Raw genomic sequence first — 46,502 nt, 5'->3', positions numbered from 1 at the left:
TGGCGGAACCCGCGCCCGCGCCGGAGCCGGAGCTGGCGGAACCCGCGCCCGCGCCCGTCGCCGAGGAGCCGCAAGAGGAGAGAGTCGAAGAACCCGCCCCCTACGTCGAAGCGCCGGCGGAGGAGCCGCTCTACGTAGAGGAGCTCGAGGTCGGGGAGACGGAGCCGGACCTGTCGGAACTGCTCTCGTCTCTCGAGGGTCCCGAACCGGAGGGGCAGCCGGCGGGCGAGCCGCTCGAGACGGAGGAGGCAGCGGGGGTCGAAGCGCCGCCCTCCGGCGTGATCTCGACGGATGCCTACCTCGCGGACATAGGCGCACCCGACCTCTCGCTCTCCGGCGGCCTGAGCGACGAGCTCACCGCGTTGACCGGCGGCGGAGGGGGTCGCCAGCGCCCGGTCACGAGCGTGAACCGGATCCCCGAGCACAAGGACGGGAGCGTCCTTCATCGAGACCTGCTGGTGGACAGGGACCTCGTCCTGAAGATCATCGAGGGCATCGAGAACCTCTAGGCAGAGACGGAGCGCGCACGGATGCAGTCTGTGAAGGTCGTGGTGACCGGGCCGTTCAACGCCGGCAAGACCACCTTCATAAAGGCGGTGAGCGAGATAACGGTGCTCTCCACCGAGCGCCAGGTGAGCGACGCCTCGGGCGAGGGCGGCGGAGAGACCACCGTGGCGATGGACTTCGGCCGGATCACGATCTCGGACGACGTCGTGCTCTACCTCTTCGGCACCCCGGGGCAGGAGCGCTTCTCGTTCATGTGGGAGACCCTCTCCGAGGGGATGCTGGGCTTCGTGCTGCTCGTCGACGCGACGAGCAAGGACTCCATACGCGACGCGCGCGAGATGATCGGCTTCTTCACCGAGATGTCCGACGTGCCCTTCGTGGCGGCGGCGAACAAGGTGGACGCCGAGGACGAGGCCGCGCTCGAGTCCGTCCGCGCGGAGCTCGAGCTCACGGACTCGGTGCCGCTGCTGGTCGTCGATGCGCGTGACAAGGAGAGCGTGAAGGCCGTGCTCCTCGGCCTGCTCTACCGCATCCTCGAGAGCATGGGGTGACCGTGGACGAGCGGCTGTGGATCCTCGCGGCCGCGGCCGCGCTCTTCGTCGCCTCGGTGGTCTACCTGCTCGTGGCGATCCGGCGCTCGGGCCGGGCCGGGACCGCCTCACCCGCCGCCGCTGGGTCGGCCCGATCCGTGGACGTCGGCGTGGACCTGCACCGCATCGCCGAGGAGACCCCGCAGGGGTTCCGGCGCATCCTCGAACAGCCGCTGCGCACGGGCGAGTGGATGCCCGAGGATGAGGACGGCGGCGGGCAGGTCCGCGCCGTCACGTCTCCGCCGGCGGCTCCGGCCGCCTTGCCGGAGCCCCCTGCCGCGGTATCCTCTCCGCCGGCGCCCGCGCCGCCCACGCCGTCCCGTCCGCCTGTGCCCGAAGCTCCCGCGCCGCCCACGGCGCAGTCCCCTGTGCTCGGCGTGCCCGTCCCATCGCGCGAGCCACCCGTGCCCGAGGCGCCCGCCCGGGAGTCCTCGCACCCGGCCGGGGCGAGCGACGTGCCCTCTCCATCACCCGCCTCTCCGCCCGCGACCGCTCCGGCGGGCGCGGGCGGGTCGTCCGCTGCGACACCTCAAGACGCCGAGCGCGAGGAGCGCTCGGGCTCCGTTCCCAAGGCCTCGCGCTCACTCGAGGAGGCGCTCGAGCCATACGGTACGTCGGGCTCGCCGTCCGGCGAAGCCCCTACGGCAGAGACCGAAGGAGCGGGCGCGGACGTGGTCGCAGGGGCCGCAGGACCGGCGGCCGCTCCGAGGTCGTTGCCGGTCCTCGAGCGGGGGGCGGCCGCCTCGACCGAGGCGCAGGCCCCGCACACCGCTCCCGCGTCGGGCCCGGAGCACACCTCATCGCCCGTCCCGGGGGTCGGTGACAGGCCCGCGGAGCCCCCCGACGTTCTGGAGATCCTCTCGGAGAAGCTGTTGGAGCGGCTCGGCGAGCAGGGGATCCCGACCGTGGCGCCGGCGGCCGCCTCGGCGCCGGGCCCCGTCGAGGCACCTGCGGCCCGCGCGGCGGCCGAATCGGTGCGCGCACCGCTGCCCGCACCTGCCGCCCGGCTGCCCGCACCCGCGGCCTCTCCGCCGCGACATGTTCCGCCGGCGGGACCCGAGGCTCCGCCGGCCCTCAAGCCCGAGCCCGCAGCGGCCGACAGTCGAACCGAGGAGTACGTGATGGTGTCGCCGGTGGAGATGTGGTTCGGAGAGATCCGCGTCGGGGTCAGGCCCGGCTCGAAGACCTTCGAGGAGTTCCAACGGCTCGCCGCGCGCATGCTCCACAGGATGCCGGGGGCGAGGCGGAGCGACACGTCCGAGACCTGACGCGCCGTCGCCGGCCGAGCCCTCGCCGAGGGGACACCGCGACTGCCGCGCCTGCGGGGAACGGACGGGAAGATGCCGGTGGCTGAAGCCGGGCAGCGCCTCGGCCTCCTTCTGATGAAGGCCGGGCTGGTCACGGAGGGGCAGCTCAACGACGCGCTCGAGGTGCACCGCGCCACGGGCAGCCCGCTGGGCAAGGTCCTCGTGGACCTCGGCTACGCCACCCAGGGCGCGATCCTGTCCGTGATGGCGCAGCAGATCGGGATCCCCTACATCGACTTCACCGCGACGCGTCCCGAGCCCGATGCCGTCGCCGTCGTCCCCAAGGAGCTGGCGACACGCTACATACTGATGCCCGTCCGGATAGACGGCAGCCAGCTCATGGTGGCGATGGCCGACCCGCAGAACGTGCTCGCGCTGGACGACCTGCGCATCATCACCGGCTACGACATCAAGCCGGCCATCTCGACGCGGGACGACATCCTCGTCACCGTCGAGGAGTTCTACAAGACAGCGGAGCACACCGGGGACTTCGACGGCTCGGGGGAGGCGGACGCCGTCGATCTCGAGGAGATCGGCGACATGACGTCGGACGCCCCGACGGTCAAGCTCGTCAACTTCATCATCCACAAGGCGGTGACCGACCGCGCCTCGGACATCCATATCGAGCCCCAGGAGAAGGACCTTCGCGTCCGCTTCCGTATCGACGGCGTGCTCCACGAGGTCATGAGGAGCCCGAAGAACGCGCAAGCAGCCGTCCTCTCGCGCTTCAAGATCATGGCGGACATGGACATCGCCGAGTCGCGCAAGCCTCAGGACGGGCACTGCGCCATCACGAGCGGCGGCCGCAAGCTGGACTTCCGCGTCTCCACGCTGCCGACGGTCTACGGCGAACGGGTCGTCCTGCGCATCCTGCGCAAGGACTCGATCCTGCTCAAACTCTCCGACCTCGGGTTCCTGCCGACTTCGCTCGACCGCTTCGAGTCGTCGTTCCGCAAGCCCTACGGCGCGATCCTGGTCACCGGCCCCACCGGCTCCGGCAAGTCCACGTCGCTGTACGCGGCGATCAACGTGCTCAACGAGCCGCTCAAGCACATCATCACGGCCGAGGACCCGGTAGAGTACCGCCTTCCCGGCGTCAACCAGGTGCAGGTGAACCAGAAGGCCGGGCTGACCTTCGCCCGCGCGCTCCGCTCGTTCCTGCGCTGCTCGCCGGACATCATCCTCGTCGGCGAGATCCGCGACCAGGAGACCGCCAAGATCGCGATCGAGTCCGCACTCACCGGCCACCTGGTGCTCTCCACGCTGCATACGAACGACGCGCCGGGTGCGATCACGAGGCTCATCGAGATGGGCGTCGAGCCCTTCCTCGTCTCCTCGGCGGTCGACTGCGTGCTCGCGCAACGCCTCGCGCGGCGGCTCTGCCATTGCAAGACGCCGTTCGTGCCGAGTAAGAGGGCGATGATCGAGGCCGGTTACGCGGAAGACGCTCTGCCCGAGAAGCTGTTCCGCGCCGTGGGATGTCAGAAGTGCGGCAACACCGGTTACCGTGGCCGCATGGGCGTGCACGAGGTCATGCTCATCACCGAGGAGATCCGGCGCCTGACCGTGGAGGAGGCCTCCGCCGAGGAGATCAAGCGCGTAGCGACGGAGCAGGGCATGCTGACCCTGCGGCAGGACGGGCTCGAGAAGGCGCGGCTCGGCCAGACCTCCATCGAGGAGATATGCCGAGTGATCGTCTGACACGGACGCAGGGGGGCCCATGTACGACTTGAACGACCTGCTCGTGATGCTCAACGACCGAGCCGGCTCCGACCTCCACCTCAGCGTGGGGCTGCCCCCCGTGCTGCGGGTCCACGGGGCGCTTCAGCCGGCGGACGGGGAGGGGCTGACCCAGTCCGCGACGAAGGACCTCGTGTACTCGGTCATGACGCAGGAGCAGCGCGAGGGACTCGAGCGCAATCGGGAGATCGACTTCGCCTACTCCGTGCCCGGCGTGGCGCGCTTCCGCGTCAACGCGTACTACCAGCGGGCGAGCGTCGGCGCCGCGTTCCGCCTCATCCCCAAGGAGATCCGCTCCTTCGTCGAGCTGGGACTGCCGAGGGTCCTGGAGGAGTTCTCGATGAAGCCGCGGGGCCTGGTGCTCGTCACCGGCCCCACCGGGTCGGGCAAGTCCACCACGTTGGCAGCGATGATCGACCACATCAACACGCACCGCGAACTGCACGTCGTGACGATCGAGGATCCCATCGAGTACCTGCACCAGCACAAGCGCTCCATGGTCAACCAGCGGGAGATCGGCTCGGACACGCGCAGCTTCGCCACCGCCCTGAAGCACGTCCTGCGGCAGGACCCCGACGTCATCCTCATCGGAGAGATGCGCGACCTGGAGACGATAGCGGCCGCGCTCACCGCCGCGGAGACGGGGCACCTCGTGCTGGCGACGCTGCACACCCAGGGCGCCGCGCAGACCATAGACCGTATCGTGGACGTCTTCCCGCCGCACCAGCAGCAGCAGGTCCGGGTGCAGCTCTCGTCGAGCCTGCAGGGCGTCGTGAGCCAGCAGCTCCTGCCGACGGCGGACGGGCGCGGGAGGATCGTCGCGGTGGAGACCCTCTCGGCGACATCCGCCGTCCGCAACCTCGTCCGGGAGGCCAAGGCCCACCAGCTGGACACGGTGATGCAGACCGGCGCTCAGCAAGGGATGGTAACGATGGACCTCTCTCTTGCCGAACTATATGGGCGAGGAGCCGTCACGCTGGAGACGGCGATGCAGCACTCGATGGATCCCTCCGTGCTGAAGCAGCACGTCGGCAAGAGGGCCTAGGGGCGAGGACGAACAGGGAGAGGACCGATGGCGAGCACCTTCATCTACTCCGTCAGGGACAAGACCGGCCAGATCCGCAAAGGGACGCTGGAGGGCGAGAGCCGCGACGCGGTGGGCGCGAAGCTCAGGGAGATGGGCTTCATCATCCTGGACCTGAAGGAGCAGGGCGCGCTGGCCAACGTGGGCCAGATCAGGATCGGCACGGGCGTCAAGCCCAAGGACATCACCATCTTCTCCCGCCAGTTCGCCACCATGATCAACGCCGGCCTCTCGCTCACCAAGTGCCTGAGCATCCTGGGCAGCCAGACCGAGAGCGCGGGGCTGAAGGACGTCATCGTGCAGGTCGGCAGGGACGTGGAGGCCGGCCAGTCGCTCTCCGACTCCCTGGCCAAGCACCCCAAGGTCTTCCCGCCGATCTTCATCAACATGATCCGCGCCGGGGAGACGGGCGGTGTGCTCGACGACGTGCTCCTGCGCCTGGCGGACCACTTCGAGCGCGAGCAGGCGCTGAAGGGCAAGATCAAGTCGGCGATGACGTACCCGGTGGCGATGGGCGGCCTCGTGCTGGTGATCCTCGTGGCGATGATGGTCTTCGTCGTCCCCACGTTCCAGAAGATGTTCGCCGACATGGGCGGGGAACTGCCCCTGCCCACGCAGATCCTCGTGGGCATCTCGGATTTCGTCGCCGGGATCGGCGGCGTCTTCGCGGCCGTGGGAGCGGTCGGGCTCGTGCTGGCCTTCAGGTGGTGGGCATCCACCCCGCAGGGCAAGCTGATATGGGACGGGGTCAAGCTCCGGATGCCCGTCTTCGGGGCGCTCGCGCGCAAGATCTCGCTCGCCAAGTTCACCCGGACGTTCGGCACCCTCGTCTCGGCCGGCGTGCCGATCCTCTCCGCGCTGGACATCGTGGCCGACACGGCCGGCAACGAGATCGTCGCCCAGGCCGTGAAGAAGACGCGCGGTGCGATCAAGGAGGGCGAGACGATCGCCAAGCCGCTCGGCGAGTCGACGGTCTTCCCCGCGATGCTCGTTCAGATGATCGCGGTGGGCGAGGAGACCGGCGCGCTGGACGCGATGCTGGTCAAGATCGCCGACTTCTACGACGAGGAGGTCTCCGCCGCGGTGGACGGGCTCACCTCGCTCATCGAGCCGTTGATGATGGCGACCCTCGGCGTGGTCGTGGGCGGCATGGTCATCGCGCTGTACATGCCGATGTTCAACATCATCACGCTCGTCAACTGACCCCTCCCGGTGACCGGCGTCACAGGACGGGCCCTCTGTGCGCCCTCGCGCTAAAGACCCCGTCGGGCTGCTCCGATACCCCAGGTGGAAGACGGCTGCCGCCGGCAGCCCCTAGTCCCGAAAGGGAGGAAGAGGGAGGTGGACATCTGATGAAGATGTTCAGGAAGAGGGACGAGGGCTTCACCCTCGTCGAGCTGATGGTCGTAGTGCTCATTATCGGTATCCTCGTCGCTATCGCCATCCCCGTGTTCAACGCGGCCTCGGCGAGCGCCCGCCTGCGCACGTGCCACTCGAACCAGCGGACGATCGAGGGCGCCATCGAGCAGTGGAAGGCCGCGACCCCGTTGAACGTCTGGGCGGCGCAGGACATCACCGGCCTTCCGCTCGTGACCGACTACATCAAGGTCGACCCGAGATGTCCGGCCCCAGGTGGCGGTATCTACAGTACCGACGGCGATGGCACCGTGACCGGCGACAACGGTCAGGGCGGCTGGGTGCCCCTGGACAACAACGTGGAGCACTTGCATTTCTAGGATCCGTCAGCTCGGAGGATGGAGGCCGGCGGCGGCTGCCGCCGGCCTCTTCTTCGTTCCGGCCTTCCTCAGGAGAGATGCTCCCGGTACTCTGGGAGCGGCCGGTACCGGCCCGGAGAGAGGACCCATGCTCCCTTCCCAGTCGTTCTGGTTCGCGCTCTACGCCGTCGTCGGGCTGCTCTTCGGCAGCTTCGGCAATGTGGTGGTCTGGCGATTCCCCCGGGGGGAGTCGGTGGTCTTCCCGGGCTCGCATTGCCCCGCCTGCGGAGCGGCCGTGCGCTGGCACGACAACGTCCCGGTGCTGTCGTGGGTGGCGCTGCGCGGCCGCTGCCGGGACTGCTCGGCCCCCATCTCCGCCAGGTACCCGGTGGTCGAGGCTCTGTCCGCCGTGCTGTGGCTGGCGGCCGCCGCCGCGTACGGGCCGGGTCCGCGCGGCCTGGTCGCCGCCGTGTTCTTCTGGGCGCTGCTCGTGCTCTCGTTCATCGACTTCGACACCATGCGCCTGCCCAACGCGATCGTCGCGCTGCTTGCCGCTCTGGGCGCGGCGGCGGCTCTTGCCTCGGAGCTCACGGGTCGGCCGGTCGCCCCCCTGGTAGGCGTCGCGGCCTCGGGCGTCTTCGCCTCCCCGCTGCTCGCCGCAGTGGGTGGCGCGGCGGCGGCCGGGGGGTTGAGCCTCGGGATCGCCGCGCTGTACGCCTCCGTGCGCGGACGGGCGGGCTTCGGGATGGGAGACGTGAAACTGCTGGCGGCCATGGGACCGTTCCTCGGGGCGTACGCGCTGCTGGCGCTCGTGGCTGGCAGCCTGGCGGGCTCCGTCGCCGGCGTGGCGCTCGCGATCCGCTCCGGTGAGCCCGTCTCCGCGATGAGGATCCCCTTCGGGCCGTTCCTCGCTCTGGGCGGGGTCGCCGCGGCCCTGGCCGGTCCCTCGCTGGTACGCTGGTACGCTTCGCTCGTGGCCCTCGGCTGAGCCGCCCGGCCGCCGACGGTGACCGGGGATACCGGGTCGAACTCGCGCGTCAAGTGCTTCCGCACCCCTGCCGATACCGAGTACAGGAGCCGAGAGACGGCTTGATTCGGCATGCTGAGGGAGTGGCGCGATGCGGGGAACGAAGGGCGCCTGGCGCGGCGAAGCGGGCATGACGCTGATCGAGATCCTCTTCGCGACCGTCGTGCTGTTCATCGCCGTCAGCGGCGTCCTCACGCTGATGGCCACGTCCACCCGTATGGGTGTCCAGTCCAAGCAGAACGTGATAACCGTCAACCAGGTCCAGGCCTACGTCGAGCGGGTCAGGCGACTCCCCTACGACGACATCGGCGTCGTCGGCGGAGCCGGCGGCTCGATCCCCGGGACGCTGCCCGTGGAGACCACGGTCGCCGACAGCGGGTACTCCGTCATCATCACCCCCACGGTCACGTGGGTGGACGACCCCAACATCGCCGGCACGACCGACTACAAGCGGCTCCACATCTCCGCGTCGTCGCGGCCGGTGGGCGGGGGGCAGTCCTTCGCCTTCGAGACCGAGACGTTCATCCGCCCCGGAGGGGGCGCCGGCGACAAGCTGCCGCCGATCGTGGAGTTCGCTCCGGGGTCGCCGGCGAGCACCGACGTGATCGACGAGCACGGTGCGTGGATATACGGCGACGCTCGCACGGAGATGCCCAACGCGGTGCTGCACCACGTGACGTTCATGTGCGACGGCCGGGAGTTGCGCGACTCGTCGGGCGGCTCCGCGTACTGGACGGTCATGGAACCCTCGGTCACCGGCTTGAGCTTCTTCTTCGACCCCTGGGCCCAAGAGGAGTTGCAGGACGGGACGACCAGGAGGATATGGCAGGACGGCGTGCGCACGTTCCGGATCGAGGCGTGGGACAACATGAGCCAGCGCGGCTACGTCCAGCGCCAGATCCTGCTGGACACCGGCCCCCCCGCCGTCGCGACGACGCCGACCGCGGAGCCGATGCGCTCCGACCTGGTGAGGGTCTCCTGGCCGATCGCGTACAAGGGCTCCGATCCCGCCGCGAGCTACGACGTGATAACGCAGCAGCTGACGGGCGCCGACGGCGAGTCGCCGAGCCTCGAGGGGCTGCCGAGCACCAGGGTCGGGACCACGTACTTCGACCACATCACCCCCGCCTTCTCCCGCCACATCGCCTGGGTCCGCTCTGTCGGGCCGGCGCCGATGGAGAGGGAGTCGACGAGCTTCTCCCCGCCGGTCGTCTACGTCAGCAAGCCCGAGCTGAGAGGGACCTGGCGCAACGTCTACGAGGGCAACGGGGCCAACCGGGTGTGCAACACGACCATCTCTCTCAACCTCTCCGAGCCCGCTTTCCTCTACGGGAGCATCAGCTCCACCCTGTACAGGAGCACGTCGCCGCGGATGACGGGTGCGGTGGAAGTGGTCTCGGGCTCGGGCTTCTCGTACTCGTACACGTTCTTCACCGCGGTGGGGAACAAGGGCGACCCGACTCCGTACTACCACCAGGTCCGCACGGTCGTCCGTCCTCTCGGGTATCCGGACGATGCGGCTAACGAGCCCGTGACGCTCTTCTCGAACGTCCTGGGGCCCAACGGTCCGGCCGAGACCGGCACGTTGGCCACGGCGGGGTGGTGACGGGATGCGCGGGTTCGTGGGACGCGACGAGGGCTTCTCCCTGTCGGAGCTGATCGTGGTCACGGGTCTCATCGGCGTGGTCCTCGCCGGCGCCTACGCCGTGGCGCACGCGGTGGTGAAGGGCAGCAGCGTGAACGAGACGCAGGCGATGATCGCGCGAGAGGCGGGCCAGCCGCTGAGCATGATCCAGAAGTACCTGATGCAGGCCACCGCGATCGAGGAGACCGGGCCGTACCGGATCCGCTACATCATCGACCGCGAGTTGCGCGACCCCGAAGCCGAGCGCCACGTCCTGGAGGCGACGAGCGACGGCAGGCTCGTCCTCACCATGTGGCCGATCGACGTGGCCCACACGAACACCGGGCCTCCGCGAGCCGCGGTGCTCTCCGAGCGCAACACCAACGTCGCCGACGGGGTCCCTCTGTTGAAGTACATCGACGTCACCGGCGCCCAGGTGACGAGCATGGAGCACGCGCCGTCGGCGACACGGCAGCTGGAGGCGACGGTCCGGGTGCGCTGGGACGAGCAGAGCCATGAGTCGAGTCTCTTCATGAGCTTGAGGAACAGGGAGTGAGGTGCTCGGCGTGCACCGTATGAGACGCATGCTCCGATCCGACGACGGCATCGCCATGATCACGGTCATCGGCGTGATATCCGTCGTCACGGTGATCGCCATAGGCGCCTTCGCGATGAGCCGCCAGTCGCTGCACGAGAGCGTGCTCGTCCGCTCGGAGTCGCAGGCGTTCCACCTGGCCAGCGCGGGCATAGAGGTCGTCCTCGAGACGATACAGCGCGGCGGGTTCGACGAGTCCCTCTACCCGATGGGCGGGACGCTCGCCGCTGGGACGTGGCAGACGACGGTGTCGAAGCTGACCGACGCCGAGTACCTCGCGACGTCCACGGGGACGACCAGCGAGGGGGTCTCCGAGACGGTCGAGGTCAAGTTCTTCTACCTCAACATCTGGGAGATGAACCTGGCGGCCGGCTCCAAGCAGTCCATCACGGCAGGCGGCGGCGGGCTGAACGGCACGGCGAACATCGTCGGGCCCTTCTACGCGGTCGGCACGATCGAGATGGGCGGCGGCGCCCGGGTCCTCTCCGGGCCGCTCTTCATCAAGGGCGGCGACATCATCGTCACCGGCGCTTCGACGGTGGGCGCGCCGCTGGTGGAGGGTCAGCCGTACTCCGGGCCGATCAACGTGTACTGCGACGGGGCCCTCATCGGCCGCCAGGACAGGTACTTCATCTCGTACAGGTCCCAGGGGGTGCCGACGATCGAGCTCCCGACCGTGGACGACGACTACACGACGGAACAGTGGTCCAAGGCCAGAGCGGAATCGGTGGACAACCTCATCGGCTACCCCCCGCAAGGCGAGGACGCCGGTACGCCGAACCTCGAATCGGTCGGCGGCGACCCCACGACGTACCGGACCATGCAACCGCCCAACACCGCCACCTTCAGCCGGGCGAAGGCGCCGGGCGCGTCGGCCCAGTACAAGTACATCGGGCCGTCCTCGGGACCCTCGGCCATGGGGGAGGGGACGACGCATCTGGTCATCGGCGGCACGGGATCCTGGGGCACGGGCTCGGACGACCCGCGCGCCGAGGGTTACCCGGCCGGCAGCCACGACGACTTCTACTTCGACGACACCACGAACATGCTCTACGTCCAGGGAACCGTGTTCGTGGACGGCCCGGTGACCTTCGCCGAGGACATCACGTACCGCGGGAACGGCGCGATCATCGCCAACGGCGACATCTACATCCACGGGAAGCTCGCTCCGGCGACGGTGGGCGGCGAGCTCGACGCGTCGGCGGCGATGGGGCTCGTCACCCCGAAGAACATCCTGTGCGAGACACCCTCGTCGAACAAGGACTTCGGCGATGTGCCCGACCTCTCGGGCGCCTTCTTCGCCAGGGGCAACGTGCGTTTCAAGCACAACATCCTGTGCGTGGGCGCGGTGGTGGCCGGGGGCATCACGTTCGATCACCCCAACACCAAGCTGGTGACCAACCCCAACCTTCCCTCCTTCCTGCCGGAGAGCATGCCCGGTAGAGGGCTGTCCATCCTCTCGCAGGGTGCGTGGGCGAGACGGTAGCGCCGGCGTCCTCGTCGGGGCGGGTTGCAGAAGTTGCCAACCCGCCCCGCTATGCGCTTTCATGTTCCGCGGAGCATCTATGCGGCTAGGGCTACAGGAGGAGCGCCGGTAAGCCGATAAAGGGAACGTCCGCCCAGCGGAACACGTCGCAAAACGAGATGCAGTCTTGTCGTCGCAGTGTACGAAGGAGCGTCCCCGTGGGCATTCTGTCGTTCGGTTCCGGCGCACCGCCGGTGGGGCTCGACATCGGGTCCGACCACGTTCGCGCCGCCCAGCTGAGGAGCCAGGGCTCAGCGCTCGTGCTCAGCGGCTACGGCTCCGTCGACGTCCCCATGGGGGCCGTCGTCGAGGGCGAGATCGTCGACACCGAGGGCGTGGCCGCCGCCATCCGGCACCTCTGGCGCGAGGTGGAGGCCACCGGCAAGGACGTCTGCGTCGGCGTCTCCAACCAGAAGGTCGTCGTCCGCCTCATCGATCTCCCCTACATGGACCCGGCCGAGCTCCAAGGCGCCATCCAGTATCAGGCGCAGGACTACATCCCCATCCCCATCGAGGAAGCGATACTCGACTTCCACATCATCGGGGACTATATGACGCCCGCGGACGAGCACATGATGGAGGTGCTGCTCGTCGCGGCCCAGCAGGACATGATCGGCGCCGCGGTCGCGGCGGTCGAGGGTGCGGGGCTCCGACTGCGCCGGATCGACGTCACGTCCTTCGCGATCGTCCGGGCGCTCATGGGCGCCGTCCCGAACGTGTTGCCGGACGAGGCCGAGACGGCCGAAGCCACGGCGATCATCCACATCTCCTCGGGGTTGACCAACATCGCGGTGGTCGAGAGGGGGGTCCCGCGCTTCACGCGCGTCTCGTCGCTGGCCGGGAACCACTTCACGCAAGGGATCGCCAACGTGCTCAACCTGACCTTCGACGAGGCCGAGGACCTGAAGATCCGGGTGGGGTTGCCCGACATCGACGGCAGGCCGTCGGTCGCGCACGGCCTCGACCCGTCCGTCGTCCAGGTGGCCCAAGAGTCCCTCGAGCGCGAGGTGAACAAGTTCATCGCCGAGGTCCGCCGGTCGCTGGACTACTACCTGACACAGGCTACGCAGATCCGCAGCATCAAGCGCATCTACATGACGGGTAGCGGTTCCCAGCTCTCCAACATGCACCTGTACCTGTCCAGGGGCCTTCAGGCCGAGGTGGCGCTTCTGGATCCGCTCGCGCGCATCCAGACCGTGCGGTCCCTGGAACAGGCGCTGCTGGCCGACCGGATGGGTTGCGCGCCGGCGGTCGGGCTTGCGATGGGGGGTCTCCAATGATCCGGATCAACCTTCTGCCACCGGAGATAACCGCCAAGCGGCAGTTCGAGCGGAACCGGACGTACATCGTGCTCCTCGGCGTGCTGCTCTTCGCCATGCTGGGGGGAGTGTGGTCCTACGGTATGGTCCAGGTAGGGACCCGCTCGAGGCAGCTCCAGAACCTCAAGGCGGAAGCGCAGAGATACCGGGGCATCGCCGACTCCTACAAGATCTACGAGGCTCGCAAGGAGGACCTGACCGCACGCAAGGGGGTCGCGGACAAGGCCCTGACGGGCCGGGTCCTGTGGGGCAGGCTCGGCGACGAGGTCTCGCTCATCCTGCCGCAGGGCATGTGGGTCACCCGGTTCTCGATGCACGAGGACAACGGCGTGCAGATGGAGGGCGTGGCCCTGGACGCGGCCGCGGACGTGCCGGACGTCGCGCACAAGGAGATCGCCAAGCTGCTGGTGCGCCTCGCCGACCTGGACCAGCTCTACGACGTGTGGCTGGTCTCCTCGGAGAAGGTCGACGAGGAGGGCGGGTCGCCGTCGATCAAGTGGCAGGTGACCAGCAAGGTCCGCAAGCCCGGCCAGGAGAAGTCCGCGACGCCGGCGAGTCCTGCCCCGCCCGTCCAGCCGGTGAATCAGTGATTGGGGCGATCCCGTGAAGCTGTCGCACAGGGACCAACTGCTCGTCATCGTCGTGGTGGTCGTGCTCCTCGCCGTGGCCGCGGTGTTCCTCCTCATCCTGCCTCAGCGCAAGGAGCTCGCGCGATTGAGCGGTGAGATCAGGCAGGCGGAAGCCGAGATCACAGAGGCCCGCGGTCTGCTCTCGCGCAGGCAGGAGGCCAAGAAGGAGGCGGTGGGCACCGAGGCGGAGCTGCTGAAGCTCGGCAACGCCGTACCCGAGTCCCCCGAGCTTCCCTCGCTCATCATAGAGCTGCAGGACGCCGCGAACGACTCGGGCCTGGACTTCAGAAGGATCGCGCCGGACACCTCGCTCGTCGAGCAGGAGGGATACGGCGTCGCGGCGGTCAAGCTGAAGATGTCCGGGCGCTGGGCGGACTTCGTCCACTTCTTCCAGAAGCTGCAGAAGCTGAACAGGCAGCTGCGCATCGTGGACATCATCGTCACCCCCAAGGGGACGGCCAAGGAAGGCGACGCGGCCCAGGACGATGAGCAGGTGCTCGAAGCCAATGTGACCATCGAGGTCTACACGATGGGCAAGACGGCGGCCGAGCCCGCTGTGCCGTCGGCGCCCACGGCGACCCAGTAGCACGGAGGACCGAGACGTGGCTCACGCATCCACACCGTTCGACACCGGCGCCGGCCAGTCCGGCGGCACGAAGGGCTTCCTGTCCACTACCGGGGGGAAGATGGTCGCCGTCGGCGTGACGCTGGGCGCGCTGGTCGTGCTCGCCTCCGTCGCGGGGATCGCCTTCCTCTTGCTCTCCGGGGGCAGCTTGGGCGACGTGATCCCGGGTTCGCCGGCAGCTGCGGGTCCGGCCCTGTCCGTCGTCGCGACGAGCACGCCGGATGGTTCCGCCGGCGGTTCCGGGGAGACGACGAAGGTCCCGCCCCCCGTCCCCAACAGCGAGCTGTTCACCTTCCGCGACATCTTCAAGCCCATCGTCGTCAAGCCTGCTCAGGCGGCCCCTCCGAAGTCGGGGGGATCCGAGGGCGGCGGCCAGGTCAACGCCGCTGAAGGGGAGCCCGACACGCTCTACCTCCAGGACATCAGCGTCGAGAACGGCGTCGAGAAGGCCGTCCTGACGTACAACGGGCAGCAGTACGTGCTCGCCGAGGGCGGGGTCATCGCCGGGACGCCGTGGAAGCTCCTCGCCGTCGACGGCAAGTCACGCTCCGCCGTCATGCTCTACGGCGACAGCCAGGTGACGCTCACCGTCGGGCAGGGGACCACAGCGGGCGGGCTGTCCAAGTAGCTCTCGCCGCTCGTCGGCTCCAACGTCTCCGCCGCCGGCCCGTCCTCGCGCATCGCCGTCCTCGGCCGCCGGGCGTGCCGCCTGCGCCATCAGGTAGAATCGCGGTACCGACGGCTCGGGAGGGGCGTACATGCGCTACACCACCGCAGGCGAGTCACACGGCCGCGCGCTCGTGGCGGTGGTGACCGGCGTTCCGGCCGGCGTGCCGGTCGACGCGGCGGCCATCGACGCCGACCTTGCTCGCAGACAGGTCGGTCACGGCCGCGGCGGGCGGATGCGCATCGAGGCGGACCGCGCCCTCATCCTCTCCGGCGTGCGGTTCGGCCGCGCGATAGGGTCGCCGGTGGCGCTGACGATCGCCAACAAGGACTGGGAGAACTGGACCGACGTCATGTCGGTGTCCGGGGACAAGCCCGCCGGCGTCCGCGTCACGGCCCCGCGTCCCGGTCATGCCGACCTTCCCGGGTACCTCAAGACGGGCACCGACGACGTGCGCGACGTGCTCGAGCGCGCGAGCGCCCGCGAGACCGCCGCCAGGGTCGCGGCCGGCGCGGTCGCACGGGCGCTGCTGGCCGAGGTGGGCGTCGAGGTCTTCTCCTGGGTCTCCTCGATCGGCGAGGTCAGCGCGGACGTGCCCGAGGACCCCTCATCGGTGGACAGGGCGGCGGTGGAGGCGAGCGACGTGCGGTGCCCCGACGAGGCGGTGGCGGTGCGCATGCGCGAGGCGATCGACGCCGCCGGAGCCGCGGGCGAGAGCCTCGGCGGGACGTTCTTCGTGAGGGCCGCAGGCCTCGTGCCCGGGCTCGGCGGCTACGCCGAGGCGCGCGCTCGCCTGGATGCCCGGCTGGCCGCGGCGGTCGTCTCCGTCCCGGCGGTCAAGGGCGTCGAGTTCGGTCTGGGCTTCGCCGGGGCCGCGCTTCCGGGCTCGCGGGCGCACGACGCGATCGTCCGCGACCCGGGGGGCGGCCTGCGCCGCGCCACGAACAGGGCGGGGGGCCTGGAGGGCGGGATGACCGACGGCGAGCCGCTGCTGTTGCGGGCGGCGATGAAGCCCATCCCCACGCTCATGACGCCCCTTGCCAGCGTCGACCTCGACACGCTGGAGGCCCTCGACGCCTCGCGCGAGCGCTCCGACGTCTGCGCCGTGCCGGCGGCGGCGGTCGTGGCCGAGGCGGAGGTCGCGCTCGTGCTCGCCGACGCGTACACGGAGAAGTTCGGCGGCGACCGCCTCGAGGACCTGAAGGCGGCGCTGGCCGCCTACCGCGACAGGCTGCCGAGGTGACTGTGGCGCGCCGCGTCTACCTGGTCGGCTTCATGGGCTCGGGCAAGACGACGGTCGGCCGGATGCTCGCTTCGCGCCTGGGGTCGCCGTTCGTGGACCTCGACGCGGAGATCGAGCGTCGCGAGGGCGCCTCCGTGGAGGCGGTCTTCGAGCGCGGCGGCGAGGAGGGGTTCCGGCGCGCGGAGGGCGCCGCTTTGGCCGAGGTCGCGTCGGGAGGCCCGGCGGTGGTGGCCTGCGGCGGCGGGATCGTGCTCGACGAGGGCAACCGGTCGCTCATGCGCGATACGGGCACGGTCGCCTACCTGCGCGTGACCGCCCCCGAGGCGGTCGCCCGCACGGGCGAGGCGAGCGGCAGGCCGCTGCTTGACGGCCGCGACGCCCTCCGGAGGGCCGAGGCGCTGCTCCGCCGCAGGGAGCCTCTCTACGAGGCGGCCGCGGACGTCGTGGTCGAGACGGACGGCCGCGCGCCGGAGGAGGTGGCCGAGGAACTGGCCGGCGGGTTGCGGGCCGCAGGCGGCTTGACGCTGGAGGTCGCCGTCACGCCGCCGTATCTCGTGCGGGTCGGCCCGGGGCTGCTGGAGGCCGTCGGCGCCAGCGTGCGCGCGCTCGGCGCGCGCTCGGCGGCCGTGATCTCGGACGAGACCGTGGCCGAGCTCTACGGCGAACGGGTCCGCGACTCGCTCGAGCGGGCCGGCGTGCGCTGCGCCGAGGTGCTCGTCCCGCCGGGCGAGACGTCCAAGAGCTGGGACCGGGCGGGCCGCGTGCTGAGCGAGCTGGCCCGGGCCGGGCTCGAGCGCGACGGAGCGGTGGTGGCGCTCGGCGGCGGCGTCGTCGGCGACCTCGGCGGCTTCTGCGCCTCGGTGTACATGCGCGGCGTCCCTGTCGTTCAGGTCCCCACGACGCTGCTCGCGGCCGTCGACAGCGCGATCGGAGGCAAGACCGGCGTCGACCTGCCGGCGGGCAAGAACCTCGTCGGCACGTTCTGGCAGCCCGCCGAGGTGCTCGCGGACACCTCGGTCCTTCAGACGGTGCGCGAGTCCGAGTGGCGCTCCGGCCTGGCCGAGGTGGCCAAGTCCGCGCTGCTCGCCGGGGAGGCCGAGCTCGCGGCCATCGAGGCCGGCGCGGCCGCGCTGGAAGCGCGCGAGGAGCGCGCGGTGCTGGACGCGGTGCGGATGGCGGCCGGGCTGAAGGCGCGCGTCGTGGGGGAGGACGAGCGCGAGACCGGTCCGCGCGAGGCGCTCAACTACGGGCACACGCTCGGGCATGCGCTGGAGGCCGTGCTCGGCTACGGCACGGTCCCGCACGGCCACGCCATCGCCGAGGGCATGCGCTTCGCGGCGCGCCTCGCGGAGCGGCTGCTGGGGGTGGGACCTGCGGTCGGGGCGCGCCAGGACGCGCTGCTGGACGCTCTCGGGCTGCCGCCGCTGCCCTACGACGCCGACCCCGACGCGCTCCTGCGGGCGATGGCCGCCGACAAGAAGGCAAGGGGCGGCGAGATACGCTTCGTACTGCTACGCTTGCCCGGGGAGTGGAGCGTCGTGCCGGTCGGTTCGGACGTGCTCGCCGAGGAACTGGGATCCCACCCCCGCGGTCGCGGCGAGCGAGGGGAGAGGGAGCGATGATACGGATCCTGGTGCTTTCCGGACCGAACCTGAACCTGCTCGGTCGCCGCGAGCCGGAGGTCTACGGCAGCACGACGCTGTCGGAGATCGAGGCGCACGTCGCCGAGCGCGCCGCCGACCTCGGTGTGGAGGTCGGATTCGTGCAGAGCAACCACGAGGGCGTGCTGATCGACGCCCTGCAGGAAGCGGGCGGCGAGTACGACGCCGCGGTGTTCAACCCCGGCGCGTACACGCACTACAGCTACGCGCTGAGGGATGCGGTGGCCGCGGCGGGCCTGCCCGTGGTCGAGGTGCACCTGAGCAACGTGGCCGCGCGCGAGGGCTTCCGGCACACGAGCGTCATCGCGCCGGCCTGCGCCGGCCAGATCGCCGGCTTCGGGGCCAAGAGCTATGTCCTGGGCCTGGAGGCGGCCGCCGTGATCGCGGAGGAGCGTCGGTGAACGCCGACGGCCGCCTGGCGGCGCTGCGCCGCCGCCTCGCCGACGAGGAGGCGGAGGCGTTCCTCGTCACCGACGTGGCGAACATGCGCTACGTGACCGGCTTCGAGCACGTGCTCGACGAGTCGCCCAACGCCGCCTGCGTCGTCACGTCCGAGTGGGCCCGCTTCTACACGGACGGCCGCTACGAGGAGGCTGCGCGCGAGGAGGCCGACGGCACGGCGTGGGCCGTCCGCTCCGTGGAGCGCTCGCTGTACATCGAGATGTGCGACCAGCTCGCCGAGGAGGGCGTGCAGTCGCTGGCGCTGGAGACCTCTATCCCCTACGGCCGGTTCCGCTTCGTCTCGGAGCGGTTCGAAGGGCGGGTCCTGCCGGTCGAGCAGTGGGTGGAGGGGCTGCGCCAGGTGAAGGAGGCGCGGGAGGTCGAGCGCATCGAGGCGGCCGCGGCGATGGCCGACGCCGCCGTGGAGCACGCGCTCGGGCTCGTGCGGCCGGGCATGACGGAGACCCGTCTCGCGCTGGAGCTCGAGGTCTTGATGCGCTCCGGGGGCTCGGAGGGCGTCGCGTTCCCGATCATCGTCGCCAGCGGCCCGAACTCGTCCCGCCCGCACGCCATCTCCACCGAGCGGGCCTTCGTCGAGGGCGACCTCGTACTGATCGACCTCGGCGCGCGCGCGGGAGGGTACTGCAGCGACCTCACCCGCACGCTGGTCGTGGGAGCGGCCTCGGAGGAGGTCAGGGCGATGCACTCGGCGGTCGCCGCGGCGAACGGCGAGGCGACCGCCAGGCTGCGGGCGGGCGTGCGCGGAAGCGAGATCGACGCCGTGGCGCGCGACGCGCTCGCGGAGCGCGGCTTCGGTGGGCGGTTCAGCCACGGGCTGGGGCACGGCGTGGGGCTCGAGGTCCACGAGCTCCCGAGGATGGGCCCCGGCGCGGACGACTCGGTCCTCGGGGGGTCGGTCGTGACCGTGGAGCCGGGCGTCTACGTGCCGGGCCTGGGCGGTGTTAGAATCGAGGACCTGGTCGTGGTCGAGGACGGCGGATGCCGCCTGCTCAGCCACGCACCCCGGGAGCTGATCGAGGCCGGCTAGGGCCGGTCTCCGTGCGGGAAGGGCGTCGGGAGTGGCGGTCTCCACCAACAACCTCAAGAACGGGATGTGCGTCTCGCACAAGGGCAAGCTCTGGATCGTCGTCGAGTTCCAGCACGTCAAGCCGGGCAAGGGCGGAGCGTTCGTGCGCACCAAGCTCAAGGAGCTCAAGACCGGCCGGGTCGTCGACGAGACGTTCCGCGCGGGCGAGAAGCTGGACGACGTGCGCGTGGAGACCAAGGAGATGCAGTTCCTGTACTCCGACGGGGCGTCGTTCCACTTCATGGACACCGACAGCTACGAGCAGGTCGAGCTCGGCGCGGACTTCATCGGGGACGCGGCCAAGTGGCTCAAGGAGGGCGACAGCGTGCGGCTGCTGGTCGCCGGCGGCGAGATGATAGGCGCCGAGCCGCCGATGTTCGTGGAGCTCGAGGTGGTCGAGACCGACCCCGGCTTCAAGGGCGACACCGTGCAGGGCGGCACCAAGCCGGCCACGCTGGAGACGGGCGCGGTCGTGCAGGTCCCGATGTTCGTCGAGGTCGGCGACAAGCTGCAGATCGACACGAGGGACGGCCGCTACGTCACCCGCGTCTGAGAACGGTCCCGGCGGCGCCCGCAGCGCGGTCGCGCCTTGGCCGGCGACGTGCTTCGGAGTGCCGGGGAAGCCGTATCGCAGGTAACCGCCCGACAGGTATACTGTCCAGACCAACGTCGAGAGACCCCGCGCCTTCACCTCGGGCGGCGCGCGGAGGTGAGCCATGCGACCCGTCAAGATCACGGACACCACACTGCGCGACGCGCACCAGTCGCTGTGGGCGACTCGCATGACCATGGCCGATATGCTGCCGATCCTTCCGAAGATGGACGCGGTCGGGTACTGGTCGCTCGAGGTCTGGGGAGGGGCCACGTTCGACGCGTCGCTGCGCTTCCTGGACGAGAACCCGTGGGAGCGGCTGCGCGTGATCAAGCGGCACTGCCCGAAGACGCCTCTGCAGATGCTGCTGCGAGGTCAGAACCTCGTCGGCTACCGGCACTACGGCGACGAGATCGTCACTCGCTTCGTGCACGCCTCGGCGCGCAACGGGATCGACGTCTTCCGCATCTTCGATGCGCTGAACGACATCCGTAACGTGGAGGTGTCGGCGGCGGCGGTCAAGGAGTGCGGCGCGCACTTCGAAGGAGCGATCTCCTACACCGTCAGCCCCGTCCACACCCTGGACTCCTATCTCGAATACGCGCAGGAGCTCAAGGCGCTCGGAGCGGACACGATCTGCGTGAAGGACATGGCCGGCATGCTCACGCCGTTCCGCACCGAGAAGATGGTGCGGGCGCTGAAGGAGGAGGTCGGCCTGCCGGTGCACGTGCACTGCCACTACATCGGCGGCATGGCGCCGATGAACTACCTGAAGGCCGCCGAGGCCGGGGCCGACATCGTCGACACCGCGGTGGTGGCGCTGGCGTTCGGGAACAGCCAGCCCGCGGGCGAGATGATCGTGGCGGCGCTCAAGGAGAGCCCGTACGACTCCGGCCTCGACCTGGACCTGCTCTTCGAGATCGCCGAGTACTGGGAGGAGGTGCGCCGCCGCAAGGGGCTCAAGCGCGGTGTCACCTCGCTCCTGTCGATGGAGGTCTTCAGTCACCAGGTCCCGGGCGGCATGATGAGCAACCTCGTGAGCCAGCTCGAGCTGCAGAAGGCGGGGGACCGGCTGCCCGACGTGCTCGCCGAGATCCCCAAGGTGCGCGCCGAGGTCGGGTACCCCCCGCTGGTGACGCCTCTGTCGCAGATCGTGGGCACGCAGGCGGTCATCAACGTGCTCACCGGGAAGCGCTGGGCCGTCGTGCCTCAGGAGATGAAGGACTACATCAAGGGCCTCTACGGCCGGGCGCCGGGTCCGATGAACGCCGAGGTGGTCGGGAAGGTCCTCGGCAAGGACGAGCCGCTGCCCGACGACGTGCGGCCGGGCTCGCTCGTGGAGGCCGCCTACGACGACCTCGCCGCCGAGATAGGGGACCTCGCGCACAGCGAGGAGGACGTGCTGATGTACGCGCTCTTCCCCAACGAGGCGCGCAACTACCTGACGCTGCACCAGGAGGGCGCCGAGAGCGCCGTGTTCATGATGGGCGAGGAGCTCGACGCGTACAGGGAGGACGAGTCCGTGGATGTGAACCAGATACGCGAGCTCATCAAGATCGTCGAGCTCTCGGACGTGAACGAGGTCGTGGTCGAGGAGGGCGGCACCAAGGTCGTCGTCCGCAAGGGCGCCGGCGGCACGGGCGCCTCGCTGTCCAGCGCGGAGGCGGCCGCTCCCGAGGTCGCGCCGCCCCCCGGCGCGCCGGCGGCCGCGACGCCGGAGGCGCGGCCGGAGCGCCCCGCGCACTGGCGGACCGTGGTCTCGCCGATGGTGGGGACGTTCTACCGCTCGCCCTCCCCGGGCGCGGAGCCGTTCGCCGCCGTCGGGGACGAGGTGGAAGAGGGCCAGACGCTGTGCATCCTCGAGGCGATGAAGCTCATGAACGAGATCGCCGCCGAGGAGGCCGGCGTCATCCGCGAGGTCGCGATGTCCGACGGGGCCGCCGTCGAGTACGGTACGGTGCTCTTCTACTACGAGCCGGCCGGTTAGCCGGGCATGGCCGCTCCGTTCGCCAAGGTCCTCGTCGCGAACCGCGGTGAGGTCGCGCTGCGTGTCATCCGGTCGTGCAAGGAGATGGGCGTGGCCTGCGTGGCGGTCTACTCCGACGCCGATCGCGACAGCCTGCACGCGCGCGTGGCCGACGAGGCGGTCTGCATCGGTCCCGCGACCTCCTCTCTCAGCTACCTCTCGATGCCCAACATCATCTCGGCGGCGCTGCTCACCGGCGCCGAGGCCGTGCATCCCGGCTACGGGTTCCTCGCCGAGAACGCGGCGTTCGCGCGCGCCTGCGCGGACTCGGGCCTGGTCTTCATCGGGCCCTCCCCCGAGGCGATCGAGGGGATGGGGGACAAGGCCGTCGCGCGCGCTACCATGATGGCCGCCGGCGTGCCCTGCGTGCCCGGCAGCGACGGCCCCGTCGAGAGCGAGGCGGAGGCCCTCGCGTCCGCGGAGAAGGTCGGGTTCCCGGTGCTCATCAAGGCCTCCGCCGGCGGCGGGGGGCGGGGCATGCGGGTCGCCCGCGACGCTGGCGAGATCGTCGCGAACCTGGCGGCCGCCAAGGCCGAGGCGGCGGCGTCCTTCGGCAACGACGCCGTCTACATCGAGAAGTACCTGACTCGTCCCAGGCACATAGAGCTGCAGGTGCTCGCGGACACGCACGGCAACGCGGTGCACCTCTTCGAGCGCGACTGCTCCATCCAGCGGCGCCACCAGAAGCTCGTGGAGGAGGCGCCGAGTCCCGCGCTGACGCCCGGACTGCGTTCCGCGATGGGCGAGGCGGCCCTGAAGGCCGTGCGGGCGGTGGGCTACGTGAACGCGGGCACCGTGGAGTTCCTGCTCGACACCGACGGCAGCTTCTACTTCATGGAGATGAACACGCGGGTGCAGGTCGAGCACCCCGTCACCGAGCAGATCACCGGCGTCGACATCATCAAGGAGCAGATCCGGATCGCCGCGGGCGAGTCCATGAAGCACAGCAGCCAGGACCAGGTGGTCATGCGAGGGCATGCCATCGAGTTCCGCATCAACGCCGAGGACCCGCGCCACAACTTCCGTCCCCACCCCGGCCGCGTGGACGTCTTCAACCCGCCGGGCGGCTTCGGCGTGCGCGTGGACAGCCACGCGTACTCCGGCTACGTCATCCCCCCGCACTACGACTCGCTGCTCGCGAAGCTGATCGTGTGGGGCGAGACGCGCGGCGAGGCCATCGACCGGGGACGGCGGGCGCTGGACGAGTTCATCGTCGTCGGCGTGCCGACCACGGTCGCGTTCCATCAGCGGGTGGTGGAGGACGCGGATTTCCGGGCCGGCGAGGTCTATACTGACTTCGTCGAGGCACGCGAGATCGAGCGCGCGCTCCGCGAGGACGGGGATGGAGCGCAGGGATGACCGAGGAGATCCGGATAGACGACCTGGGAGTGGCTCCCGGCGTTCTCGAGACCATCGTCTCGCTGGCGGCCCAGTCCGTCCCGGGCGTGGCGTGCCTCGGGGGAGCCGGCCTCGCCGGCCTGGTCGGCAAGGCCAAGGGCGGGGCGGTCGACGTCACGCAGGACGACGGCTCGCTCAAGGCCGTGGTCCACCTGCAGGTCCGCTACGGCGAGCCCTTGCACGCCGTGGCCGCCGACGTCCAGCGCGCGGTCGCGGAGGCGCTGCTGAGCCAGGTGGGCAAGCCCGTCTCCGCCGTGGACGTCTTCGTCGACGGCGTCGTGTTCGAAGAGTAGCCGGCGCACGGCGAGGGCGGGGAATGCTCGAACGCAGCAAGGCGCGCAGGCAAGCGCTGCACATCCTCTACCAGCGGGAGGTGACGGGCGAGCGCACGGCCAGGATCCTCTCCGAGCGCTCGTACTCCACGGAGGAGGGGGAGCCCGTCGAGTATGCGCGCGCGCTCACGCTGGGCGTCGAGGCCCACCTCGCGGACCTCGACGACCGCCTCGAGACGATCTCGGAGAACTGGTCGGTGGCGCGCATGCCGCTCGTGGACCGCAACATCCTGCGGCTCGCGGCCTATGAGATACTCTTCGGCGAGGACGTGCCGCCCTCCGTGGCGATCAACGAGGCCGTGGAGCTGGCCAAGGTCTTCGGCGGGAACGATTCCTCCAAGTTCGTCAACGGCGTCCTGGGCCGGCTGGCCGAGACGTTCGCCACGGAGAGTCGCGGGGAAGGGACGGAAGAGGGCGGATGACCGACGAGTGCTACACCTTCGCCCAGGCCCGGGTGCGGCTCGAGGAGATCGTCGCCCAGGTGCGCAAGAAGGACACCTCGCTGGAGCGCTCGCTCGACCTGCTCGAAGAGGGCGTGCGGCTGGCGAACGTCTGCACGGAGCTCTCCGACCACACCGAGTGGCGCAGCGTGATCGAGGAGCGCGACGACGCGGCCGGGGGGGGCGGTAGCCCCGACGCCGGGGCGGACGGCGACCGCGCCGTGTCGGACGACGCGGTGGCGGAAGCCGAGGACGGGACCGTCGGGACCGAGGACGCCGACGGGGACCCCACGCGCGGGTGACGCGACGGACACGACGCCGCGGCCGCCTTGTGGCCCCGTCTCGGCCCGAAGTATGCTTGGGTATCCGTCGCGGCGGGGAACGGACCCCGATGCCGACTTGACGAGCGGGAGAACGACGTGCCCGATCCCATACTCGATACGATCGCCTCTCCCGAGGACCTCAAGCCCCTGGACGCGCGGCAGCTCGCGCGTCTGGCCGAGGAGATCCGCGAGACGCTGATCACCACCGTGTCGCGCACGGGAGGGCACCTGGCACCCAACCTCGGGGTCGTCGAGCTCACGATCGGGCTGCTGCGGGCTCTGGACACCCCGCGCGACAAGGTCGTGTGGGACGTCGGCCACCAGAGCTACGTGCACAAGCTGCTCACCGGCCGGCGGGACAGGTTCGCCACCCTGCGCCAGTACGGCGGCGTGTGCGGCTTCCCCAAGCGCGCCGAGAGCCCGTACGACGTCTTCGACACGGGGCACGCGTCGAACTCGCTCTCGCTGGCCCTGGGACTCGCGCAGGCGCGAGACGCGCTCGGCCGCGACGAGACCGTCGCCGCCGTCATCGGCGACGGCTCCATGACCGGCGGCATGGCCTTCGAGGCGCTCAACCACATCGGGCACCTCGGCACGCGGATCGTGGTCGTGCTCAACGACAACGAGATGTCGATCTCACAGAACGTAGGCGCTCTCTCCGCGTACCTCGCGCGCGCGCGCCTCGACCCGCGTTACTACCGTCTGCGCGACGACGTGGAGACCGCTCTGGCGCGAACGCGGCTGGGCGCGGCCATGGTCGCCGCGGGAGAGGCGGCCAAGGGCAGCGTCAAGCAACTGCTCGTGCCCGGCATGCTCTTCGAGGAGCTCGGGCTGAAGTACGTGGGACCCATCGACGGCCACGACCCGCTGATGGTGCAGAACGCGGTGACGTGGGCGAAGGCCTACGAAGGCCCCGTCATCATCCACGCCGTGACCAGGAAGGGCGCCGGCTACCCGCACGCGGAGGCGGACGCCGAGTCCTTCCACGGCGTCAGCCCGTTCGAGATCGCCTCGGGCAAGGTCAACGGCGGCACGGGCGGCCCGCTCACCTACACCGAGGCGTTCGGACACGCGCTCGTGCAGCAGGCCCGTCGCGACCCCCGCATCGTGGCCATCACCGCCGCGATGCCGGCGGGCACCGGGCTGGCGGCGTTCGCCGAGGAGTTCCCCGAGCGCTTCTACGACGTCGGGATCGCCGAGCAGCACGCCGTCGGGCTGGCCGCCGGCCTCGCGGCGGGCGGGATGCTGCCGGTCGTCGCGATCTACTCGACGTTCATGCAGCGCGCCTACGACCAGCTCCTCATGGACACGGCGCTGCAGGACCTGCACGTGGTGTTCTGCCTGGACCGCGCCGGTCTCGTCGGCGAGGACGGGGCGACGCACCACGGTGTCTTCGACCTCACGTACCTGCGTTCCATCCCGAACATGATGGTGATGGCGCCGGCCGACGAGGCCGAGCTGGGCGACATGCTCCACACGGCCCTGTATGCCGCGGACGGTCCCGTGGCGATCCGCTACCCTCGCGGCAAGGGCACCGGCACGGGCGCGCCCGGCGAGCCGGTCGTGCTGGACGCGGGCAAGGCCGAGTGGCGCCGCAGCGGGTCCGACGCCGCGATACTGGCGGTCGGGCGCATGGTGGGCATCGCCGAGGAGGCCGCCGATCTGCTCGCCGCCGACGGCGTGAAGGTCAGCGTCGTGAACGCCCGATGGGTCAAGCCGCTCGACCTCGAGACCGTCTCCGCCGCGGCGGCACGCCACCCCCTGCTCGTGACCGTGGAGGAGAACACCGGGATGGGCGGGTTCGGCGGAGCCGTCCTCGAAGCGCTGGCCGACCTCGACCTCGAGGTGCCGGTGCTGCGCCTCTCGATCCCGGACTGCTTCGTCACCCACGGGGCGACCCAGCGCCTCTTCGCCGACGTGGGTCTGACGCCCGAGGACGTCCGTGCGGCCGTCCTCGGCAGGCTGCGGGACCTCTCCGGCGAGGCGGAGCGTCCCGCCGAGGAGGAGCGGCATGGCGCGCGCGAGGGCCGACGTCGTCCTGACCTCTAGGGGGATGTTCGCCTCCCGCGAGCAGGCCCGGGCCGCGATCCTGGCCGGCGAGGTGCGCTCCGGCGGCGAGCGGGTCGTAAAGCCGGGCCAGCTGATCGAAGAGGACGCCGACCTGGAGGTCGCCGAAGCCCCCCGCTACGTCTCCCGCGGCGGCGTGAAGCTCGCGGCCGCGCTGGAGGCGTTCGGGGTCGAGGCGGCCGGCAAGCACGTGATCGACGTGGGGGCATCCACCGGTGGCTTCACCGACTGCGTGCTGCAGCGCGGCGCCGCGGCCGTCGCCGCCGTGGACGTGGGCTACGGCCAGTTCGCGTGGTCCCTGCGCAACGACCCCCGGGTCAGGGTCTTCGAGCGCACGAACATCCGCGATGCGGACCCCGACGCGATCGGGGCGCCGTTCGACCTGGCCGTGGTCGACGTGAGCTTCATCGGACTGGGGAAGGTGCTGCCGGCCGTCGCCGCGCTGCTCTCCGCCGAGGGCGAGGCCCTCGCCCTGGTGAAGCCTCAGTTCGAAGCGGGTAAGGGCCGTGTCGGTAAGAAGGGCGTGGTGCGGGAGGCGGCGGTACACCTCGAGGTGCTCGAACGCGTGCTGTCCGACGCGCGAGAGCAGGGCTTCGAGGTCCGGGGCCTGACGTTCTCGCCCATCACCGGGCCGGAAGGTAATATCGAGTTCTGGGTGCGCCTCGGTCGCGGCGGTCGTCCCGCCGCTGTGGACGTGGCGCGCGTCGTCGAAGCGGCGCACGCCGCGCTAGGGGGTCGTTAGGTTGCGCGTCCTGCTCGTGCCCAACACGGGCAACCCCAGGTCCGTCCAGGCCGTGCGAGAGCTGGCCGTGTGGCTGGTCTCAGGCGGCTGGGAGTCGGTGCTCGTCTCGGAGGACGCCGAGGCGGTGGGGCTGCCCGAGCACGGCGTGCCGCGCACCGGGATCGGCGTCCCCGCCCTGGCCGTGGCGCTGGGAGGGGACGGGACGATCCTGAAGGCGGTGCACCTGAGCGAGTCGGCCGACACGCCGGTCCTCGGCGTGAACCTCGGGCGGCTGGGCTTCATGTCCGGCGCCGACGCAGCGAGCATGCGCGAGGCGATCACCGACGCGCTCGCCGGCGACGTGCGTGTCGAGCGTCGCGCCACGCTCCAGGCCGAGGTCTCCATGGCGGGCAGGACGATGGGCCGCTTCCGCGCTCTGAACGAGGTCTTCGTCGGCCGAGGACCGACGGGCAGGGTGGTCGACGTGGCAGTGTCGGTGAACGGGTCGCCGCTGGTGCGCTTCCTGGCCGACGGCGTGGTCGTCGCGACGCCCACCGGTTCCACGGCCTACGCGCTCTCGGCCGGCGGTCCCGTTCTCGCGCCCGACGTCGGCGGGACGGTGGTCGTGCCCGTCGCGGCGCACACGCTGCGCTCCCGCCCGCTGGTCATCGGCCCGAGCGACCGGGTCGAGATCGCGTTCCCCAATCCGCTGCGGGCGAACGCGTGCGTGAGCGTCGACGGGGAGGCGATGCCGTGCCGGCAGGCGCTGGAGCGCGTCGCGGTCTGGCGCGGCGAGAGGGACGTAGCCCTGGTGAAGCACGACGGGCGCGGCTTCTACGACGTGCTGCGCGACGAGTTCCTCGGGGGGTAGCGTGCTCCAAGAGCTCCACGTTCGCGACCTCGCGCTGATCGAGGAGGCCTGGATCGAGCTGGGGCCGGGCATGACGGTGCTCACCGGCGAGACCGGAGCGGGCAAGACGGTGCTCGTCGGCGCGCTGAAGCTGCTGCTGGGAGAGCGGGCGGACTCCACCCTCGTGCGCCAGGGCGCGGCCGAGGCGCTCGTGGAGGGGCGCTGGTGCCGCGGCGGCGAGGAGAGGCTCGCGCGGCGGCGGCTGAGCGCCGACGGGCGCTCGCGCTGCGCGCTGGACGGTGAGATGGCCACCGTCGGCGCGCTCGCCGAGGCGTTGGGCCCGCTCGTGGACCTGCACGGGCAGCACGAGCACCAGGCGCTGCTCTCCGCGGCGCGGCACGCGGCCTACCTGGACCGGTTCGTCGGCGACGAGGCGGCGTCGGCCCTTCGCGCGTACCGTGACGCGTTCGACGCCCGCGCGGAGGCGGCCGACGGTCTCGAAGCGCTGCGGGCGAGCCTGGCCGACCGGGAGCGGCGACTCGACTACCTGCGCTTCCAGGTCACCGAGATAGCAGCGGCAGCGCCGGGCGAGGGAGAGGACGCCGCCATCGAGGCGACCCTGCCGGCGCTGCGCCACGGCGAGCGGCTCACCTCCGCCGCCGCCTCCGCGTACCGGGCGCTGCGGGAGGACGGGGGCGCCGTCGACAGCCTCGCGGCGGCCCGCCGGGTGCTCGCCGGAGTGGGCGGCATCGACCCGGCCCTCGATGCGCTCGCCGAGGAGCTCGAGGGCGCCGCGGCCTCTCTCGAGGAAGCCGCGTGGCAGCTGCGTTCGCGCGCAGAGGCGGTGGCACACGACCCGCGCGAGCTCGACGAGGCGGAGTCGCGGCTGGCCACGCTGCAGCTCCTCAAGAAGAAGTACGGTCCGACGCTGGCCGACGTCCTGCGCACGCGCGCCGAGGCCGAGGCGGAGATCTCCGGTCTCGAGTCCGCCGAGGAGGGCCTGCGTGCCGCCGAGGAGGGCCTGCGCGCCGCCGAGGAGGGCCTGCGCGCCGCGGGCGAGCGCCTGGCCGCGCTGCGCGGGGCCTCGTCCGGGCGCTTCACCGAGCTCCTCGCGGAGGCCGCCGGCGACCTCGCCATGACGCACGCGTCGTTCGACGTGGCCCTGGAGGACCTCCCGTTCGGGTCGTGGACCCGGGAGGGGCCGCAGCGCGTCGAGTTCACCTACTCGCCCGGTCCCGGACAGCAGCCGCGCCCCCTGGCCCGCATCGCGTCGGGAGGGGAGCTCTCGCGCGTGATGCTCGCGCTGAAGGGCGTGCTGGGCGCGGCGGACGACGTTCCGGTGATGGTCTTCGACGAGGTCGACGCCGGCGTGGGGGGCGCGACGGCCTCGTCCCTCGGGCGCCGGCTCGCCGAGCTGGCCCGCTCGCGGCAGGTGCTGGTGGTGACGCACCTCGCACAGGTGGCAGTCTACGCGGATGCCCACGTCGTGGTCGAGAAGAGCGTGGCCGGCGGGCAGGTCGTCACGGTGGTGCGGCCCGTCCTGGGCGAGGAGCGCGTGGAGGAGCTCGCCCGGATGCTCTCGGGCTCGGACTCCGACGCCTCCCTGGCGCATGCGCGCGAGCTCCTCGAGGGCGTCGGGCCCCCCGGCCCCGGCCGGGGCATCCAGGCCGCCGCGGGTGGTGCGTGATGCGCCATAGCGGCACCGCGCGGCTCGACCGCAGGACGAAGGACCTCGTGAAGCGCCTCGGCCGCGCCGACATCGCGATCGTGGACCACGAGGACATGGACCGCGTCAGCGCCGAGTCGCTGCTCGAGACCGGGGTGGAGGTCGTCGTCAACGCCGCCCAGTCGATCTCGGGGCTCTACCCCAACCTCGGGCCGCTCATCCTCGCCCGCGGAGGGGTAGTGCTCATCGATGAGGTCGGGCGGGAGGTCTTCGAGGCGGTGCGGGAGGGGGACACGGTCGAGGTCCAGGGCGAGTGCGTCTACCTCGACGGTGCCGAGGTGGCCCGGGGCACGCGGCTCACCGTCGCGGTCATCGAGGAAGCGATGGAGCGCGCCAAGGCGGGCATGGGAGAGCGGCTCGACGAGTTCGCGCGGAACACGCTCGAGTTCCTCGCCAAGGAGAAGGCCCTGCTCACAGACGGTACCGGCATTCCTGCCATCCGCACCGCGCTGAAGGACCGGCACGTGATGGTCGTCGTGCGAGGGTACGACTACCGCGAGGACATGCGCGCGCTGAAGCCCTACGTCCGCGAGATGAGGCCCGTGCTCGTAGGCGTGGACGGCGGCGCGGACGCGCTGCTCGAGGCGGGCCTCACGCCCAGGATCATCCTCGGCGACATGGACTCGGTCTCCGACGAGGCGCTGCGCTGCGGCGCGGAGCTGGTCGTGCACGCCTACCCCGACGGCCGCTGCCCCGCACAGGAGCGGCTCGAACGGCTGGGGATCGAGCACGTCGTCTGGCCCCTCGGCGCCACCAGCGAGGACCTCGCGCTGCTGCTGGCCTACGAGTCGGGCGCCGACCTGATCGTGGCCGTGGGCATGCACGACAACCTGCTCGAATACCTCGACAAAGGGCGAAAGGGCATGGCCTCGAGCTTCCTCACCAGGTTGAAGGTGGGGCCGAAGCTCGTGGACGCCAAGGGAGTGAACAAGCTGTACCGCACCACCGTCGGCCCGTCGCACCTGCTGCTGCTGGTCGCCGCGGCGCTCGCGGCGGTCAGCGCCCTCGTGATGATCTCGCCGTACGCGAGGACGTTCCTCGCCCTCGTGCTCCTGCGCGTGCGGGCATGGGCGGGGCTGTAGGGGGACGGGCGGCTCGCGGGGAGCCGCGCGCAGCGGGGCGGCGGGCCGGCGGTGTAGACTGGATGCCGGTCGCGGGATGGGAAGGCCGCCGTGTTCAACCTCAGGTACCACATCGCGTCGCTCGTCGCCGTCTTCCTGGCGCTCGCCGTCGGGTTGCTGCTCGGCGGGGTCGTGGTGGAGCGCGGCACCCTGGACCGGCAGCGCGACTCGATCGTCAAGAGCCTGCGCGACGACTTCGAGCGGCTCTCGGCGGAGAACCGCGAGCTGAGCGGGAGGGCGGAGCGTCACGAGCGCTTCGCCGAGGAGCTGCTGCCCGGTCTGCTCGCCGGCCGCCTGGCCGGCCGGAGCGTCGTGATCCTCGTGGACCCCTCCCGCCGGGACGTGTCCCGGCCGGTACGTGACGCTGTCCGCGCCGCCGGGGGCGAGCCGGTGACGGTGCGGTTGCGCTTCGAGGGGTTCGGCCTGGACGAGACCGGCCTCGCCTCGGCCCTGCCGGGCCTGCCGGAGGGCGACGCCGCCGCGCGCGCGGGCGCGCTCGCCGACGCGCTCGCGGCCGAGTGGCTGGCCGATGCTCCTCGGCCGGTCACGGAGAAGCTGCGGCTGGCCGGCGTCTTCGACGGCGACGAGCTGCCCGAGGGTCCTCCCGCCGCCGTCGTGGCGGCCGCCTCCTGGCAGACCGAAGACGGCGAGCAGCGGGCCGACGCGGTGGCCGAAGCGTTGCTCGCCCGGATGGCCGCCGGCGGCGTGCCCGTGGCGGCGGTGGAGGTCACGGGAGCGGACACGGGGTGTGTGCGGGCCGCGGTGGCCGAGGGGCTGCCGGCCGTCGACCACGCTGACACGCCGGAGGGCGCGGTGTCGCTCGTGTGGGTGCTCTCGGGGAGGGCCGAGGGCTACTTCGGCGTGCGGTCCGGGTCGGACGCGGCGTTCCCGAAGTTGGCCGAGTAGCGCGTCTCACCCCCGGCGTTCCGCCGCGAGCATCGCGAGCGCGCGGAGCACGTCGGCGAACTGGCGCCCGCGGTGCAGGAAGCCGGCGAGGTCTCGTCCCGTCGCGGCATGCGACATGTCCACGTCGATCTCCCTCACCCGGAGTCCGGCGCGCAGCACGCGCACGGTCGTCGCCACCTCGAGCCCGAAGCCGGGCGCGGGCGGCCCGGCCGCCTGCAGCGCGGCCGAGTCGAGCGCGCGCTGGCCGGAGAGCGGGGCGCGCGGCTCCCAGCCGGTGAGGCGACGGATGCCCCATCGCGCCAGCCGCACAACGAGCCCGAACCCGCCGCTGCGGGGAGGTCTCGGCAGCACCGCCACGGCCATGTCGGCGCGGCCCGCGAGCACGGGCTCCAGGAGAAGCGCCGCATGCGCGGCCGACCCGCCCAGGTCGCCGTCGAGCAGCAGCACCGCGTCCGGGCCGCCTTCCTCTCCGGCGCCGGCGGCCGCCAGCCCGGCAGCCACCGCACCCCCCTTGCCGGCGTTGCGCTCGAGGCGCACGACCTCGGCTCCTGCTCCCGCCGCGGCGTCGGCCGTCCCGTCCGTCGACCCGTCGTCCACCACGATCACCCGTGCGACGCCGGTTACGGCGCCGGCGGCGGCCACCGTGGCCGCGATGCGCGGGGCCTCGTCCCGGGCCGGGATGACCGCCACCACGCGAGGTCCGCGGTCCTCAGACGTCACGGGGTGTCCTCCCCAGGATGCGGCGCGCGAAGCGTCCGGCCAGGCGGTGGCCGGCAGCGACCTCGGGAACGCGCATGAGCGTCGCGCCCCCGTACGAGACGCCGAGGCCCAGCCCGCCCGCCAGCGCGATCTGGCCAAGGAGCGCGAAGCCCCTGGGCGAGCCGGTCGCGCGCACGGCCGCCAGCGCGACCAGGCCGCCGGCGAGCGAGGCGAGCAGCATCCTGGCCACGCTCGACGCGATCCCCCGCGTGTCGAAGCCGCCGATGCGCCTGCGCAGGATGAGTGCGAGGACCACGACGTGGGCGCCGTAGAAGACCGCGTCGGAGATCGGGATGCCCACGAGGCCGAGCCCCGGCCAGCCCGCCGCGCCCGAGGTCAGCACGGCGTACATGCCGATGTGCGCCGGAAGCAGCACCGCGTTCGTGACCATCGGCGTCTTGGTGTCCTGCGTCGAGTAGAAGGTCTTGAGCACGAACATGAACGCGGCGAAGAAGAAGAGCCCCGCTGCCCACCAGGACAGCACCGCGGCGACCAGGGGGACGTCCCCCTCGCCGAAGCGGCCCGCGCGGTACAGCGTGATCAGCGGGTTGGCGAGCGCGATGAGCATCGCGGCCATCGGGATGACCAGCGCGCCGGTCGCGCGCAGCCCCTTGGCGAAGGTCGCCTTGAACGACGCCCAGTCCTTCCGGTCCGCGCTGGCCGAGAGCTCGGGGAAGACCGCGGTCGCGAGCGCCACCGCGAAGATGCCGTAGGGGAGCTGGTAGAACATCCACGCGTAGAGCAGCGCGGCGGGGCCGCCGCTGCCGGTCTCGAACGCGTACGCGTTGCGGAACGAGATCGCGACGAGGTTTATCACCACGTAGCCCACCGTCGGTCCCATCATCCGTACCATCTTGCGGACCCCGGGGTGGTGCAGGTCGATCCTCGGCATCCAGCGGATGCCGGTCCTGCGCATGCTCGGCACCTGCACCGCCGCCATGACGATGACGCCCAGCGTCGTCCCGATCGCCAGCGCCGGGATCGCCAGTGGGGAGTCCGCGCGGCTGAGGGGCACGTACACGGCGAGGAGCGTAACGATCACCACGACGTTGTTGAAGATCGGCGCGACGGCTGGCGCGAGGAAGCGGCGGTAGGAGTTGAGCACGCCGGTGAAGACCGCCATCGCGCCGTAGAAGACGATCTGGATCGCGAAGAAGCGGAAGAGGAACGTGGCCAGGCGCGCCTCCTCCGGGGCGATGCGGAACGTCTGCGTACGCACGAACGGCTCGGCCCACACCGTGCCCACGAGCGCCACCGCTCCGAGTGCGAGCACCGTCACGTTGAGCACCGAGGACGCGAAGCGCCATGCGTCCTCGTCGCTCTCGCGCTGCTGACGCTCGATGAAGACCGGGATGAACACCGAGGAGAGCACGCCCCCGGCCACCAGCTCGAAGATCATGTTGGGGATGTTGTTGGCGACGCTGTACGAGGACGCCAGCAGCGTCACGCCGAGCGCGTACGCGATCGCCCACGCGCGCACGAAGCCGGTGACCCGTGAGACCGTCGTGGAGACCGACATGGACGCGGTCGAGCGCGCGATGGAGGGTGCTGCCAGCAGGGGCCTCCCTGGTCGGGGTGAGGAGCCGAACCGATTGTAGCCGAGGAGCGCCCGCCTCGCCGACAGGCCCGCCACCCTGCCGCCGGGGTCGCCGCGCCCCCGAGCGGCCGGCGCGGCTGGGCTATACTCTGCGCGGATGCCGGGCCGTTTCGGGCGCCGGGCACCTCTGCCGGAGGGACCCGTGATCCTGCCGTTCGCCACATCGCCGCCGCCCCTGGACTTCACCGGCGAGGAGGTCCCGCCGCTGCTCCAGGCGCGTCTGGCCGACCTCGAGCCGGTCCTCGCCGTCGTCTACCGGCTGCGGGTGGAGGTGCTGGCCGCCTTCGCGCTGGTGGCGGCCGTCGTCGTGATCTCCGGCCTGGCGGCCGGCCTTGGTGGCCGCATCCGCCGCCCGGCCGCCTGGCGGCTCGCGTTGCTCGCGGTCCTCGCGTTCCCCGCCGCCTCGGTGACGATGTTCCTGCTCGTGCCGCGACCGGGTACGGTCGGACTCTTCCTCCTCGCGCTGGCGGGCGCCTGGGCCGTGCTCTTGGCCGCCTCGGCCGCGCTGGCCGTACTCCGCGGGCCGAGGAGGGCGCTGACGGCGCTGCTCCTCGGCACCGCTGCCGCGATGCTCGCGGACCAGTGGCTCGGCGGCCCGGTCGCCCCGTTGAGCGTGCTCAGCTACTCGCCGCTTGACGGGGTGCGTTTCTACGGGCTCGGCAACGAGGGGGCGGCGGTGCTCTTCGGTTCGGGGCTGCTCGGCGCGGGGCTGTGCTGCGACGGCGCGCCCCCCGGCGCGCGCAGGGACGTGCTCGTCCGCCTCGCGCTGCCGCTCGTCGGCGCGTCGGTCGTGCTCACGTCGGCGGCTCCCGGCCTGGGTGCGAACGTCACCGTGGCGCTGTGGGCGACGGCGGGGTTCGCCGTGGCGGCCCTGCTCGCGAGGGGGCGTGCGATCGGCTGGAGGGAGGCGGCCGCCGCCTCGGCGGTCGCCGCGCTCACGGTCGTCGCGCTCGCGGCGCTCGACCTGGCCCGCGCCGATGGCGGCACGCACCTGGCCCGGTCGCTGCGCGCGTTCGGCGACGGCGGGGTCTCGGCGCTGCTGCCGATGATCGCCGCCAAGGTCGCGATCAACCTGCGGGTGCTGACGGCGACCCCCGGCTCCCTGGTCGTGCTGGCGGCGATGGGCTGGTTCGCCTACGCGCTGCGGCGTCCCTCGCCGCGTCTGGCGGGGCTGCTCGCGCCGAGGCCGGTCCTGCGCGCCTCGCTGGTCGGGGCGCTCGTCGGCTCGGCGCTCGGGATGGTGACGGAGGACTCGGGCGTCGCCATCCCCGCGCTGGTGCTGCTCTACGCCGGCGGCGTGCTGGCCTACGCCGCGGCGATGCCGGCGGCATGCCCCGGGGCCGAGGCGCCGGCGAGGACCGCCGCGGGCGAGGGGAGCGGCGGCCGCGGAGAGGGAGTCGAGGGGGTGGGCGAGTGAGCGGCGCGCCGCTCGTGGCCGGTCTCCTCGGCCTTGCCGCCTTCGCGGCCTGGGTCGTGCCCGCCGTCGTGGTCCGGTGGGCGCTGCCCGGTCTCGAGCGGCGGGCGCGGGTGCGGAACCACAGGGGACGGGAGGTCCCGCTCGGCCTGGGCGCCGCGTGGCTGCTCGCGGCGTTGGCGCTGGCCGAGACGGAGGCGGTCGGATCCCTGCTGACCTGGGCCGGACTTCGTCGGGCAGGCAGCCACCTCTCGGCCTTCGGGGGGTTCTCGAGCGCCATCGTGCCTCTCGGGCTGGTCGCGGGCGCTTTCGCGTTCGGACTGCTCGACGACGCGTTCGGCGACTCCCGGTCCAAGGGCCTGCGGGGTCACCTCCGCGAGCTCGGCCGGGGGAGGGTGACGACCGGGACGCTCAAACTCGTCGGTCTCGCGTCGCTGTCCGCGATCTACGCCGTCAGGGCAGTCGGGTCCCGGGCGGCCGGGGACGCCGCTCCGCCCTCCGCGGGCAGACTGGTCGCCTGGCTGACGGCGGCCGCGGTGATCGCGCTGTCCGCGAACCTGGTGAACCTGCTCGACCTGCGTCCGGCGCGCGCGCTCAAGGGCTACCTGCTCGTCGGGCTGCCGGCGGCCGGTCTGGCCGGCGCGCTCGTCTCGGGAGGACGGAGCCTGCCGGCCGGCGGCCTGGGCCGGGGAGCCGTCGCGGCCGTCCTCCTCGCGGGTCCCGCTCTCGCCGTGTGGCGCTACGACGCCGGCGAGCGCGGCATGCTCGGCGACGCGGGGGCCAACGCAGCGGGAGCGCTGGCCGGCTACGCGGCCGCGCTCGGGCTGCCGATGCCGTGGCTCGCCGTCTGGGCCGCGGTGCTGCTGGGGCTCAACCTGCTCTCGGAGCGCGTGTCGTTCTCGGCGCTCATCGAGCGCAACCGGCTGCTGCGCGCTCTGGACGGCCTGGGCAGGCCGGGGATCGCAGGGCCGGGGGCGGCGCCTTCGGGGACGCGTCCCGATCGGCCCCCCGACGCGGGCGCGTAGCGGTATCATATGCCCGGACCGCAGGCAGGCGATCGGAGGCATCGGGACGTATGACGAGACACATCTTCGTGACCGGGGGCGTCGTAAGCTCGCTGGGAAAGGGCATCACCGCCGCCTCGCTCGGGCGCCTGCTGAAGTCCCGCGGTCTGAAGGTGAGGATCCAGAAGCTCGACCCGTACCTCAACGTCGACCCGGGCACCATGAGCCCGTTCCAGCACGGGGAGGTCTTCGTCACCGACGACGGTGGCGAGACGGACCTCGACCTCGGTCACTACGAGCGCTTCATCGACGAGTCGCTCTCCCGTGACTCCAACGTCACGGCCGGCTCCATCTACCAGACGATCGTCACGCGCGAGCGCCGGGGCGACTTCCTCGGCGCGACCGTGCAGGTGATCCCGCACGTCACGAACGAGATCAAGGAGCGCGTCAAGCGCCTCGCCGAAGAGGGCGACCCGGACGTGATCATCACCGAGGTGGGCGGGACGGTCGGCGACATCGAGTCGCTGCCGTTCCTGGAGGCGATCCGCCAGCTCCGGCGCGACCTCGGCCGCGAGAACGTGTGCTACATCCACGTGACGCTGGTGCCGTGGATCGCCGCGAGCCAGGAGCTCAAGACGAAGCCAACGCAGCACTCCGTCCAGGAGCTGCGCTCGATCGGCATCCAGCCCGACTTCATCGTGTGCCGCTCCGACCGGCCGATCGACGCGTCGATCCGGCGTAAGATCGCGCTGTTCTGCGACGTCGACCCGCGCGCGGTCATCTCCGCCCCGGACGCGCGCTCCATCTACGAGGTGCCGCTCACGCTCAACCAGCAGGGCCTCGACGAGATGGTGATGGAACGCCTCGGACTGCCCCACGACGGCGTGGACCTGTCCGAGTGGGAGCGGTTCGTTCGCCACGGCATGTCCCTGCCCGACACGGTCGAGATCGGGCTCGTGGGCAAGTACGTGCAGCTCCCGGACGCGTACCTGTCCGTGTGCGAGGCGCTCGACCACGCCGGGATCCACCACGACCACAAGGTCAAGGTGCACTGGGTGGACGCCGAGAGCCTCACGCCCGAGGAGGTCGACCAGATCCTGACCAAGATGCACGGCATCCTCGTGCCGGGCGGCTTCGGGATCCGGGGCATCGAGGGCAAGATCCGCGCGGCCAAGTTCGCTCGCGAGAACGGGGTGCCGTACCTCGGCATCTGCCTCGGGATGCAGGTGGCGGTCTGCGAGTTCGCGCGGCACGTCGCGGGGTTGGAGGGGGCGAACTCCACCGAGTTCGACCCCGTCACCCCCAGCCCGACGATCGACCTCATGCACGACCAGCACGAGCTCGCCGATATGGGCGGCACGATGCGGCTGGGGACCTACCCCTGCAAGCTCCGGCCGGGGACCAAGGGCCGCGAGGCCTACGGAGAGGACCTGATCTACGAGCGTCACAGGCACCGGTACGAGGTGAACAACGCGTACCGCGAGCGGCTGGCCGAGGCCGGGCTCGTGATCTCGGGGACCTCGCCCGACGACCGCCTCGTCGAGATGGTGGAGCTTGCGGAGCACCCGTGGTTCCTCGGCTTCCAGGGCCACCCCGAGTTCAAGAGCCGCCCCACGCGCCCCGCGCCGCTGTTCCGCGACTTCATCGGGGCGGCCGTCGCGCGCAAGAGCGAGAGCCGGGAGTAGCGCGTGGCTGCGCGGCGGGCCGAGGAGACCGCCGAGGACCGGCTGTTGCGCACGTTCCTCGAGCTGGTGAGGATCGACAGCCCCTCAGGGCGCGAGAGCGCTGTCGCCGACTACTGCGAGGACGCCCTCGCGGCGGCGGGGATGGCCGTGACGCGCGACGACAGCGCGCGGATGACCGGCTCGGACACCGGCAACCTCGTCGCGACCCTGCCCGGCACGGCGGCCGGCGTCGCGCTCGTGCTGTCCGCGCACATGGACTGCGTGCAGCCGTGCGAGGGCGTCGAGCCCGTCGTCGCCGACGGGTTCGTGACCTCGGCGGGGGAGACCGTGCTCGGCGCCGACGACAAGGCCGGGATCGCGGCGATCATCGAGCTGGTCAGGCGCATCACGGCGGACCGGCGGCCGCATGCCGGGATCCGCGTCGTGCTCACGGTGGCCGAGGAGATGGGGCTGGTGGGCGCCAAGGCGCTCGACGCGGCGCTGCTCGCGGGCGACGTCTGCCTCGTCCTGGACGCCGACGGCTCCCCGGGGGAGATCGTGGTGAGCTCTCCGACGCACTACACCTTCTCGGCCGCCTTCCGCGGGCGTTCCTCCCATGCGGGAGTGGCCCCGGAGGCGGGCGTCTCGGCGATCGCCATGGCCTCCCGCGCGGTGTGCGCGATGCCGCTGGGCCGCCTGGACGCCGAGACGACGGCGAACGTGGGCACGGTGGTCGGCGGAAGCGCCACGAACGTCGTGCCCGCCGAGGTCACCCTGACGGGGGAATGCCGCTCCCGCGACCGCGACCGCGTGGAGCGGGTCCGCGAGGCGATGGACCGCGCGCTCCGCGAGGCCGCGTCGGAGGCGGGGGGCGGCGTGGAGGTCTCCTGGCGCCTCGAGTACGAGGGGGTGACGTTCGCCGAGGACGACCCCCGCCTGCGGCTCGTCCGGCGCGCCTGCCGCCGTTCGGGTCTGGAGCCGCGGGCGATCGCGACCGGCGGGGGCAGCGACGGCAACATCTTCTCCTCGGTGGGCGTCCCGACGATCGTGCTCGCCTGCGGGATGAGCGGCGTGCACTCCACCGGGGAGACGCTGCGGATCGGCGACCTGGGCAGACTGGCCGTTCTGCTGGAGGCGGTGGTCGCCGAGGCGGCCGGAGGTCCCTGATGCGGCTGGTGAGCGGCGTCGTCACCGGTGTCGTCTCGGAGCCCGAGGGCATCCAGTACGTGCGGGTCGCGCTCGACGGAGGGGAGACCCTGCCGGAGCCCGCCGTGTGCTACGTCGCCCTCACGGGACGGTGCCGGGTCGACGAGCGGGTCGTGGTGAACACGACCGGCGTGGATCTGGGACTGGGCACCGGCGCTCTGCACTTCATCGTCGCGCGGGTCGGGGGGCACGGGAGGGAGTCGCTCGACTCGCCCTCCGGCGGCCACGTGATGAAGCTGCGCTACACCCCTCTCCAGATCGACGTGCTCGCCGTGGAGGAGGAGGAGAGCCCCCACCACGACGTCATGCGCTCGGCCCGCTCGCTGGAGGGCATGCCCGTGGTGTGCTGCGGGCTGCACAGCCAGCTCCCGCACGCCGCCGCTGCCGTCAAACGGGCGCTGGGGTCCTCGCGCGTGGCCTACGTCATGACGGACCAGGCGGCCCTTCCCATCGCGCTGTCCGACCTCGTCCGAGCCTGCCGTGCGGCCGGCCTGGTCGATGCCATCGTCACATGCGGGCAGGCGTTCGGCGGGGAGCTGGAGGCCGTGAACCTCCACAGCGGGCTGCTCGCTGCGCGGCACGCCGCCGGGGCGGATGTGGCCGTCGTCGCGATAGGCCCGGGCGTCGCGGGCACCGCCACACCGCTCGGGCACGGCGGCGTGGCCCAGGGCGAGGCGGTGAACGCCGCCGCCTGCCTCGGTGGAGAGCCGGTCGCGGCGTTGCGCCTCTCGTTCGCCGACGAACGCCCTCGTCACCGCCCCGTCAGCCACCACACCCTCACCGCGCTGTCCACGGTGGCCCTCGCTCCGGCGCGCGTCGCGCTGCCCACGCTGCCGGCGGCGGCCGCGGCCGAGGTGGAGCGGGTCCTCGAGGACGCGGGGGTGTGGGTGCGGCACCGGCTCGAGCGGGCCGGCGTCACGCCCGAGGACCTGCCGGACACGCGGGGTGTGGAGGTGCGTACGATGGGCCGTCCGGTCGCCGAGGACCCGGCCTTCTTCGCCGCCGCGGCCGCCGCCGGGGAGGTCGCCGCGCGGCTGGCGGCGGACTGAGCCGTCCCTCCGGGTCGACGGCGTCGTCTCTCGGACCGAGTGCGAGCCCGCCCCGCCCGGTCTCGCCCGAAGGAAGCTCCGGGAAAGCTCTGCTGAACCCGTCAGAGCCGCGCGTCACGTGGGTATCCACGACTAGTCGAGGCGGCGCCGCCACCGGCCGCGGACGTGCGGGGGGATCAGAATGGCTCGCTATCGATGGTGCAGCTTCTGCACGCATGCGTTCTCGGAGGAGGAGCTCGCCGAGGACGAGTACGGATTGCCGTCCTGCCCCTACTGCGGGGCGTCGGGGATGTACCTGAGGGTCTGGAACGCGGTGAGGAGCCTCTACCCCGACCTTCCGGAGGAGCCGGCGTCGGGCCGCAGGTACCGCCTCATCGAAGCGCCACACGTCGCCGGGGTGGGGACCCCGCCGGAGACCCGCACGGGAACCGACGCGACGTTCGTGCACTGAGCAGGCGGGACGTCCGCCCCCGATTCGGAGGTCGTGATGGATCGAGAGAACGAGACCCGCGCGCCCGGTCCCGGGGAACCCGAGGAGCGCGAAGGGCGGGTGACCACGCCGGAGGAGGAGCGGCGGGAGTGGATCGACGAGGACCTCGCGGCCGATCCCGAGTACCGGCGGGCGCAGCGCGAGGCGGGCGGCGACGCCACCACTCCGATGACCGGGAGGGTCCCCGTAGGGGAGGTCCCACCGCTGGAGGAGCGGCCGGAGCCCGGCGACCTCTCGGACGAGATACCGTCGACGGCGCGCAACGCGCCCGGGACCGTCGACGACATCCCTTTGTCGCTCGGGGATGACAGGCCGGGGTACAAGCCGCCGCTCGAGCCGCTCGCCACGGGCGACGAGGAGACGGACCTGTGGCAGATGCAGCAGCCGCTCATCGACGAGGACCGGGAGACCAGCGTGCATCTGGAGGGCTTCTCGGAGGAGGAGGCCGAGCACGTCATGGAGGTGTCCGGAGACGACGCCGAGCCGCAGGCGCAGGGGTACAGCGTCACCGGCTCCCCGTTCGGTCCCGATCACGGCGGCTTCCGCGAGCGGCGGGAGGGCGAGGGCGGCCGGCGAGCGAAGCCGCGCGAGGAGGATGCCGAGGAGCCGCGCGAGCCCGAGCCCCCCGTCGGCGAGGGGTCGGAACCCGGGGGTGAGTAGCGGCTCCGGGGCGTCGGCCCCCCGGAGGGAGGAGCCGGTCCGGAGGGACCGGGATCCGCGCGGCCGCCGTATAATCGGTCGCATGGAGCGTCTGGTGGATGAGTTCCTCGGTCATCTCGGGGTGGAGCGCGGCGCGTCCCGGCACACGCTGGACGCGTACCGGCGCGACCTCGGGGCGTACGCGGCGTTCCTTGAGGAGCGGGGCGTCAGCTCCCCCGACGCGATCCGGCGCGAGGACCTCACGGCCTTCATCGCCTCGCTCCAGGCCCGCGCGCTGGCGCCTTCCACGGTGGCGCGGCGGGTGGCGTCGCTGAAGAGCTTCCACAAGTATCTGGTGCGCGAGGGGATCACGGACAACCACCCTTCCGCGTCGCTGCCCCTGCCGAGGACCCCGCTGCGGCTGCCCGACGTGGTGAGCGTCGAGGACGCCGAGAGACTCCTCTCCCAGCCCTTCCCCGCCGACGCGGCGGGACTGCGGGACCGCACGATCCTCGAGGTGCTGTACGGCTGCGGCCTTCGGGTCAGCGAGCTGGTGGGGCTGGACGTGGGCGATGTCGACCTGCGCGAGGGCTTCCTTCGCGTGCTGGGCAAGGGTTCCAAGGAGCGCGTCGTCCCGATCGGCGGCGCGGCGGCGCTCGCGGTGGAGGAGTACTTGCGGCTGGGCCGCCCGCACCTGCGGCCGGCGAAGACCTCGATGCGCCAGGACCCCTCCGCGCTCTTCCTCAGCAGGAGGGGGAGGAGGCTGACACGGCAGTCGGTCTTCGGCATGGTGCGCCGGTACGGCGGCGTCGTCGGGCTCGAGCTCCACCCGCACACGTTGCGCCACTCGTTCGCCACGCACATGCTGGAAGGTGGCGCGGACCTGCGGTCGCTGCAGGAGATGCTGGGGCACGCCGACATCGCCACGACGCAGGTCTACACCCACGTGGACCGCCGGCATGTGCGCGAGGAGTACCTGTCCACCCATCCGAGGGCGAGGCTGAGATGAGCGTGCTCGAGACGGAGGCGAAGCCGGTGGGGTCCGGAGGCGGGGACGGCGGCGACCGCACCCGTGTCGCGACGGGCGCCGAGCCGCCCGAGGGGCGTCATCGCGGGGCGCTGCGCGCGCTCGCCCGGGCCGTGCCTTGGGCGGTCGGCGCGGCGCTGGGCGTCGCCGCCGGCGCCTACCTGACCGCGGTCGGAGGGGCGGGAGCGCCGGGTGCGAGCGCCCTGGACGCCTGGGTCGACCTCGTGGCGCTCCCGGCCCTGGCCTTCGCGGCGATGCTCGCGGCGCATCTGCTGCTGCAGGGGGCCGCGGCGCTCATTCGCCGGCTGCGGCCGCCGCGCGGCGGCGCCTGAGGAGCCGGCGCGCGACCAGTCCGAGCACGACGATCGCGGCGACCGGGATCGCGGAGCCCATCACGAGCACGACCATCGCGTTGAACGAGCCGACGAAAGCGCGCACGCCCTGGCGGAACGCGTCCGCGACGCCCCAGTCGGTCCCCGCGGGCTGGACGATGCGCTCCGGTCCGACGAGCTCGACGGTGACGGCGGACAACGCGGCCTGGCGCTCGAGGTGGTCGATCCGGGCCTGCATCGCCTCGGCCTCGCCGCGCACGCGGGCGAGCTCGCGCTCTACGGCGAGCATCTCGTCGACCTTCTCCGCCTTCTCGAACATCTCGCGCAGCCGCTTCTCCTCGGCGCGCAGGTTCTGCAAGCGGGCCTTGAGGTCGACGTGCTGCTGGGTCACGTCGGACGCGTCCTCGGACTGGCGCAGCACGCGACCGATCCCGGAGGCCTCCTCCACGAAGCGCTCGAAGCGGGCGACGGGTACGCGGACCGTGACGTAGGCGGAAAGCGGCCGGCGCTCCGAGGAGTCCTCGCGGTAGACCGGGACGTCCGGCTCGTCGGCGAGCCGCAGCGCCTCGATGAACGCCTCGTGCTTGCCGGCCAGCGCCCGGATGGAGGAGACCGCCTCCTCGACGTCCTCGACGCGCACGAGCATGCTCTTGGTGCGCACGATCATCCGGTCGGCCGATGTCGCGGCCGCCTGCCCATCGGAGCCGGCGTCCTTCTCGCCCGCGAGCGGACCCTCCTGTGTCGAGCCTCCAGCCGAGGGGTCCTCCACCGGATGCCGGGCCCTGCCGTCGTCGGGGTAGGCCGGGTCGCCCGCCATGCCGAACGGGCCCTCGGCGGGTGCCGGGGCGGGCTCCGGCGACGAGTCGGTCGAGTCCTCGCCTCCGCCGCCGATCAGCCGGAACTCCTCGTTGAGGGCCGTGCACCCGGCCGCGGCGAGGAGCAGCGCTCCCAGCAGCAGCGCCGCCGGGAACCCCCATGTCCGTCCCGTATTCGCCTTCCGTCGCATCGCGCGCCTCCTCGCCGCGGCCCACACCGGGCCTCACCCGAACGAAAGACGCCCCCGCCTCAGCGAGGCAAGGGGCGTCCGTCGCGCATCCAGCGGCGCGCCGTCAGCCGAGATCCCTCTTGTCCTGCTCGGCCTTCTTGAGCTGGCTCGCGGCATACGCGGCGAGAGCCACGCCCAAGGCGACGACGACGAAGAAGGCCGCGACGAGCGTGTTGAAGAGCGGGCTCGCGATGTTCGTGGTCATCGGGGTCGTTCACCTCCATCGGCCCATCCGGCTCGATCTCGATTGTACGTCGGGACACGAGCTGCGGGCAACGGCGGCGCGCCGCCGAGACCGCGAGGACGCGCCCCCGCCGGCGGTCCTCGGCCTCCTTATTCCGCTGTCAACGCTCCGATTCCTGCCTGCGTCCCTTCAGACGCTCGGAGCGCCCGGCGGGTTCGTGGCCGCGCGGAGGGGATGCCGCGCACGGTCCGCGAGGGGCTGTGTGGGATGAATTCCCATGAAAGTGTTGAAAAGTGGGATGAAGTGGAATACAGTGTGACGAGGTCGGCCCGCGAAGGGGCGCAGGACCGGTACCCGGCGGAGCGAGAGGGAGGGAGCGAGAGGATGTTCCTCGGCGAGTACCAGCACACGCTGGACGCCAAGGGCCGCGTCTCGCTGCCCGCGAAGTTCCGCGCCGAGACGACGGGGAAGCTGGTCATCTCCAAGGGCTTCGAGGGCTGCCTCTACGTCTATCCGGCCGAGGAGTACGCGGGCTTCGTCGAGCGGCTGATGAGCCGGGACGACTTCAACGCCCGGTACCGCAAGGTGAGGCGCTTCTTCACCTCCGGAGCGGTGGAGACGGAGCTCGACTCGGCGGGGCGGATCACGCTGCCGCCGGTGCTGAGGGAGTACGCCGGTCTCGCGAAGGACGTGCAGGTCACCGGGAACGGGGACCGCATCGAGTTGTGGGACGCGGAGAAGTGGGCGGCCTACAACGGCGACACGACCGAGCACATCGAGGAGGATGCCGAGGAGCTGTCCGAGGCCGGACTCCTGTAAGGCGTTGACAATGGAATACCGGCACACCCCAGTTTTGCTGGCCGAGGTCACGCAGCACCTACCGTTGCAGCCAGGTTCCGTGATCGTCGACTGTACCTTAGGCGGGGCAGGACACGCGAGGCGGATCCAGGAGCTTGTCGAGCCCGGCGGAGTCCTTGTCGGGATCGACAGAGACCGAGCCGCAATAGACGCAGCACGATCCGTACTACGCCTCGGCCAGCAAGCCATCCTCCTGCAGGGCGACTTCGGGGAGCTCGACGAGCTCCTCACCCGTGCGGGGATCGCGTACGCCGACGGGATCCTGATGGACCTCGGCGTCTCGTCCCCGCAACTCGACGCGGCGGAGAGGGGATTCAGCTACCGCGACGACGCCCCGCTCGACATGAGGATGGACCCCGGCGGCGGGGGGATCACCGCCGCGGAGGTGGTGAACACCTACTCCCAGGAGGAACTCGCGCGGATCATCCGCGAGTTCGGCGAGGAACGGTGGGCCCCGCGCATCGCAGCACACATCGTAGCAGCGCGGGGCCGTCGTCCCATCCTCACCACCCTACAGCTCGCGGACATCGCGAAGGAGGCGATCCCGGCGGCGGCGCGCAGGACGGGACCCCACCCGGCGCGCCGGACGTTCCAGGCGCTGCGGATGGAGGTCAACCGCGAGCTCGAGGCGCTCGAGCGCGGACTCGAGGCCGCCGTGCGCTGGCTGCGGGCGGGAGGGCGGGTGGCGGTCATCAGTTACCACTCGCTGGAGGATCGCATCGTCAAGCGCGCCTTCGCGGCGCTGGCGCGGGGGTGCACGTGTCCGCCCGGCCTGCCGGTGTGCAGGTGCGGGCAGGTGCCGGTGGTCCGCATCGTCACGCCTCGGCCGGTGGTGCCCACCGCCGAGGAGGTAGCACGCAACCCGCGGTCACGCAGCGCGAAGCTGCGGGTCGCCGAGAAGGTGTAGCCGAGGCTTCTCGCGCGTACGCGCGCGAGCGGCAGGTGCGAGGGAGGCGAGAGCCATGGCCGTGGCGGCGAGGAGGACGCCCGCCGAGCAGCCGGCGAGGCCGCGGCTGGCCCTCGTCCCGCCGCCCCGCGGGAGTGGCGCCCGCGGGGCGGCGCGCGCCGAGGAAGCGAGGTGGCGCTCGGGCTTCCGCACCTATGTCGTCGTGCTCGCGGCGTTAGCCGCCGTCGCGTGCGGCCGGCTCGTGCTGACCACGCGGGCAGCGGAGGCCTCGCTGGTCTCCGTCGCGATCACCGACGACATCAAGGCCGAGCGGATCGCCGGGGGCGACCTCGAGGTCTCCAGGAGCAGCCTCGCGGCGCCCTCCCGCATCCGTGACATAGCGGGAGAGAGCCTGCAGATGGTCGAGCCGCGCCGGGTCGACTACCTCGACCTGCCGGCC

The 46,502-nt window shown here is 71.6% G+C and carries 46 protein-coding genes and 1 pseudogene; 43 read left to right on the top strand and 4 right to left on the bottom strand.

The window, feature by feature from the left end; genetic code table 11:
- The 31 genes and pseudogenes from IBX62_02885 (at position 1) to IBX62_02735 (ending at position 31,888) form a co-directional block, all read left to right on the top strand.
- Positions 1–131, top strand: a pseudogene (locus tag IBX62_02885) (DNA-binding protein).
- A gap of 399 nt (positions 132–530) precedes the next feature.
- Positions 531–1,058, top strand: a complete 528-nt coding sequence (locus tag IBX62_02880; GenBank protein MBE0476026.1) for an ATP/GTP-binding protein — start codon at positions 531–533, stop codon at positions 1,056–1,058.
- Positions 1,055–2,365: a hypothetical protein gene (locus tag IBX62_02875; protein ID MBE0476025.1), complete on the top strand. Its 1,311-nt coding sequence runs from the start codon at positions 1,055–1,057 to the stop codon at positions 2,363–2,365. The genes IBX62_02880 and IBX62_02875 overlap by 4 nt, the downstream gene beginning before the upstream one ends.
- A 72-nt stretch (positions 2,366–2,437) precedes the next feature.
- On the top strand, positions 2,438–4,105 hold the full coding sequence (gene tadA / locus IBX62_02870; protein ID MBE0476024.1) for a Flp pilus assembly complex ATPase component TadA: 1,668 nt from the start codon (positions 2,438–2,440) through the stop codon (positions 4,103–4,105).
- A 19-nt stretch (positions 4,106–4,124) separates the two neighbouring features.
- Positions 4,125–5,189, top strand: coding sequence for a type IV pilus twitching motility protein PilT (locus IBX62_02865; protein ID MBE0476023.1), 1,065 nt, complete (start codon positions 4,125–4,127; stop codon positions 5,187–5,189).
- Positions 5,190–5,216: 27 nt separating this feature from the next.
- Entirely contained in the window at positions 5,217–6,431 is a 1,215-nt protein-coding gene (locus IBX62_02860; protein MBE0476022.1) for a type II secretion system F family protein, read from the top strand.
- Positions 6,432–6,580: 149 nt separating this feature from the next.
- Positions 6,581–6,964: a type II secretion system protein gene (locus IBX62_02855; GenBank protein ID MBE0476021.1), complete on the top strand. Its 384-nt coding sequence runs from the start codon at positions 6,581–6,583 to the stop codon at positions 6,962–6,964.
- A gap of 127 nt (positions 6,965–7,091) precedes the next feature.
- A complete protein-coding gene (locus tag IBX62_02850) occupies positions 7,092–7,931 on the top strand; it encodes a prepilin peptidase (GenBank protein MBE0476020.1) in 840 nt (279 codons plus the stop codon).
- 130 nt (positions 7,932–8,061) lie between these two features.
- Complete coding sequence (locus tag IBX62_02845) at positions 8,062–9,576, top strand: hypothetical protein (protein MBE0476019.1); 1,515 nt, start codon at positions 8,062–8,064, stop codon at positions 9,574–9,576.
- A gap of 4 nt (positions 9,577–9,580) precedes the next feature.
- Entirely contained in the window at positions 9,581–10,150 is a 570-nt protein-coding gene (locus IBX62_02840) for a prepilin-type N-terminal cleavage/methylation domain-containing protein (protein ID MBE0476018.1), read from the top strand.
- Between the two features lie 28 nt (positions 10,151–10,178).
- Positions 10,179–11,675: a hypothetical protein gene (locus tag IBX62_02835; protein MBE0476017.1), complete on the top strand. Its 1,497-nt coding sequence runs from the start codon at positions 10,179–10,181 to the stop codon at positions 11,673–11,675.
- Between the two features lie 197 nt (positions 11,676–11,872).
- On the top strand, positions 11,873–12,994 hold the full coding sequence (pilM, locus tag IBX62_02830; GenBank protein ID MBE0476016.1) for a type IV pilus assembly protein PilM: 1,122 nt from the start codon (positions 11,873–11,875) through the stop codon (positions 12,992–12,994).
- Positions 12,991–13,623: a PilN domain-containing protein gene (locus IBX62_02825; GenBank protein MBE0476015.1), complete on the top strand. Its 633-nt coding sequence runs from the start codon at positions 12,991–12,993 to the stop codon at positions 13,621–13,623. The genes pilM and IBX62_02825 overlap by 4 nt, the downstream gene beginning before the upstream one ends.
- A 13-nt stretch (positions 13,624–13,636) precedes the next feature.
- Positions 13,637–14,248, top strand: coding sequence for a type 4a pilus biogenesis protein PilO (gene pilO, locus IBX62_02820; GenBank protein MBE0476014.1), 612 nt, complete (start codon positions 13,637–13,639; stop codon positions 14,246–14,248).
- Between the two features lie 16 nt (positions 14,249–14,264).
- Positions 14,265–14,915, top strand: a complete 651-nt coding sequence (locus tag IBX62_02815; GenBank protein ID MBE0476013.1) for a hypothetical protein — start codon at positions 14,265–14,267, stop codon at positions 14,913–14,915.
- Between the two features lie 130 nt (positions 14,916–15,045).
- The gene (gene aroC, locus IBX62_02810) at positions 15,046–16,197 is read left to right on the top strand and encodes a chorismate synthase (GenBank protein MBE0476012.1); all 1,152 of its coding nucleotides are present in this window, start codon (positions 15,046–15,048) and stop codon (positions 16,195–16,197) included.
- Positions 16,198–16,199: 2 nt separating this feature from the next.
- Positions 16,200–17,819, top strand: coding sequence for a 3-dehydroquinate synthase (gene aroB / locus IBX62_02805; protein ID MBE0476011.1), 1,620 nt, complete (start codon positions 16,200–16,202; stop codon positions 17,817–17,819).
- Positions 17,816–18,259, top strand: a complete 444-nt coding sequence (aroQ, locus tag IBX62_02800; GenBank protein ID MBE0476010.1) for a type II 3-dehydroquinate dehydratase — start codon at positions 17,816–17,818, stop codon at positions 18,257–18,259. The genes aroB and aroQ overlap by 4 nt, the downstream gene beginning before the upstream one ends.
- Entirely contained in the window at positions 18,256–19,347 is a 1,092-nt protein-coding gene (locus tag IBX62_02795) for an aminopeptidase P family protein (protein MBE0476009.1), read from the top strand. Before aroQ ends, IBX62_02795 begins: the two co-directional genes overlap by 4 nt.
- A gap of 31 nt (positions 19,348–19,378) precedes the next feature.
- Positions 19,379–19,939, top strand: a complete 561-nt coding sequence (gene efp, locus IBX62_02790) for an elongation factor P (protein MBE0476008.1) — start codon at positions 19,379–19,381, stop codon at positions 19,937–19,939.
- Positions 19,940–20,102: 163 nt separating this feature from the next.
- The gene (accB, locus tag IBX62_02785) at positions 20,103–21,965 is read left to right on the top strand and encodes an acetyl-CoA carboxylase biotin carboxyl carrier protein (GenBank protein ID MBE0476007.1); all 1,863 of its coding nucleotides are present in this window, start codon (positions 20,103–20,105) and stop codon (positions 21,963–21,965) included.
- Between the two features lie 6 nt (positions 21,966–21,971).
- Positions 21,972–23,363 carry an acetyl-CoA carboxylase biotin carboxylase subunit gene (accC, locus tag IBX62_02780; protein MBE0476006.1) on the top strand — a complete coding sequence of 464 codons (1,392 nt, stop codon included), beginning with the start codon at positions 21,972–21,974 and terminating at the stop codon, positions 23,361–23,363.
- Complete coding sequence (locus tag IBX62_02775) at positions 23,360–23,695, top strand: Asp23/Gls24 family envelope stress response protein (GenBank protein ID MBE0476005.1); 336 nt, start codon at positions 23,360–23,362, stop codon at positions 23,693–23,695. The genes accC and IBX62_02775 overlap by 4 nt, the downstream gene beginning before the upstream one ends.
- A 23-nt stretch (positions 23,696–23,718) precedes the next feature.
- Entirely contained in the window at positions 23,719–24,156 is a 438-nt protein-coding gene (nusB, locus tag IBX62_02770; protein MBE0476004.1) for a transcription antitermination factor NusB, read from the top strand.
- Positions 24,153–24,476 (top strand): exodeoxyribonuclease VII small subunit, encoded by a 324-nt coding sequence (gene xseB / locus IBX62_02765; GenBank protein ID MBE0476003.1) that lies wholly within the window; start codon positions 24,153–24,155, stop codon positions 24,474–24,476. The genes nusB and xseB overlap by 4 nt, the downstream gene beginning before the upstream one ends.
- A gap of 129 nt (positions 24,477–24,605) precedes the next feature.
- Positions 24,606–26,546: a 1-deoxy-D-xylulose-5-phosphate synthase gene (locus IBX62_02760; GenBank protein ID MBE0476002.1), complete on the top strand. Its 1,941-nt coding sequence runs from the start codon at positions 24,606–24,608 to the stop codon at positions 26,544–26,546.
- On the top strand, positions 26,509–27,306 hold the full coding sequence (locus IBX62_02755) for a TlyA family RNA methyltransferase (protein MBE0476001.1): 798 nt from the start codon (positions 26,509–26,511) through the stop codon (positions 27,304–27,306). The genes IBX62_02760 and IBX62_02755 overlap by 38 nt, the downstream gene beginning before the upstream one ends.
- A gap of 1 nt (position 27,307) precedes the next feature.
- Entirely contained in the window at positions 27,308–28,156 is an 849-nt protein-coding gene (locus IBX62_02750; protein ID MBE0476000.1) for an NAD(+)/NADH kinase, read from the top strand.
- 1 nt (position 28,157) lies between these two features.
- Complete coding sequence (gene recN, locus IBX62_02745; protein ID MBE0475999.1) at positions 28,158–29,822, top strand: DNA repair protein RecN; 1,665 nt, start codon at positions 28,158–28,160, stop codon at positions 29,820–29,822.
- Positions 29,822–30,943 carry a hypothetical protein gene (locus IBX62_02740; protein ID MBE0475998.1) on the top strand — a complete coding sequence of 374 codons (1,122 nt, stop codon included), beginning with the start codon at positions 29,822–29,824 and terminating at the stop codon, positions 30,941–30,943. The genes recN and IBX62_02740 overlap by 1 nt, the downstream gene beginning before the upstream one ends.
- Positions 30,944–31,033: 90 nt before the next feature.
- Positions 31,034–31,888: a copper transporter gene (locus IBX62_02735; GenBank protein ID MBE0475997.1), complete on the top strand. Its 855-nt coding sequence runs from the start codon at positions 31,034–31,036 to the stop codon at positions 31,886–31,888.
- A 6-nt stretch (positions 31,889–31,894) separates the two neighbouring features.
- Here IBX62_02735 and IBX62_02730 read toward each other — a convergent pair whose 3' ends face one another.
- Together IBX62_02730 and murJ are read right to left on the bottom strand one after the other, a co-directional pair.
- Positions 31,895–32,608: a glycosyltransferase gene (locus tag IBX62_02730; protein MBE0475996.1), complete on the bottom strand. Its 714-nt coding sequence runs from the start codon at positions 32,606–32,608 to the stop codon at positions 31,895–31,897.
- The gene (murJ, locus tag IBX62_02725; GenBank protein ID MBE0475995.1) at positions 32,598–34,166 is read right to left on the bottom strand and encodes a murein biosynthesis integral membrane protein MurJ; all 1,569 of its coding nucleotides are present in this window, start codon (positions 34,164–34,166) and stop codon (positions 32,598–32,600) included. Before murJ ends, IBX62_02730 begins: the two co-directional genes overlap by 11 nt.
- A gap of 220 nt (positions 34,167–34,386) precedes the next feature.
- Between murJ and IBX62_02720 the strand changes: the two genes are divergently transcribed.
- The 9 genes from IBX62_02720 to IBX62_02680 all read left to right on the top strand — a co-directional run bounded on the left by IBX62_02720 (position 34,387) and on the right by IBX62_02680 (position 43,069).
- Positions 34,387–35,661, top strand: a complete 1,275-nt coding sequence (locus IBX62_02720; GenBank protein MBE0475994.1) for a hypothetical protein — start codon at positions 34,387–34,389, stop codon at positions 35,659–35,661.
- Positions 35,658–36,683, top strand: coding sequence for a hypothetical protein (locus IBX62_02715; protein ID MBE0475993.1), 1,026 nt, complete (start codon positions 35,658–35,660; stop codon positions 36,681–36,683). The genes IBX62_02720 and IBX62_02715 overlap by 4 nt, the downstream gene beginning before the upstream one ends.
- Positions 36,684–36,733: 50 nt before the next feature.
- On the top strand, positions 36,734–38,347 hold the full coding sequence (locus IBX62_02710) for a CTP synthase (protein ID MBE0475992.1): 1,614 nt from the start codon (positions 36,734–36,736) through the stop codon (positions 38,345–38,347).
- Between the two features lie 3 nt (positions 38,348–38,350).
- Positions 38,351–39,493, top strand: a complete 1,143-nt coding sequence (locus IBX62_02705; protein MBE0475991.1) for a M20/M25/M40 family metallo-hydrolase — start codon at positions 38,351–38,353, stop codon at positions 39,491–39,493.
- Positions 39,490–40,581 carry a DUF3866 family protein gene (locus IBX62_02700; protein ID MBE0475990.1) on the top strand — a complete coding sequence of 364 codons (1,092 nt, stop codon included), beginning with the start codon at positions 39,490–39,492 and terminating at the stop codon, positions 40,579–40,581. The genes IBX62_02705 and IBX62_02700 overlap by 4 nt, the downstream gene beginning before the upstream one ends.
- A gap of 181 nt (positions 40,582–40,762) precedes the next feature.
- Positions 40,763–41,032, top strand: coding sequence for a hypothetical protein (locus IBX62_02695; protein MBE0475989.1), 270 nt, complete (start codon positions 40,763–40,765; stop codon positions 41,030–41,032).
- A gap of 36 nt (positions 41,033–41,068) precedes the next feature.
- Positions 41,069–41,731, top strand: a complete 663-nt coding sequence (locus IBX62_02690; protein ID MBE0475988.1) for a hypothetical protein — start codon at positions 41,069–41,071, stop codon at positions 41,729–41,731.
- Positions 41,732–41,813: 82 nt separating this feature from the next.
- Positions 41,814–42,719, top strand: a complete 906-nt coding sequence (gene xerD, locus IBX62_02685) for a site-specific tyrosine recombinase XerD (protein MBE0475987.1) — start codon at positions 41,814–41,816, stop codon at positions 42,717–42,719.
- Complete coding sequence (locus IBX62_02680; protein ID MBE0475986.1) at positions 42,716–43,069, top strand: hypothetical protein; 354 nt, start codon at positions 42,716–42,718, stop codon at positions 43,067–43,069. The genes xerD and IBX62_02680 overlap by 4 nt, the downstream gene beginning before the upstream one ends.
- Here IBX62_02680 and IBX62_02675 read toward each other — a convergent pair.
- Both IBX62_02675 and IBX62_02670 read right to left on the bottom strand, forming a co-directional pair.
- Positions 43,032–44,075 carry a DUF4349 domain-containing protein gene (locus IBX62_02675; protein ID MBE0475985.1) on the bottom strand — a complete coding sequence of 348 codons (1,044 nt, stop codon included), beginning with the start codon at positions 44,073–44,075 and terminating at the stop codon, positions 43,032–43,034. The two genes, IBX62_02680 and IBX62_02675, sit on opposite strands and share 38 nt — an antisense overlap.
- A gap of 103 nt (positions 44,076–44,178) precedes the next feature.
- Positions 44,179–44,319, bottom strand: coding sequence for a hypothetical protein (locus IBX62_02670; GenBank protein MBE0475984.1), 141 nt, complete (start codon positions 44,317–44,319; stop codon positions 44,179–44,181).
- Between the two features lie 363 nt (positions 44,320–44,682).
- On the opposite strand from IBX62_02670, the gene mraZ reads away from it, so the two are divergent.
- The 3 genes from mraZ to IBX62_02655 all read left to right on the top strand — a co-directional run.
- The gene (mraZ, locus tag IBX62_02665) at positions 44,683–45,117 is read left to right on the top strand and encodes a division/cell wall cluster transcriptional repressor MraZ (protein ID MBE0475983.1); all 435 of its coding nucleotides are present in this window, start codon (positions 44,683–44,685) and stop codon (positions 45,115–45,117) included.
- A complete protein-coding gene (gene rsmH / locus IBX62_02660) occupies positions 45,083–46,063 on the top strand; it encodes a 16S rRNA (cytosine(1402)-N(4))-methyltransferase RsmH (protein ID MBE0475982.1) in 981 nt (326 codons plus the stop codon). Before mraZ ends, rsmH begins: the two co-directional genes overlap by 35 nt.
- Before the next feature lie 55 nt (positions 46,064–46,118).
- Positions 46,119–46,502 (top strand): hypothetical protein (locus tag IBX62_02655; protein ID MBE0475981.1); only part of this gene is annotated, 384 nt, incomplete at its 3' end.

It is taken from the genome of Coriobacteriia bacterium (assembly GCA_014859305.1).
In the GTDB taxonomy this organism is placed as follows: Bacteria; Actinomycetota; Coriobacteriia; order Anaerosomatales; family Kmv31; genus Kmv31.
This window is presented reverse-complemented; position numbering and strand designations above follow the sequence as displayed.

Excerpts from the sequence above, each read along its gene's own strand:
- IBX62_02880 (MBE0476026.1), top strand. The coding sequence starts at position 531 with ATGCAGTCTGTGAAGGTCGTGGTGACCGGGCCGTTCAACGCCGGCAAG.
- tadA (MBE0476024.1), top strand. The coding sequence starts at position 2,438 with ATGCCGGTGGCTGAAGCCGGGCAGCGCCTCGGCCTCCTTCTGATGAAG.
- IBX62_02865 (MBE0476023.1), top strand. The coding sequence starts at position 4,125 with ATGTACGACTTGAACGACCTGCTCGTGATGCTCAACGACCGAGCCGGC.
- IBX62_02860 (MBE0476022.1), top strand. The coding sequence starts at position 5,217 with ATGGCGAGCACCTTCATCTACTCCGTCAGGGACAAGACCGGCCAGATC.
- IBX62_02855 (MBE0476021.1), top strand. The coding sequence starts at position 6,581 with ATGAAGATGTTCAGGAAGAGGGACGAGGGCTTCACCCTCGTCGAGCTG.
- IBX62_02850 (MBE0476020.1), top strand. The coding sequence starts at position 7,092 with ATGCTCCCTTCCCAGTCGTTCTGGTTCGCGCTCTACGCCGTCGTCGGG.
- IBX62_02845 (MBE0476019.1), top strand. The coding sequence starts at position 8,062 with ATGCGGGGAACGAAGGGCGCCTGGCGCGGCGAAGCGGGCATGACGCTG.
- IBX62_02840 (MBE0476018.1), top strand. The coding sequence starts at position 9,581 with ATGCGCGGGTTCGTGGGACGCGACGAGGGCTTCTCCCTGTCGGAGCTG.
- IBX62_02835 (MBE0476017.1), top strand. The coding sequence starts at position 10,179 with ATGCTCCGATCCGACGACGGCATCGCCATGATCACGGTCATCGGCGTG.
- IBX62_02825 (MBE0476015.1), top strand. The coding sequence starts at position 12,991 with ATGATCCGGATCAACCTTCTGCCACCGGAGATAACCGCCAAGCGGCAG.
- aroC (MBE0476012.1), top strand. The coding sequence starts at position 15,046 with ATGCGCTACACCACCGCAGGCGAGTCACACGGCCGCGCGCTCGTGGCG.
- aroQ (MBE0476010.1), top strand. The coding sequence starts at position 17,816 with ATGATACGGATCCTGGTGCTTTCCGGACCGAACCTGAACCTGCTCGGT.
- accB (MBE0476007.1), top strand. The coding sequence starts at position 20,103 with ATGCGACCCGTCAAGATCACGGACACCACACTGCGCGACGCGCACCAG.
- accC (MBE0476006.1), top strand. The coding sequence starts at position 21,972 with ATGGCCGCTCCGTTCGCCAAGGTCCTCGTCGCGAACCGCGGTGAGGTC.
- IBX62_02775 (MBE0476005.1), top strand. The coding sequence starts at position 23,360 with ATGACCGAGGAGATCCGGATAGACGACCTGGGAGTGGCTCCCGGCGTT.
- nusB (MBE0476004.1), top strand. The coding sequence starts at position 23,719 with ATGCTCGAACGCAGCAAGGCGCGCAGGCAAGCGCTGCACATCCTCTAC.
- xseB (MBE0476003.1), top strand. The coding sequence starts at position 24,153 with ATGACCGACGAGTGCTACACCTTCGCCCAGGCCCGGGTGCGGCTCGAG.
- IBX62_02755 (MBE0476001.1), top strand. The coding sequence starts at position 26,509 with ATGGCGCGCGCGAGGGCCGACGTCGTCCTGACCTCTAGGGGGATGTTC.
- IBX62_02740 (MBE0475998.1), top strand. The coding sequence starts at position 29,822 with ATGCGCCATAGCGGCACCGCGCGGCTCGACCGCAGGACGAAGGACCTC.
- murJ (MBE0475995.1), bottom strand. The coding sequence starts at position 34,166 with ATGTCGGTCTCCACGACGGTCTCACGGGTCACCGGCTTCGTGCGCGCG.
- IBX62_02710 (MBE0475992.1), top strand. The coding sequence starts at position 36,734 with ATGACGAGACACATCTTCGTGACCGGGGGCGTCGTAAGCTCGCTGGGA.
- IBX62_02695 (MBE0475989.1), top strand. The coding sequence starts at position 40,763 with ATGGCTCGCTATCGATGGTGCAGCTTCTGCACGCATGCGTTCTCGGAG.
- IBX62_02690 (MBE0475988.1), top strand. The coding sequence starts at position 41,069 with ATGGATCGAGAGAACGAGACCCGCGCGCCCGGTCCCGGGGAACCCGAG.
- xerD (MBE0475987.1), top strand. The coding sequence starts at position 41,814 with ATGGAGCGTCTGGTGGATGAGTTCCTCGGTCATCTCGGGGTGGAGCGC.
- IBX62_02680 (MBE0475986.1), top strand. The coding sequence starts at position 42,716 with ATGAGCGTGCTCGAGACGGAGGCGAAGCCGGTGGGGTCCGGAGGCGGG.
- IBX62_02675 (MBE0475985.1), bottom strand. The coding sequence starts at position 44,075 with ATGCGACGGAAGGCGAATACGGGACGGACATGGGGGTTCCCGGCGGCG.
- IBX62_02670 (MBE0475984.1), bottom strand. The coding sequence starts at position 44,319 with ATGACCACGAACATCGCGAGCCCGCTCTTCAACACGCTCGTCGCGGCC.
- mraZ (MBE0475983.1), top strand. The coding sequence starts at position 44,683 with ATGTTCCTCGGCGAGTACCAGCACACGCTGGACGCCAAGGGCCGCGTC.
- rsmH (MBE0475982.1), top strand. The coding sequence starts at position 45,083 with ATGCCGAGGAGCTGTCCGAGGCCGGACTCCTGTAAGGCGTTGACAATG.